The organism is Candidatus Krumholzibacteriia bacterium, assembly GCA_029865265.1.
Classification (GTDB): Bacteria; Krumholzibacteriota; Krumholzibacteriia; order WVZY01; family JAKEHA01; genus JAKEHA01.
The window spans coordinates 115,344-171,463 of record JAOUHG010000003.1 but is presented as its reverse complement, the minus strand read 5'-3'; the positions used below and the strand labels follow the sequence as shown (position 1 = coordinate 171,463).

Here is a 56,120-nt window from a genome sequence, read left to right as displayed (position 1 = left end):
ACTGCCCACCGTTCGCTTTGCCGCCGGCGCCATGCGCATCATCGACCAGACCCTGCTGCCGGGCCGGCACCAGGTGATCGCGCTCTCCCGGCTGGCTCCGGTGTGCGAGGCCATCCGCGCGCTGCGCGTGCGCGGTGCGCCCGCCATCGGCGTTGCGGCCGCGTACGGGTTGCTGGTCGCGGTGGAGGAGGCGTTCGCCGGCGGGGGACCCGTGTTCGAATCCGGTGTCGACGACGCCGGCAACGTCGCTCCCTCGCGGGTGGCGCGCACGCCCTCGGCGTCGCTGCCGGATCTGCACGCCGTGCTGGCGCGCGCCAGCGACGAGATCGGCAGCACGCGACCCACCGCCGTCAATCTGGCGTGGGCGCTCGAACGCATGCGCGGGCGCTGGGAGTCGGACGCGGACACGCCCACGGCACTCCTCGCCGCACTGGTGGCGGAGGCGGATGCGATCCTGGCCGAAGACCTCGCCATGGGGCGCGCCATGACCGCCCACGGCGAGGCATTGCTGGACGACGGCGACGCCGTGCTGACCCACTGCAACACCGGGGGGCTCGCCACCGGCGGCGTGGGCACCGCGCTGGGCGTGGTGTTCGCCGCACACGCGGGTGGCAAGCGCGTGCACGTGTTCGCCGACGAGACACGGCCGCTGTTGCAGGGAGGGCGGCTCACCGCGTGGGAGTGCGCCAGGCGCGGTGTCCCGGTAACCGTGCTGGTGGATGGTGCGGCGGCGTCGCTGCTGGCGTCGAAACGGGTGCGCGCGGTGCTGGTGGGCGCGGACCGCATCGCCGCCAACGGGGATACCGCCAACAAGATCGGCACGCTGGGGGTGGCCATTCACGCCGCGCGCTTCGGGGTTCCATTCTATGTGGTGGCGCCCTCGAGCACCATCGACTCGTCGCTCCCCACCGGCGCTTCCATTCCCATCGAACAGCGCGCGGCGCACGAGGTGCTGGGGGTGGGTGGTGTCGAAATCTCCGCCGCCGGTTCCGTGTACAACCCCGCGTTCGACGTTACCCCGGCGGAACTCGTCACCGCCATCATCACCGAGCAGGGAATCCACCGCGCGCCATACCGCTTCGCGGCACACCCATGAGCCGCAAGGCCTTCACCGTTGACGAAGCCGACGCGATGATCCCGTCGCTCATCGAAGTGTTCCGGGAGATCGACGCTCACCGCCGCGCCATTCGTGAGTTCGCCGGCAAGATCGAGGTGCTGGAACTCATCTGGGGCAGCGCACTGCGCGACCCCGGCCATCCCGACCACGCCGAGTTCGCGACCCACCGCGAAGACATCGACCGCTGCACGCGCGGCATCGAGACCGCGGTGGCGCGCGGCATCTGGGACCGCGGGATATGGCTGCCGCAGGGCGGCCTGGAGGAGGGGCTGGTCGACTTTCCCTCCACCTACCAGGGGCGCTGGGTATGCCTGTGCTGGAAGCTGGGCGAACGCCATCTCGCCTACTGGCACGAACAGGACGCGGGGTTCCGGGGGAGACAGAAGATCACCGACGTGCAGCGGCGGGTGATGGGGACCGACGACCCCGACACCATCGAGGACCCCGGCCCGGATCCCGACCCCGACGGCGACGCGTGAAAGCGCCGTCGCTATCCGCGCGGCCATCGGTTACCATTGCGCCATGAACATCGACCTCACCGGACAGCGCGCGCTCGTCACCGGCGCCAGCCGTGGAATCGGCGCCGCCATCGCCGCCGCCCTGGCGGCATCGGGGGCGCGTGTGGTGGCGCACTATGGTTCGCGTCGTGCGGGTGCGGAAGCGGCCATCCAGGGGGCGGCCGGCTGCAGCGCCATGGCGGCGGATCTCGCCGACGCGCGCGCGTGCGCGCAACTGGTGACCGACGCGGCCGCGGCCATGGGCGGCATCGATCTGCTGGTCAACAACGCCGGCGTGGCGATGGATTCTTCGCTGGAGGCACCCCTGGACGCGTGGGTGAAGGACTGGAGCACCACCCTGTCGGTGAATCTCACCGCGCCCGCCATTCTCACCCGCCAGGCGATGCCGCACTTTCGCAAGGCCGGCGGCGGACGCGTCGTGTTCATCGCCTCGCGCGCGGCGTTTCGCGGCGACACGCCCGAGTACCTGGCCTATGCCGCCTCCAAGGGCGGCATGGTGGCGCTGGCGCGCTCCATCGCGCGCGGCATGGGGAAGGACAACGTGAAGTCGTTCGTGGTATCGCCCGGCTTCACACGCACGGAAATGGCGGAGGCGTTCATCACCGAATACGGTGAGGACTTCGCCATGAAGGACATGGTTCTCGACCGCATGACGGAACCGCGCGACATCGCGCCGCTGGTGGTTTTCCTGGCCAGCGGGATGGCCGATCACTGCACCGGCACCGCCATCGACGTCAACGCGGCCAGCTACGTGAGGTGATGGGATGACCGTCGACACGCGCGCAGCGGACCTCTTCGTTCGCACGCCGATCAATTCCTTTCTCAATTCGCGACTGGTGCACCGCTGCGCGGAGCGCGTGGAGGTGCGCGCCGCGGTTTCCGCCGCCCAGGCGCAGGAGTACGGCATCGTGCAGGGGGGTATCGTGAGCGCAATCGCGGATACCGCCGCGGTGTACCTGCTCATTCCCGAGGCGATGGATCGCGGAACCGTGTCCGGCGTGGAGTTCAAGATGAACTTCCTGCGCCCGGTTCGTGCCGACGGCGGCGAACTGGCGGCGGTGGCGAAACCGCTCAAGATCGGCCGGCGCCTCGCGGTGTGCGCGGTGGACGTCACGCAGGACGAGCGCCACGTGGCGAGCGGTGTTTTTACCTACCTGGTGGGGGCGTGATGAAACCGCGCAAGTTGACGATCGAGGTTGCAGGACGAGGTGTGGTGGACGCCATCCTGGACGCACCGAAGGATCCGAGTGCGGCATACGTGATGGCGCACGGCGCCGGCGCCGGCATGCGCCACCCGTTTCTGGCGGAGGTCGCCGCACTTCTCAGCGGCGCGGGAATCGCCACGGTTCGTTACCAGTTTCCCTACGCGCAGTCCGGCGGGCGCCGGCCGGATCCCCCCGCGGTGCTGGAGGAAACCGTGCGCAGCGCGGTGGCCGCGGCCGCCACACTACTGCCGGGTGTTCCGCTGTTTGCGGGGGGAAAGTCGATGGGTGGACGCATGACCTCCCAGGCCGCCGCGTCGGATTCGCTGGAAGGGCTGCAGGGACTGGTCTTCCTGGGGTTTCCCCTCCACGCACCGGGCAGCACCGGGGTGGCGCGCGCCGCCCACCTGGATCGCGTTTCGGTTCCCATGCTGTTCATCCAGGGGACGCGCGACTCACTCGCCGATCTCGAACTGATGCGCACCGTGTGCTCCGCCCTCGGTTCGCGGGCCACCCTGCACGTGGTCGAGGGGGGCGACCACTCGTTCAGTGTGCTCAAGCGGTCCGGCCGGCAACGGGCCGAGGTGATGAACGAGATTCGCGATACCGCGAGCACCTGGATGGCCCGCATCGCCGCTCCGGTCGAGGAGGGAAGAAGTTTCTGATGGATCACTCCCCGCGCTTTCTCGACATCGTCGAACAGACGCGGCCGCGCGTAAAGGAAACCAGTGTGGACGAGGTGCACCGGCGCCTGGAGCGCGGCGAGGCCTTCTACCTGGTGGATGTGCGCGAGGACCGCGAGTGGGACGTGGGGCACCTGCCGGGCGCGATCCACCTGGGCAAGGGAATCATCGAGCGCGACATCGAACTCGAGATTCCGGACGTGAACGCGGAGATCGTTCTCTACTGCGGCGGCGGATTCCGCTCCGTGCTCACCGCGGAGAATCTCCAGCGCATGGGCTACAGCAACGTGATCTCCATGGACGGCGGCTACCGCGGGTGGACGGAGGCCGGGCACGGCGTGGAGATCGACGACTGAGCCCCATGCCCCGCGCGACCCGCTATCCCGTCCCCGCCACGCAGAACCGCGTCGAAGACCGCATCCACAACAGCCGCTTCATCGCCACCCTCGCCCCCGCCGCCAGTGCGGACGCGGCCCGCGCCCTGGTGGACGCGGTTCGCGCCGAGTTTCCGGACGCGACCCACCACTGCTTTGCGTTCGTCGCCGGCCCGCCCGGCAGCAGTTCCGACATCGGATCCGGCGACGACGGCGAACCCGGCGGCACCGCGGGGCGCCCCATGCTGAATGTGCTGCTCAATTCTGGCGTGGGTGACGTGGCGGTGGTGGTGACGCGCTACTTCGGCGGCGTCAAGCTCGGCAAGGGAGGGCTGGTGCGCGCCTACAGCGGTGCGGTGCAGCACGCGCTGCGCGAGGCGGCCACCGTGATGCGCGTGGAACGCATCGCGGTGCGGGTGCGATTTGCATATCCTCACACCGACTCCGTGCGGCGCGCTCTGGCGCGCGAGGACGCCGCCATCACCGGCGAGCGCTTCGGCGACGAGGTGGAACTGGACGTCCAGTTGCCGGAAGACCGCCTGGACGCCATCCGGCAGCTCCTGCTGGATCTGACCGCGGGCGGCGCGCGCCTGGAGCGCGCGCAATAGCGGCTGGAGGCCGGCGGCCGCGCCTGCTAGAATGCCTCCCATGAACAGCATCAACCGGCTCGAAGGGAAGAACGTCGTCATCACCGGCGCCAGCGCCGGGTTTGGCGAGGCGTGCGCGCGCCACTTCGCCGCGCATGGTTCTCACCTGGAACTGTGGGCACGCCGGCTCGACCGCCTCGAGCGCGTGCGCGCGGAACTGGAAGACCGTCACGGGAAACCGGTGTCGATCCGCGTCGTCGATGTGCGCGCTCGCGATGTGGTGTCCGCCGCCGCCGCGGAACTGCGCGAGCGCGGATGGATTCCCGACGTGCTGGTGAACAACGCGGGTCTCGCGTCCGGCTTCGATCCCATCCAGGAGGGAGACTACGAAGACTGGGACGCGATGATCGACACCAACCTCAAGGGACTGCTCAACGTCACCCGCGAGATCCTGCCCATGATGGTGGAGAGAGACGCGGGACACGTGATCAACATCGGAAGTGTGGCGGGTTATATGGCCTATCCAAAAGGCAACGTCTATAACGCAACCAAGTTCGCGGTGCGCGGTCTCACCGAGGCCATGGCCGTGGACCTGTTCGGGACCAACGTGCGTGTTTCCAGTGTTGACCCCGGCGCGGCGGAGACCGAGTTTTCGCTGGTTCGCTTCCACGGTGATGACGGGCGCGCCAGCAAGGTGTACGACGGTTTTCAGCCGCTCAGCGCGGAAGATATCGCCGACGCGGTGGTCTACGTGGCCAACGCGCCGGCGCACGTGAACATTGCCAAGCTGGTGATGCTCCCGACCGCGCAGCGCAACCCGTACCTGATCCATCGCAAGGGCTGAGCGCGCAATCATGGCCGGCGAATCCCGCATCGATGCCGACGACCTGCGCGCGTGCGCGCAAGCGGTGGGTATTCCCGTTGCGCGACGGCACATCTTCCTGTGCGCGGACCAGACCAGGCCCAAGTGCAGCGTGAAGGCAGATTCGCTCGCCTCGTGGGACTACCTCAAGCGCCGTCTCAAGGAACTCGGGCTGTCGGAGGCGGGAGTCGCCCGCACCAAGGCCAACTGCCTGCGGGTGTGCAAGGGTGGACCCATCGCGGTGGTCTATCCGGAGGGAACCTGGTACGGCGGGTGCACACCCGAAGTGCTCGAGCGCATCATCCAGGAACATCTCATCGGCGGGAAGCCGGTGGCCGAATACGTGATTCTCACCCGGCCGCTGTCCGGCGGCGAGCTGCCGCGCTAACCGGCGGGCGGCAGAAACCGCGCCGCGGTTGCCTCGAAATCCTTCGTCTGCGTTTCGGCCCACGCCTCGTCGCGGCGCAGTTCGCGCGCGAGTGTCGCGGCCACCCGGGAGCAGAGCGCGTTCGCACCGCGCGCGTCCAGGAACAGTGCGCGCGAACGTCGCGCCAGCACATCCTCCACGGTGCGTGCCATGTCCGCCCACGCCGCGTCGCGTGTGAATGCGTCGATGGCTTCCAGACTCACATCCTCTCCCATCGCGCGCCGTTCCAGCGGATCGTTGGCGATTCCCCAGGCAGAGCCATCCAGGGCGAGCCGTGCGGTGCGGCAGCGCGGCGCCGTCAGACCTGCTGACGCGCAGGCGCGGTCCACGGCGTGTTCCGCCATCAGCCGGAATGTGGTCCACTTGCCACCGGCAATCGTCACCATACCACCCGGCGACACCGTCACGCGGTGATCGCGTCTCAGCGACGCGGTGCTGCCGGCTCCGGAGAGCAGCGGGCGCAACCCCGCGAAGGTGCTGCGCACGTCACCCACCGCCGGTGCCGTTTCCAGGTAGCGCGCTGCGTGCTCCAGCAGGAAGTCGACGTCGTCGCGTGTGGGGAGGGGCGTGTCGCCGATGTCGGTTGCGGCGGTGTCGGTGGTGCCCACGAGCAATCGCCCCCGCCATGGAATGGCGAACAGCACGCGACCGTCGTCGGTGCGCGGAATCATGACCGCCTCGTTGCCCGGGCAGAAGCTTCGTTCCAGCACGATGTGTGCGCCGCGACTGGCGCGCATCATCTCACCCGCGCCCTGGTCTTCCATGCGCCGCACCACATCCACACCGGTGCCGGTGGCGTTGATGACCACACGCGCGGGGATGTCCATCATCGCCCCGGTTTCGACGTCGACGGCGGCTGCACCGCTCACGCGTCCGCCGCTTCTCGTCAGTTCCACCACGCGCACGTAGTTGGCCGCGGTGGCGCCCAGCCGTACCGCGGTGTGCGCCAGGCTGAGAGCGAGGCGGGCGTCATCGAACTGTCCGTCGTGGTAGAGAACACCGCCGCGCAGACCCGCGCGGCGCAGTGCGGGCAACCGCGTGGAGACGTCGTTGCGCGACAGAAGCCGCGTGGCGCCGCCGGCGGGGGCGAGGACGCCGTACATCACCAGGCCGGCGCCGTACCACGCGCGCTCCCAGTCCCGGTAGGCGGGCACGATGAACGGGGTGTCGTGAACCAGTGCGGGCGCGTTGCTGGTGAGACGTTCGCGCTCGCGCAACGATTGCGCGACGAGGGCGAACTGACCCGCGCGCAGGTAGCGGACGCCGCCGTGCGCCAGCTTGGTGCTCCGGCTGGAGGTGCCGTGCGCAAAGTCGCCGCGCTCCACCAGGGCCGTGCGCAGGCCGCGCGCCGCGGCATCCACCGCGCAGCCCAGGCCGGTGGCGCCGCCGCCGATCACCAGCACGTCCCATGGATGGTGCGGGCTGCGCAGGCGGTCGATCATCTGATCGCGGTTCATGGCGGGGACGTTACCCGAGGGTGTGCCCGGACTTCCACCTTGTTTTACCGCGCCGGTTACGCTTTAATCCTTCGACAGGAGCAAAGGAAGATACCCGCCATGGAATCCACTGGAATGAGCCACGAAACCGAATCCCGCCAACCGGAGAAGCTCGAACGCCCACGTGTCGCTGCGCTGGATGACGTGCTGGGCCGGCCGTTCAAGGTGCTCGACGACGGCTTTGTCCGCGTTGTCGACTACATGGGTTCGGACGAGTCCATCGTGCAGAGCGCGCGCGTCTCCTACGGCAAGGGAACCAAGCTGGTCCACGAGGATCGCGGCTTGATCCGCTATCTGATGCGGCACCGCCACACCACGCCGTTCGAGATGTGTGAGATCAAGTTTCACGTGCGTGTGCCCATGGACTGCTGGCGCCAGTGGATCCGGCATCGCACCGCCAACGTCAACGAGTATTCCACGCGCTACTCGCTCGCCATCGACGCCGCCCAGGCCACCGCGCCCGATGAATGGCGGCTGCAGTCCAAGGGCAACCGGCAGGGGAGCGCGGGGTTCGTGGAGGCCAGGGCGGGCGAGGCGCTGACCCACCAGGAGGCGGAGTTGCACCGTTCGGCGCGGCGCATCTACGAAGAACGCATCGCCATGGGGGTGGCACGCGAACAGGCGCGCAAGGATCTGCCCCTGTCCACCTACACCGAGGCCTACTGGAAGATCGACCTCCACAACCTGCTGCACTTCCTCTCACTGCGCATGGAGGATCACTCCCAGGAGGAGATTCGCATGTACGCGCATACCATGGGCGAGAAGATCGTGGCCCACTGGGTACCACTGGTGTGGGAGGCGTTCCTCGACTATCGCATGAACTCGCTCTTCCTCTCGTCCATCGAACTGGAAATGGTGCGCGCCATCGCGTCGGGAGAAGCCGATCACGCGGTTGCCGTCGCGCGCAGGCTCAACTGGCTGGAGACCGGCAAGACGGGTGCGCTCAAGCGCAACCGGGAGCGCGACGAACTGGAGTCGAAACTCCAGCAACTCAACCTCTCCGTACCCTGGCGCTGATCGGCCCGGTTCCGCTCGTCCGCACCGCCGGTGTCCGAAAGGCGCATACCGGCGCGGCCAATCCACCACGCTTTGAATGATTGACAAGTCCGGGCCCGGTGCGGGACGCTAGCGGCGGGCTCGCGTCACGCCGGGTGAGCGTGGGCCGATCGTTCCCGTGCCGGCGCTCGCGCATGCCGGTCTTCAAGGAGGAGCAACGGATCATGGTCAAAGGAACTCTTGCAGTGACGATTCTTCTGACGGCGGTAATGATGGGGTGTTCGGGTGGCAAGCAGGTTACGCGCATCGATCCCGGTGAGCAGGTCGACCTGTCGGGCCGCTGGAACGACACGGATTCGCGCCTGGTCTCCGAGGAGATGATCGCAGACTGCATGTCACGCCCCTGGAAGTCGCAGCACATGATGAAGGAGGGCAAGCGCCCCATCATCATCGTCGGCACCATTCGCAACAAGTCCACCGAGCACATCGCCGTGGGCACCTTCATCGGCGACATCGAGCGCGCCTTCATCAACTCCGGCGAGGCGGAGATGGTGGCGAGTGCCGAGGAGCGCGAACAGATCCGCGACGAACGCGCCGACCAGCAGCAGTACTCCAGCGAGGAGACCATGGCCAAGTGGGGCCGGGAACACGGCGCGGATTACATGCTCGGGGGCGTGATCAACAGCATCGAAGACCAGGAAGGCGGCGACATGGTCGTGTTCTACCAGGTGGATCTCAACCTGATCGACCTGGAATCGAACTCGAAGGTGTGGCAGGGCCAGAAGAAGATAAAGAAGTATATCTCCAACTCGGGTCACAAGCTCTAGCCGGCCATGTATCGAGAGGCCCCGACCCGCCGGCCCGCGTTGCGCGCAGCGGGCGCGTGTGCAGCCGTACTGGCGGTGCTGGCCTGTGCCGCGCTGGCGTGTTCCAACTACGTGCGGCGCTCGACCGCCATCCGCGGGGCAGTGGCCACCGGTCAGTACGAGGCGGCGCTGGATCAGATATCGGAGATCGACCCGTCCAACTCGCTGCTGCTGCTGCTCTATGAGCAGGGCATGGTGCAGCACTGCCAGGGTGACTACGCGGCCAGCAACCTGTCCTTCGAGCGCTCGGAGGCGGTGCTGGACGCGCTCTATACGCGCAGCATCACCCGGGGTCTCGCCTCCATGGCCATTTCGGAGACCGTCGAGCAGTACCGCGGCGATCCCTTCGAGGCACTCTTCGTCAACTACTACAAGATCCTCAACTACCTGGCGCTGGGCGATGTCGAAGACGCGATGGTGGAGTGCCGGCGCATCAACCGCCGCCTGCAGATGTTCCAGGACGGCGGGGAGACCTACTTCGTCAACGAACCCTTCCTGCAGTACCTGACCGGCTTGGTCTACACGCGCGGCGGCGAACGCACTGACGCCGAGGTGTCGTACCGTCTCGCCACCCGCCTGTACGACGATCCGCAGTTCGCGGCCATGACGCCGACTCCGCCCACGGTCTTCTGCGACGCTGCCGCCCTGGCGCGCGCCGTCGGCGACCGCGAGGCGGTCGCGGAATACGCGCAACGGGCGGAGTGTCCCGACGACGGGCTGGCGCGTGTCAACGTGCTGCTGGATTGCGGAGAGATCGTGGCAAAGGGCGAAGAGAGCATCGTGCTGCCCATCCTCGAGAACGACACGTGGAACGACGACGATGAATTCGCGTGGGAGTTGCGGAACCGGTACGGACAGCCCTACGACCGCCGCAGGGTCAAGTACTGGCTGAAAGTCGCGCTGCCCACGCTGCTGCCGGTGCCGCCCCGGTACACGCGGGTGGTGGTGCGCGCCCGCAGCGCCGACGGCCGTACCGGAGAGAGTGCGGAGACGGTGGCCATGATGGTGGAGAATCTCGACGAACACGCGCGGCGCGCGTACGAGGAAAAGCAGGGGACGCTCTTCGTTCGTGCCATCGTGCGCGCGCTCATCAAGTACGCGGCGTTCAACGCCGCCGACAAGAAGGACGACGGACTGGGCGCGGTGGTCAACCTGTTCAACGTCGTCACCGAGACCGCCGACACCCGCAGCTGGTCGACCCTGCCCCAGGCCATCTGGATGGCGCGGCTCGATCTGCCGCCGGGCGAGTACCGGATCGAAGCGGACCTCTACTCCGCTGACGGTGTCAAGGGCGCCAGCGCGACGTTCTCCGGCGTGCAGGTGCGACACGGCGCCATGGTGTTTCGCAGCGCGCGCATCTTCTAAACTGGATTCTTTCCCCGGCGACACCTATAGTGAGACGTGAGCGCGGGTCGCCAGACCCCGTTGTGTCCATGTCCAGCCGCCTGTCTCTCATCTGCCTTGTGTTCGGGGCCGCAACCCTCGCGGCCTGCGGCAATGGTGGCGGCGAGAGGGCCCCGGAGGTTCCCATGCACAGCCCGTCCGACTCGACCCGCAACCGCCTGGCGTTGGAGAAGAGCCCCTACCTCCTGCAACACGCCAGCAATCCGGTGGACTGGTATCCATGGGGTGACGAGGCGTTCGAGGTGGCGAAGCGTGAGAACAAGCCTGTGTTTCTCTCCATCGGCTATTCCACCTGTCACTGGTGCCACGTGATGGAACACGAGTCGTTCGAGGACCCGGAAGTGGCGGCGTTGCTCAACCGTGCCTTCGTGTGCATCAAGGTGGACCGCGAGGAGCGGCCCGACATCGATCACGTGTACATGACCGTGTGTCAGATGATGACGGGCAGCGGTGGTTGGCCACTCACGCTGCTGCTCACGCCGCAGCGCGAACCCTTCTTTGCGGCAACGTACATTCCGCGCGAGGCGCTGATGACCTTCGTGCCGCGGGTGGAGGCGGCCTGGCGGGACCAGAACGACGCGGTGCGCAGCGATGCCGGCCGCGTGTCCGGGCTGTTGCGCCAGTCGATGACCGCCGCCGCGGGGGAGGAAATCGGCGCCGAGGTGCTGCAGCGCGCCTACCAGGAATTGGGCGCGCGCTTCGACTCCACCCACGCCGGTTTTGGCACGCGTCCCAAGTTTCCCACACCGCACAACCTGCTGTTCCTGCTGCGCTACTGGAAGCGTTCCGGCGAGGCGTGGCCGCTGGAGATGGTGACACGAACGCTGGACGCGATGCGCAACGGCGGCATCTACGACCAGGTGGGATTTGGATTCCACCGCTACTCGACGGACGCCGCGTGGCTCGTGCCACACTTCGAAAAAATGCTCTACGACCAGGCACTGCTCATGATGGCGTACACGCAGGCCTGGCAGGCGACGGGGAACCCGCACTACCGCGCGGTTGCGGAGGAAATCGCCACCTACGTGATGCGCGACCTGTCGTCGCCCGGCGGCGGGTTCTGTTCGGCGGAGGATGCGGACAGCGAGGGCGAGGAGGGGAAGTTCTACGTGTGGACGCTGGAGGAATTACGCGACGTGCTGGGCGGGGACGCCGCGCGCATCGCGGCGGTATACGGTGCGAGCCAGGAAGGGAACTTCGCCGAAGAGGCCAGCGGACGGCACACGGGAGCCAACATCCTGCACCTGCCGCGCGCCATCGACGAGACCGCGGCCGAACTCGGCGTGCCGGCGGAGGAATTGCGCGCCGCGACGGAGTCGGCCCGCCGCAAGCTGCTCGAGGCGCGTTCCTCGCGCGTGCGCCCGCACCTCGACGACAAGGTGCTCACGGACTGGAACGGCCTGATGATTGCCGCGCTGGCCGGCTGCGGCCGCGCACTGGATCGCCCGGATCTGGTGGCGCGCGCCGCGTCGTCGGCCAACTTCGTGCGCCGCTCGGGACTCCTCGACGGCGATCGTCTGCTGCACCGCTGGCGCGACGGTGAAGCCGCCATCCCGGGGATGCTGGATGACTACGCCTTTTTCACGTGGGGACTCCTCGAGCTCTACGAGGCCACCTACGAAGTGCACTATCTCGAACTGGCCAATCTCCTCGCGGCGCGCATGCACGGATCGTTCGCCGACGGGGCGGGCGGCTACTTCATGACCGCGGGTAGCGCGGAGGCCCTGCTGGTTCGGCCCCGCGAGGCATACGATGGCGCGATGCCGTCCGGCAATTCGGTGGCAATGGCGGTCATGGCGCGTCTGGCGCGGCTCACCGGCGACATGACCTGGGACGCGCACGCCCGCGACGTGGGGCGGGCGTTTCATGCGCAGATCTCGGCGGCCCCGATGGCGCACACCTACGCGTTGGTCGCCGCCGACTTCCTGGTGGGACCGACCATGGAACTGGTGATCGCCGGGGAGGTGGGCGCCCCCGGGACCGAGGCCATGCGGCGCGAGGCCGACCGGCGGTTTCTTCCCCACCTGGTCACGGTGTTCCGGCCCGCCACCGGCGCGGATCGCGTGATCGCGCTGGCACCCTACGTGCGCGAGCAGGTCGCGCAGGGCGGGGCGGCGACTGCCTACCTGTGCCGTAATTTTGCCTGCGAGCTGCCGATAACCGACCCCGCCGAGCTCGGCCGGCGCCTGGACGCGCCGCTCAGGTGATGATGGGGAATCCGCCATTCTCATGTGATTTGGAAGGTTGGTCTTGACACCCCTCTGCTGAGGCGCTAGTCTCCATCGGTGCTTTGTGAATTCTCGCACAAAGCCTGCCCATTTTCTTTTAATTTAATATAAATCAATGTGTTACGGGTGGCTGCCTCGTGAGGGTGGCATTGGAACAGTCCCCGATACGTCTCCTTATATCGCTCCTGATCGCCGTCGTGCCGTTTGCGGACGCCGCCGTGGCGTCGCGCGAGCCCATTCCCGCGGCGGAAGTGGGCCTGAACGAGCACCTGGGTGAGCGGGTTCCGCTCGATCTGCGTTTCGTCTCCGAGACCGGCGACACGGTTGTGCTGGGCGATCTCATCGACCGGCCCACCATTGTGTCGCTCGTCTACTACACCTGCCCCTCGATCTGCCGGCCGCTGCTCAACGAAGTCGCGGGAACGCTGGGCAAGCTCGGATCGGTGGACATGGTGCCCAATCGCGACTACCGCGTGGTGACCATCAGCTTCGACCAGTTCGACAGTCCGGCCGGATCATCGCGCCTCAAGGACGAGTACTACCGCCAGTTGCCGGGGGCGTTTCCGCGCGATGCATGGACGTTTCTCACCGCCGACTCCGCCACGATTGCGCGTTTCACCAATGCGGTTGGCTTCGGGTTTCGGCGCAACGCGGACGATCCCAACTTTGCGCACCCCACGTCGCTCATCGTGCTGGCCCCGGACGGGAAGATCACCCGCTACCTGGTGGGCGCCGAGTATCTGCCCCTCGACATCAAACTCGCGCTCATCGAGGCCCGTGAAGGCCGCGTGGGCGCCACCATCGTGAAGTTCTACAAGTTCTGCTTCAGCTACGACCCGAGCGGGCAGAAGTTCGTGCTCAACGCAACCCGCGTGGTGGGGCTGAGCACACTGGTGGGTGTTGCCGCGATCGTTGTGTTCGTCACGGCGTCGGGTCGGCGCCGCAAGGAGAAGGTGCATTAGATGGCAAATCACGCGCGGGTTGCCGACGCCACGACCGTGGACTTCTACAAGTTCCAGGGCCGCTTCTCGGGACTCGCTTCCTGGATATTCTCCACCGATCACAAGCGGATCGGCCTGATGTATCTGATCCTGATGACGGCGTTCTTCGGCATCGGGATGACGCTGGGCTTTCTGATGCGCCTGGAATTGATGGCCCCGGGCCGCACCATCGTCGACGCGCAGACCTACAACTCCATCTTCACCCTGCACGGGGTGATCATGGTGTTTCTGTTCGTGATCCCCGGACTGTCCGCCTCGCTCGGCAACTTCATGCTCCCCATCATGATCGGGGCCAAGGATGTGCAGTTCCCGCGCCTCAATCTGCTGTCCTGGTGGCTCTTTGTGGGCGGCGCCCTGCTGGCGGTGACCGCGCTCTTCACCGGTGGCGGGCCACCGGACACCGGCTGGACCTTCTACGCGCCGTACAGCATTCGCACCGGGACCAACGTGACGCTGGCCGCGTTCGCCGTTTTCGTGCTCGGCTTCTCGTCCATTCTCACCGGGCTCAACTTCGTCACCACCATCCACCGCATGCGCGCGCCGGGGATGACCTTCTTCCGCATGCCGTTGTTCGTGTGGGCGGTGTACTCCACGGGCTGGTTGCAGGTGATCGCGACGCCCATCATTGGCATAACGCTGGTGCTGATCATGGTGGAGCGGTCGTTCGGGATCGGCGTGTTCGATCCGATCAAGGGCGGAGATCCGATTCTCTACCAGCACCTGTTCTGGATCTACTCGCACCCCGCGGTCTACATCATGATTCTGCCAGCGCTGGGCGCGATTTCAGAGATGATCTCGGTTCATGCGCGGCGCACGATCTTTGGTTACTCGTTCATCGCGCTGTCCAGTGTCGCCATTGCGTTGTTCGGATCGATCGTCTGGGCCCACCACATGTTCGTGAGCGGCAACAGCATGGTGGCGAACTTCGTCTTCTCGCTGCTGACGATGATCGTCGCCATACCCAGCGCGGTAAAGGTCTTCAACTGGGTGGCCACGCTCTACCGGGGCTCGATTCAGCTGGAGACGCCCATGCTGTACTCGCTGTCCTTCATCTTCCTGTTCATGATCGGCGGGTTCACGGGAATGATGCTGGGCGTGCTTTCCATCGACGTCCACGTGCACGACACCTACTTCGTGGTGGGGCACTTCCACTACGTGATCTTCGGCGGCCTCGGCTTCTCGCTGTTTGGCGCGCTGCACCACTGGTACCCCAAGATGTTCGGCCGCATGTACCAACAGTTGCCGTCGAAGATCTCCTGGGTGCTGGTCTTCGTGGGTTTCAACGTTCTCTATCTGCCCATGTTCATGCTGGGCTGGGAGGGAATGCCGCGCCGCTACTACGACTACCTGCCCGAGTTCCACAAGTGGCACCTCGTGTCCACCATCGGCTCGTGGATCATGATCGCGGGCATCCTGATCATGTTCACCAACCTGATCCGCTCGCTCCGGAACGGGCCGGTGTGCACGGAGCCGAACCCGTGGGGCGGCGGGCGCACGCTGGAGTGGACGATTCCGTCGCCGCCGCCGCTGGAGAACTTCAACGAGATTCCGACCATCACCCGCGGTCCCTATGATCCCGCGCCTGTGGAGGCCAAATGAGCTCCCACCCGCACTCGATTGCGCTTCCGACCCACAAGGATTACACGGGTTCGAAGTTCGCCATCTGGCTCTTCCTGATTACGGAAGTGATCCTTTTTGGCGGGATGTTCATTCTGTATTCGGTCTACCGGTCCGAGTACGCGACGGACTTCCACCTGGCGGCGGAAGAGTTGAATACGCTGCTCGGCACCATCAACACGCTGATCCTGCTGACCAGCAGTCTCACCATGGCCCTGTCGATCGCGGCCACCCACCATGGCAATCGCAAGCTGGCCCTGAGCATGCTTGCGGTCACGGTGTTGTGCGGTATCGCGTTCCTCGTCATCAAGTATTTCGAGTGGGGGGCGAAGTTCCACCACGGCATCTATCCGGGCTCCGAATACCTGCTCGCGCACTCCAAGGGCGAGATTCTCTTCTTCGGCCTCTATTTCACGATGGCGGGTGTGCACGGGATTCACGTTCTGGTGGGTGTAGTTCTGCTCACGGTCATGTTCTTCCGTGTGTCGAAGCAGCCCAACGCGAAGGTTTCGTTCGTGGCCGGTCACGGGTTGGGCCAGGCGGAGGGTGGCCGCATCGCCATCGTGGACAAGGAGGGCCGGACGTTGTGGACCGGCGAGGAGATCGACACCTCCATTCGTCGCATCGACATCGGCACCAGTTACTGGCCGGTCAAGAATCGCTTCAAGGTGGCCGATTTCAACCTGCTGGAGAATTCGGGTCTCTACTGGCATATCGTCGACATCGTGTGGATTTTCCTGTTCCCGCTCTTCTATCTGATCACCTAGCGGTGACGTTTTCGGAGGACGCATGAGCCAAGACGCACATCATGGGCACGATGAGGAAGCGCACGAGCCGGTCGGGTACGGCACGTACTTCCTGACCTGGTTCTCCTTGCTGGTTCTGACCGCCATCACGGTCACGGCGGCGGGGATGCACTTTGGCAGCGCGAGCGTGCTGGTGGCACTGGTCATTGCCATGATCAAGGCCGCCATCGTTCTGTACGTGTTCATGCATCTGAAATACGAGAGCAAGACGTTCCAACGCCTGCTGCTGATCGTGATCATCATCATGACCATCAATATCGGCCTGACCTTTACCGACACGCTTTTCAGGTAGCCAAATGCTCAGTCGTCTATCGACCACATCCGACGCAGTAAACGGCCCGATCCTGTTCATTTCGGCCGTTTCGCTGGCCATGCTCATCGGCATAACGCTGGTGATGATCTATTTTGCGTTGCGCTACAACCGCCGCAGCCGGCCGGTGGGCGAAGACGTGCACGGGCATACCACCCTCGAGATCATATGGACGGTCATTCCCACCATTCTTGCCTTCGGCTTCTTCTGGTACGGGTGGGAGGGCTACAAGGTGCTCAAGACGCCGCCCGCGGACGCCATCCAGGTGAACGTGACCGGGCGCATGTGGTCGTGGAACCACGAGTACTCGAACGGCGTGCAGAGTCCGGCGCTCTACGTGCCGGTGAACCGGCCGGTGAAGCTCAATCTCACCTCCACCGACGTGCTGCACAGCTACTTCATTCCCGCGTTCAAGGTGAAGCAGGACGCGGTGCCGGGAATTCCCGACCTGTTCCTGTGGTTCGAGGCCACGGAACTGGGCGATTACGACGTGTTCTGTGCCGAATACTGCGGCAACCAGCACTCGGCCATGCTCACCAAGGTACACGTGATGACCCAGGAGGACTACGACGCCTGGCTCGCCGCGGAGGGCGAGAAGGTGGTCGCGATCCAGGCCGCGGCGGAGGCCGACGCCTCGGATCCCGCGGTCATCGCGCTGGGCAAGTCGCTCTCGCAATCCCGGGGGTGCACCGCATGCCACAGCGCCGACGGCAGCCGCCTCATCGGTCCCTCCTTCAAGGGGATCTACGGCCACAGCGCCACCGTGGTGACCGCCGGCGAGACGCGCCAGATAGAGGTGGACGACGAGTACATCAAGAACTCCATTCTGGAGCCGGCCGCCGATATCGTGCAGGGGTTCCAGCCCCTGATGCCCTCGCAGAAGGGCATCGTCAACGACGCCGAGATCAAGGCGCTCACCGCTTACATCAAGAGTCTCAAATAGCATGACGCGAATGGCCGGCATGGTGCTCGAACTCATGAAGGTTCGCATTGCGGTGCTCGCGACGGCGTCCGCGCTGACGGGCTATTTCCTGGCCGCGCGCGCCGTGACCGCCGAACTGGCGCCGCTCATCGCCGGGGTGTTCTTTCTGGCCGGGGGAGCGGGCGCGTTGAATCAGGTGCAGGAGGTCGCGATAGACGCGCGCATGCGGCGCACCGAGAAGCGCCCCATCCCGTCGGGGCGCATGTCGCGCACCGCGGGCCTGCTGTGGGCGCTGGCGTTGCTCGCCGCCGGATTCGCGTTTCTTTCCGGAAACCTGGCTGCAGTTGCAATCGGCGCCTGCACCGTGATCTGGTACAACGGCATCTACACGCCCTTGAAGCGGGTCTCCGCGTTCGCCGCCATTCCGGGCGGCGTGGTGGGCGCGCTGCCTCCGGTCATCGGCTGGGTGATGGGCGGGGGACTGCTGACCGACCCGCGTATCGCGGCGGTCGCGTTCTTCTTCTTCGTGTGGCAGGTGCCGCACTTCTGGTTGCTGCTGCTGCGCATCGGTGACGACTACGCGCGTGCCGGACTGCCGACGCTGACCGCGTTGTTCTCGCGCCGGCAGTTGTCGCGGATCATCTTTGTGTGGATGCTCGCAACCGCCGTGGCCTGCGTTTCCATGCCGATGTTTGGCGTATCTTCGGCGTTGTGGGCGCAGGTGGGGCTCGCGGTGGCCTCGCTGTGGCTCGGTTGGCACGCGATGACAATGGTGCGTTCGGACGGCGAAGTCCTCGCGTTCCATCACATCAACCTGTATGCGCTGGTCGTGATTTCAGTGCTGTCGCTCAGCGGACTCGTCGGATAGAGGAGCGGGAAGGCGATTCATGGACTTTTTCAGTCAGCACGTCATCGAGCCAACGGCCGTTCACCTGAGACTCCTGGAGTTTCTGGCGGTGGTCACGTACACCATCCACCTGCCGTACATCGCGCTCGTGATCGGCTCCACCGCGGTGGCCATGTGGCTCACCTTCTCCGACAGCGAAATGCCCAACCCGCGTTTCGCGCGGCTGGCCGGCGACCTGATCGGGATGTCGCTCGGCAATCGGGTGCCCATGCTGGTGCTCGGTGTGATGCCGCTGCTGGTTCTGCCGTTCCTGTACGGGCAGTGGTTCGTGGGGGCGGTCAATTTCCCGCTGCTCTACATCGTGCTGCCCATTCCGGGGGTGATCCTGGGGTTGTCGCTGCTGGGCCTGTACCGCGGTTCGTTTCGTGAGCGCGCGGCCAATTTTCGTCTGCACATGGGGCTGGGCACCGCGGGGCTTGCGCTGCTGAGTGGTTCCTACTTCGTGCTCCTGAGCGCGATTGTCCGCCTGCAGGATCCCGAGAAGTGGTTCCGGCTCAAGAACGCCGCCATCCTGGTCCTCAACTGGAACGTGATCTGGAAATTCCTCCTGTTTGTGCACCTGGGGCTGGGCCTGACCGGGGCCGCCATCCTGTTCTTCGTGCTGCGCTGGCGCGGCCGCGAGGGTGTCACCGACGCCGACTACGCCCAGTTCGCGCGGCGCTTCGGCGCGGGGCTGGGTCTCGCCTTCTGTTTTGCGGTGCCGGTATTCAACCTGCTCTACGTCTTCACCTCTGCCGACGTGGTGTTCGATCGCGTCGTCTACGCGCTGGGCATTTCGGTGACGCTGGTGACCATGCTCATCGCGTACGCCTTCGTGGGCGCGCTGCGCTCCAGCCGTGCGCGGTTCGGGGCCACGACCTTCAGCCTGTTCATCCTCGTCTTCGTTCTCAGCAGCACGTTCGACGTGCGATCCATGGCCAACGCCAATCGTGAGCACGCGCGCCTGATCGCGATCAAGACCGACCGGGAACGCGCGGAACAGGAGGCGCTCATCGAGGCTGCCATGGCGGCCAGGGCCGGCCGCAACCTGGGTGAGGAGACCTTCAACTCGGTGTGCATGCAATGCCATCGCATGAACGAGAAACTCGTGGGACCGCCGCTGAACGCGGTGCTTCCAAAATACGCGGGGAACCCGGACAACCTGCAGAACTTCATGCTCAACCCGGTGAAGATGGATCCCGCGTATCCGCCCATGCCGAACCCGGGGCTCAGCTCGGCCGCCGCGAGGGCCGTGGCCGAGTACCTGCTCGGACAGATGGCGCCGGCCGGCGGCGCACAGCCGGATGCCGAAACGCCGACCCAGACAGAGGTGCAAAGTGGCCAGACGAGTCATTAGCGCGGCGATCCTTGGATACTTCGCGCTGTTCGCCGTCCTGATCCTCCTGCTCGGCTTCCGGTGGGCGATGCACCGGCAGCCGCCGGAGCAGCCCATCGCGTTCAGCCATGAGGTTCACGTCGGCAAGCTGAATCTCCAGTGCCTGTTCTGCCATGAGACGGCGGACAAGTCGGCCTTTGCGGGCGTGCCGCCCATGAAGAAGTGCATGGACTGCCACGTGGCGGTCAAGACCGAAACCGCGGGCGTACAGAAGCTCACCGAGTACTGGAACAACCAGGAGCCGATACCCTGGAACCGGGTGCACAGTATTCGCATCAGAAAGCACGTGTATTTCTCCCACAAGCGTCATGTGGCCAAGGGCGTGGCGTGCGAACAGTGTCACGGGGAGCTGGCCGCGATGGCCCAGGTACGCCAGGTGAGTTCGCTCAAGATGGGCTGGTGTGTGTCGTGTCACACCGAGAACGACGCGCCCACCGATTGCTTGATCTGCCACATGTAGAGGAAGGAACGGAGGCCCGCACGGTATGGACAGGCGAGAGTTCTTGAGATGGGTGGGAGTCGCGTCGGGCGCCTCCGTGCTCGCCGGCTGCGATGTCAGCCGCAAGTCGGAGAAAATCATCCCGTACCTGGTTCCGCCCGAGGATGGGCTCGTTCCGGGTGAGGCGACCTACCTGGCGACGTCGTGCACCGAGTGTCCGGCCAACTGCGGCATCAGCGCGCGCGTGCGCGACGCCCGCCCGGTGAAGGTCGAGGGCCTCGCCGCGCATCCGGTCAGCGACGGGGCGCTGTGCATCCGCGGGCAGGCCTCGCTCAACCGTCTCTATTCCGTGAACCGCATCCGCCAGCCGCTCATGAAGGATGCGTCGGGTGCGCTCGCGCCCGCCACCTGGGAACAGGCGTTGCCGAGGATTGCGGGCGCGATCAAGGGCAATGGAGAGCACGCGTTTCTGTCCGGGCGCACGTCGGGCTCGTTCTCTGCGCTGGTGGGAGAGTTCAGCACCCGCAGCGGCGTGCGCCGCCTGCCCGAGTTCGAGTTGTTTTCCTACGCCGCCGTCCGCGAGGCCAATCGCGCGCTGTTCGATCAACCGGTGGTCCCGGCATTGCGGCCCGACGAGGCGGATATCATCGTCACGGTGGGCGCGGACGTGCTGGAGACCTACGGCAATCCGGTTGCGTTCTCGCGGGCGCTGGCCCGGCGCCGCGACCGGGGCGGTGCCTTCGCCTGGTACCACGTGGAACCACACGCCTCGATGACCGGTTTCAAGGCATCGCATCGCATGGTGGCGCGTCCCGGTACCGAGGCGCACGTGCTGGCGTTCCTGCTGCACTACCTGGCGGGTCACCGTTCGCTCGATTCGCGCACCATGGCCCACGTGAATCGCGTGCCGGCGATGAGCGCGGAACGCGCCAGCGAACTCTCCGGGATTTCGCGCGAATCGCTCGACCACATGGCGGAGGCGCTTGCACGTGCGTCCAATCCGCTGCTGGTGGCGGGCGGCGTATCGGTGGCGGGCGACAGTGGACTCGATACCGCGCACCTGGCCGCGCTCATCCAGTCCGCCTGCGGCATGCACGGGCGCACGGTCGATTTCGCCCGCGTCACGGACTACTCCAGGGTTGGCAGCATGGCTGACATCGACCGCCTGTCCCAGCGTCTGGAGGCGGGGCGGGTGGGCACGCTCATCCTGTTCCAGGTCGACCCGGTGGGGCGTCTGTCCGACGAGCGCTTCGAAAAGGCGCTGGGGCGCGCGGCACTGCTGGTCGGCGTGGGTGACGCCATGAACCCCACGCTGGAGCGTTGCGACGTGGTACTGCCGCTCTCGCACGCGCTGGAGTCGTGGGGCGACGCGGAGCCCGCCGCCGGGGTACTCAATGCGGTGCAGCCGGCCATGCAGCCGCTCTTCGACACGTTGTCGGAGGGTGACGTCCTGCTGCGCATCATGATCGAAGCCGGGCTGGTACCCGCGACCACCTATCAACAGTACGTGACCGATCGCTGGACGCGCGAGTACGGCGTGGCCGTCGACGAGATGCTCAACAAGGGCTACGTCGATCGTGGGGCGCGCGACGGAACGCGTCCCGCACTGCGCGACGCCGACCACCGTTTTACCTTCGACGCCGCGCCCGCGACGGGCACCGTGCTGGTGGTGGCGCCTTCGCTTCGCTGGTACGACGGCCGCGGCGAGTCTCTGGAGTTGCTGCGCGAGATTCCCGACCCGCTATCCGCGGTGACCTGGGACGCGTGGGTGTCGGTGGGTCCGGCAACCGCGGGTGCGCTGGGTGTGCGCGACGAGGACGAAGTGGAACTGCGCGCCGGCGGTTGGTCCGCGCGTCTGCCGGTACGCACGCAGCCGGGGCTGGCGCAGGACGTGTATATGGTGCAGCGGGGGGTGGTGGCCGTTCCGGCCGGCTGGTCGCGCGCAAGTGGAGAGGCCGGGGTGCTGGTGGGCGAACTGAGCGTGCGACCCACGGGGCGGCGTGTGCGCACCACCATCGTGTCGGGATCGACCGCGGCGGAGGGGCGCGCCCCCGTGCCGGGTGAGCATCCCGCGCACTTCGGGGCGCTGGGCCGCATCGAAAAGGAGCACGCGGAGGGGCACGGGCACGAGCCCGCGCGCGAGGACGTCTCCTTCTACCCGGAGCCCAGCTACCCGAAATACCGCTGGGCCATGGCCATCGACATGGACAAGTGCACGGGGTGTTCGGCCTGCATCGCGGCCTGCACCATCGAGAACAACGTGGCTCTGACGGGACGCGACGAGCACCTCAAGGGCCGGGAGATGCAGTGGATTCGCATCGAGCCCTACTACGCGGCGGATGGATCGCAGGCAGATTTCGTTCCGACCATGTGTCAGCACTGTGATTATGCGCCGTGCGAGCCGGTTTGCCCGGTGTACGCCACCTACCACAACGACGAAGGACTCAACGCACAGGTGTACAACCGCTGCGTGGGTACGCGTTACTGCGCCAACAACTGTTCGTACAAGCAGCGCCGCTTCAACTGGTTCGACTTCAGCAAGCGCCCGCACCCGATGGACCTCATGGTCAACCCCGATGTGTCGGTTCGCGGCAAGGGCGTCATGGAGAAGTGCACGTTCTGCGTGCAGCGAATCCGCAAGGCCCGCGACGTGGCCAAGGACGAAAAGCGCGACATCCGCGAGGGCGACCTGACCACCGCGTGCGCGCAGTCGTGCCCGGGCAATGCCATCGTGTTCGGCAACCTGCTGGACGAGAATTCGGAGGTCTACAAGTGGGCGCACGATTCGCGCTCGACGCGTCTGTTGGAGGAACTGGGCACGAGCCCCGGTGTGTTCTACCTCAAGAAGGGAAACGGTCATGACGCATAAGACCGCGGCCGGGTCCGGCGCGACGCACCCCGCCTCCGAGGCGCGGCTTCAGATAGAGCGCGACGTCATTTCCGCCATGCAGAAGCCGGGCCTGGGGTACTGGGCGCTGGTCGGGTTCTTCGCCGTTGTTTTCGGGGTTTGCCTGCTGGGGGCGTGGGCCTGGCAGATCTACAAGGGCATCGGTGTGGGCGGCCAGCAGAACCCGGTGGGCTGGGGTGTGTACATCGTCAACTTCGTGTTCTGGGTGGGTATCGCGCACTCGGGAACGCTCATTTCCGCGGTGCTGTTCCTGTTCCGCTCCAAGTTCCGCGCCAGCTTCAACCGTGCCGCGGAGGCCATGACCGTGATCGCGGTCATGTGCGCCGGCATGTACCCGCTGATCCACCTGGGCCGCGCCTGGTATTTCTTCTGGCTGCTTCCGTATCCCAACCAGCGCCTGCTGTGGACCAACTTCAAGTCGCCGCTGGAGTGGGACGTATTCGCGGTTTCGACCTACCTCACCATCAGTGTGGTGTTCTTCTATGTCGGGCTGATTCCTGACTTCGCCATCGTCAAGCGCTACACCAAGGGCTTCAGCCGCCACGTCTACAGCGCGCTGTCGCTGGGCTGGCTGGGCACCAAGACGCAGTGGCGCAACTACAACATGCTCTACGCGCTGCTGGCCGGGTTTGCCGCGCCGCTGGTGCTGTCGGTGCACTCGGTGGTTTCGTGGGACTTCGCCATGGGCCTGGTGCCGGGCTGGCATACCACCATCTTTGCGCCCTATTTCGTGGCCGGTGCCATTTTCTCCGGCTGCGCCATGGTGATGACCCTGTGCATCCCCATGCGCAAGATCCAGAAGCTGGACCGGGTGATGCCCATCGACCACTTCGAAAAGCTGGCCAAGACCATGCTCTTCACCTCGATGATCGTGGGTTACGCCTACATCATCGAGTTCATCCTGTCTTACTACAGCGGTAACGTATACGAGTTCGGCATCTTCGCCGACCGCGCCACCGGGCACTACAAATATCAGTACTGGGGCATGGTGTTCTGCAACATGATCGTGCCCTTGCCGCTGTTCATCAAGAAGCTGCGACGCAGCCTGCCATACCTTTTTGTCACGTCGATCTTCGTCAACATCGGCATGTGGCTCGAGCGCTTTGTAATCATCATTACGTCGCTCTCGAAGGAGTTCGTCCCCTACGCGTGGGGCGCCTACAAGCCGTCGATGATCGAGATCAGCATCACCATCGGCACGTTCGGGTTCTTCTTCATGATGTTCCTCCTGTTTGCCAAGTTCCTGCCCGTGGTGGCGATTACCGAGAAGAAGGAGGAAGTACATTGACGGAGAAATTCGTCTTTGAGAGCGAACACGAGTTCCTTCACAAGCTGGAGGAACTGGTGAAGAGTGGGGTCAAGCCGAAGAACATCGAGATACGTGCGCCGCACCCCGTGCATCACGCGGAGGACATTCTCGACATGAAGCCGAGCATCGTCCGTACCTACGCGCTGATCGGCGGTCTGGCCGGGGCGGCCACCGGCTACCTGTTTACGTCGCTCACGGCTCTCGACTGGGTTCTCCCGGTGGGGAACAAGCCCATCGTGGGCATTCCCGCCTACACCGTCATCGCGTTCGAGTTGATGGTGCTGTTTGGAGGGCTCTCGTCGTTCCTGGGCTTCCTGGTGGGCTCGCGGATGCCGGGGGTACGGACCATCATTTCCAGCGACGAGTTCGTGGACAGTTTTGAGATCTACGTGAGGAAGGACTGACCATGGGGATCCAGCTCAACGGAATCCGCTGGTTGATCGCGTCCGTGGTGGTTGCCGGCATCGTCTTCCTCGCCGAGACACTGCTCGAGCCGGGCGCCGGGGGGACGCTGACCATCGTCATGGCGCTGTTCCTCGGTATCGCCGAGGGGGCCATCGTGTTGATGGCGGGCGCGGAACTCTCGGACGGTCACTGGCACCGCCCCCTGCTCTCGCGGGCGGCGTCGCTGCAGTTCGTGATCCCCGCGGCGGGGTTGTTGTTCCTGGTGAACATCCCCCAGCTGGGTATCTACCCGTGGACCCATGTTCCGGGGACGTGGCTGACCACCAAGCTGTTCATCGTGCGCCACCTGATCATGATCGCGCTGGTGTTCCTGGTGGCGCGCACGTTCCTGGCCGGAGCGATGCGGGGCGACAGGCGGGCGCGGGTGTGGGCCGTGATCTACGTCATTCTGTTCATGGCTCATCTCAGCATGATCGGCATCGAGTGGTTCATGTCCATCGAGCAGCCGTGGTTCTCGACCCTGTTCGGTGCGTTCGTGGCGGTGAGTGCGTTTCTCACCGGCATCTGCACGCTCGCGCTGGTGATCTTCCCGTGGCGTTCGCGGGCCGACGCCCCGTCGAAGCTGGTGCAGAAATCGATCGGCGGCCTGATCTTCGGGTTCGCCACCTTCTGGGCCTACTTCTACTTCTCCCAGCTCATCGTGATCTGGTACGGCAACATCCCCGAGGAGGCGTCGTACCTGGCCCGGCGTATCGGCTACCACACCCCGTACTGGCTGGTGGCCCGGCTCGTCTTCGCCATGGTCTGGATGGTGCCGTTCGCCGTGCTCCTGCGGCGCAAGAACAAGACGATCCCCGCCGTGACTTCCGCGCTCGCCCTGGTGGTCATCTCGGGGGTCGTGCTCCAGTACTGGCTCATGCTGGCCCCGGTGACCGTGGTCAGCATTCCGCTGCTGCTGATCGAACTGGGCCTGATGGCCCTGCTCACCGCCAGCATCGTGCGGTCCCACGAGAGCCTGCTCCACGTCGCGGACCCGGTGCCCGGCGAGGGGGCGGTGGCTGCTACGGGCCACTAGGCGCGGCCGGGGGCCCGGCACCGCCGGAAAGGGGCTTGACGGGGGCCCCGCAGGCTGGTATATCTTGCAGACTTTCCCCCGGAGAGACGGGGAGGGGTGTGCGCTCTAAGCGCGGGTGAATCAAGCATGTTCATGAAGACACATACAGTCAAGGGTGCCGATATCAAGGAGACGTGGTACGTGGTGGATGCCACCAACCGTCCCCTGGGCCGGCTCGCCTGTGAGATTGCCAATGTACTGCGCGGCAAACACCGCCCGGAGTTCTCGCCGCATCTCTCGCTGGGCGATCACGTCGTGGTCATAAACGCCGACAAGATCTACATCAGCGGGGCCAAGCGCGAGAAGAAACTCTACTACCGCTTCTCCGGATATCCCGGGGGGCTCAAGGTTCGCACGATGCGCGAGGTGATCGACAAGGATCCGACCGCCGTCGTTCGTACCGCGGTGCGCAAGATGCTTCCCAGCACCCGGCTGGGTCGCCGCATGCTCAAGAAGCTGCGGGTCTACTCGGGCCCCGAGCATCCGCACGCGGCGCAGCGGCCCGGCACGATGCCGCCGACGGGTTACTAGGCACCGGATACGGTGACACGGAAAGACGGATTATCGACATGGTGACAAAGAAGCAGGAAGCGGCCAAGGCCGCGTTGATTGGGGCGGTCGGACGCCGCAAAGAGGCGGTTGCGCGTGTGTTTGTCCGGCCCGGAGAAGGCAAGATCACCGTCAACGGACGCGGACTCACCGAATACTTCGGCCGCGAGACGTTGGTGCTTTCGGTTCGGGAGCCGCTGGAAGCGACCGAGTCGACGGACCGGTACGACATCGAGGCCACGGCCGACGGTGGCGGGATAACCGGCCAGGCGGGCGCCGTCCGGCTGGGGATTGCGCGTGCCCTGATCAAGCTCGACGAACGGTTTCATCCGATGCTCAAGGCCCGCGGCCTTCTCACCCGCGATCCGCGGATGAAGGAGCGCAAGAAGTACGGCCTCGCGGGTCGTCGCAAGCGGTTCCAGTTCTCGAAGCGTTAGTCGCCCGGGAACGGCCCGCGCCGCTCGTTTCTCAACCATCGAATCCAGGTCGTCAGTAAGGATGCGCCGCGAGCGGCGCGTTCGTTATCACACACACCGCGCCCCGAGCGGGTTGCCCCGGTGCTCCATCCAGGATGGGGTCGGCGATCCAGCGCGGTGGAGGCTCAACCGAGATCCAAGGGGGTCCTACTATGGGTGATGTCACCCTGCAAGAACTGCTCGAAGCGGGCGTTCATTTTGGCCACCAGACCAAGCGCTGGAATCCCAAGATGAAGCCTTTCCTGTTCACCGAGAAGAACGGCATCCACATCATCGACCTCGAGAAGTCTCTCGAGTGCATCGTTCGCGCGCGCGACGCCATCCGCGAGGTGTCGTTGCAGGGGCGCATGGTACTGTTCGTCGGCACCAAGCCGCAGGCCAAGTTTGCAATCTGCGAAGAGGCAATGCGCTGTGGGATGCCGTATGTGACCGAGCGCTGGCTGGGCGGGACGCTCACCAATTTCAATACCGTCCGCAAGAGCCTCGGCCGTCTCGAGTATCTCGAGAAGATTGAACTCGACGGTACCATCTCCCAGTTCTCCAAGAAGGAAGCTTCGGGGCTGGCCAAGGAGAAGGAGCGCATTCTCAAAACGCTGGGTGGCGTGCGCAAACTCACCGACCTGCCCGGCATGGTGTTCATCGTGGACACCAAGAAGGAACAGAACGCCGTCAACGAAGCCCGGCGCCTGTCCATTCCCATCGTGGGCGTGGTGGACAGCAACGCGGACCCGGACGAAGTCGATTATCCGATTCCGGGAAACGACGACGCCATGCGCGCCGTCGGACTGTTCGCGAAGATCGTGGCGGATGCATGCATCGAAGGCCGCGCGCGTTACAGCGAGGGCCGGGACATTTCGACGGGTGACGAGCCGGCAACCGACGAGGCGGGCTCAAAGTCCGTTGCATAGCAACAAGGTCAGTGCGGAGGAAATGATGGAAATCAGTGCGGGAATGGTCAAGGAGCTGCGCGAGCGCACCGGGGCCGGCATGATGGATTGCAAGAAGGCGCTCTCGGAGAGCGCGGGCGACGTCGAGAAGGCGATCGAGTTCCTGCGCGTTCACGGGCTGTCCAAGGCGGCCAAGGCCGCGGGTCGCGAGGCCAGCGAGGGGCTGGTGCTGTCCTACATTCACCCCGGCAACCGCATCGGCGTGCTGGTCGAGGTCAACTGCGAAACCGACTTCGTGGCCCGCACCGACGAGTTCCAGGACCTGGTGCGCAACATCGCCATGCATATCGCCGCCGCGGCACCCCTGGGCGTGGGGCGCGAGGACATCCCCGCCGCCATCGTCGAGAAGGAGCGCCAGGTATTCCACGCGCAGGCCATCGAGGAGGGCAAGCCCGCCGCCGTGGCGGAGAAGATCGTCCATGGACGCATCGAGAAGTTCTTTGCCGAGGCGGCGCTGTTGGATCAGGTGTACGTGCGCGACAACGACAAGAGGGTCAGCGACCTGGTCAACGAGGCCATCGCAAAACTGGGCGAGAACATCAGGGTTGCTCGCTTCGCTCGCTTCCAACTCGGCCAGTAGCGCCGGAGGTACCGTCCTGAACGAGACAAGGTTCCAGAGGATCCTGCTCAAGTTCAGCGGTGAGATTCTCGCCCGCGACGACGGGGGCGGCATCGATTTCGACAAGCTCGCCTCGTACTCGAAGCAGATTGCCGAGGTCAAGGCGGCCGGCATCGAGGTCGGACTCGTCATCGGCGGCGGCAATATCCTGCGCGGCAGCACGGGCAGCGAGAACGGCATCGACCGCGTCACCGCGGACTACATGGGCATGCTGGCCACGGTGATCAACGCGCTCGCGTTTCAGAGCGCGCTCGAGCACGCCGGCGTGGACACCCGGGTGCTGACCGCCATCAAGATGGAGCAGCTCGCGGAGCCCTACATCAAGCGGCGCGCCATCCGGCACCTGGAGAAGGGCCGCATCGTCATCTTCGCCGGCGGGACCGGCAACCCCTACTTCACCACCGACACCGCCGCCGCGTTGCGCGCCATCGAGATCGAGGCGGACGTGGTCATGAAGGGCACCAAGGTCGACGGCGTCTACGACGGCGATCCGCTCAAGGACCCCGGCGCCAAGCGTTTCGATACGCTCTCCTACATCGACGTGTTGAATCGCCGGCTGCGGGTGATGGACGCGACCGCGATTTCACTTTGCATGGAGAACAAGCTGCCAATCATCGTATTCAAGCTGACGGGTGACAACAACCTGATGCGCGCCGTACGTGGCGAACCGGTTGGAACGACTGTTTCCTGAGTTTGGAGGCGAGTTATGCTGGACGAGCACTACAAGAAGACCGAAGAGCACATGGGCAAGACGCTGGAGAACCTCATCCACGAGCTCTCCGGCATCCGCACCGGCAAGGCCAGCCCGGCCATCCTGGACGTGATTCGCGTGCAGTACTACGGCCAGAGCGTTCCCCTCAAGCAGGTTGCCAACATTTCCGTGCCGGACCCGCGCACGCTGGCCATCCAGCCGTGGGACCGCTCCACGATGGGGGAGATCGAGAAGGCCATCCAGGCGTCCGACCTGGGGTTGAACCCGCAGAACGACGGGTCGCTGATCCGCCTGCCCATTCCCGCGCTCACCGAGGAACGTCGCCGTGATCTGGTCAAGGTGGTAAAGAGAATCGGCGAGGACGCCAAAGTGGCGGTGCGCAACGTGCGCCGTGACGCCAACGAGAAGCTCAAGAAGCTCGAGAAGGAGCATGAACTGTCGCAGGACGAGATGCACACGCGGCAGGACGCCATCCAGAAGCTCACCGATCAGTTCGTGAAGCGGGTGGACGACGCGGTCGCGGCCAAGGAGAAGGAAGTCCTCGAGTTGTGACGAACGCGGCTCCGGCACAACAGAACCGTTGAGCCCGCCGCGGCGTGGAATGCATGGCTAACGACATCGACGTCCAGATCGAGGCGCTCAAGGGCGCGGAGAACCTGCCCCGACACATCGCCGTCATCATGGACGGCAACGGCCGCTGGGCAAAGAAGCGGCGCCTGCCCCGGCTGGCGGGTCACAAGGCGGGAACGGAGCCGGTGCGCAAGTGCGTGCGCGCCTGCGCCCGCATCGGGATCGAACACCTCACCCTCTACACATTCTCGCTGGAGAACTGGAACCGCCCACGCGCCGAGGTAAACGGCCTCATGCTGGTTCTGGAAGAGGTGTTGCGGCGTGAAGAGCTCGAACTCAACCAGAACAACGTGCGGCTGAACGCCATCGGCCGTCTCGACATGTTGCCGCAGTCGACCCGCCGCACCCTTGCCGAAACCATCGAACGCCTTTCCAGCAACACCGGGCTGCGGCTCACCCTCGCACTGAGCTACGGTGGCCGCGCGGAGATCGTGGATGCGGCCGCCAGGCTGGCCGGGCGCATCGCGTCCGGCGAGGTCACCGCCGGACAGGTCGACGAGGCGGCGTTTCACGACTGCCTCTACGACCCTGCCCTCCCCGACCCGGACCTGCTCATCCGCACCAGCGGGGAACTGCGCGTCTCCAATTTCCTCCTGTGGCAGATCGCCTACGCGGAGATATGGGTGACCGACGTGCTGTGGCCGGACTTCACCGAAGCGGACCTCATGGAGGGCATCCGCGCCTACCAGTCACGCGATCGCCGCTATGGACTCCACGCCTGACCCGAACACGGCCGCCCCGACGCCGCCGGCAGCCTGGTACCGGCGCACCACCGCGCGGCGCATCGCCACCGGCGCGTGGTTCATTCCCGCCTTCATCGTGGTCACGCGCATGGGCGGCTACGCGTTCCTGGCCTTCGTCGACCTGGTGATCGTGCTGGGCATGCTCGAGTTCTACGGGATGATGCGCAAGAAGGGCATTCAGCCCTACCGTGGCATCGGCGTGTTGTGCGGCGTCACGCTCTCGACGTACTACTACTTCCGCAGCGGTCTCTACGCGAATTTCTTCCTGACCTTCGTGGTGATCGCCCTGATGGGGCTGGAGCTGACCCGGCGCGACGGGCGCCTGGCCGTCTATCACGTTTCCACCACCGTGTTCGGCGTGATCTACGTGGCGTTTCTGGCCTCCCACATGATCCTGCTGCGCGAACTGCCGCGGCTGGTGGGGTTGCCGTACAGCGAGGGCGCGTCGTTCGTATTCCTCGCGTTCATGGTGACATGGGCGTCGGATACCGGCGCCTTCGCGGTGGGGAGCCTGCTGGGGAGGACGCCGTTGCTCACGCGGGTATCGCGCAACAAGACGTGGGAAGGAGCCCTGGGCGGGATGGCGTTCGGTGCGCTGGCGGGCTGGATTGCGTCGGTGACCTTCGCGCCGTACCTCGACGCCGCGCGGGCCATTGCCGTCGGTGCGCTCGCCTCCCTGGTGGGGCTGCTCGGGGACCTGTTTGAGTCGATGCTCAAGCGGGACGCGGAAGTGAAGGACTCGGGCCGGATTATCTCGGGCCATGGCGGGGTCCTGGACCGATTTGATAGTTTACTCTTCACGGTGCCTCTCATATACTACTTCCTCAAGTTCGTGATTTTTCAATAGGTTACGTTGCAGGGAGCGGCTTTGTCTCGCAAGAAGGTGGTTGTCCTCGGTTCGACCGGCTCCATCGGCCGGAACGTGCTCGACGTGGTGCGCAGGCATCCCGATGCGTTCGAGGTGGTGGGCCTTGCCGCCCACCGCAACGTCGCGCTCCTGAGGGCGCAGGCGGGCGATCACCCCGCCGCGCGGGTGGTCGTCACCGACCCCGGGGCGCGCGCCGAAATCGAGGCGGATGCGGCGGTTCGCGGCCGCTGCGTGGGCTATACCGAAGGCGCCCTGCTGGAGCTCGCGGGTGCCGGTGGCACGGACCTGGTGGTCAACGCGCTCGTGGGATTCGTGGGGCTGGCCCCCACCCTGGCCGCGCTGGACGCGGGCATCCCTGTGGCGATCGCCAACAAGGAATCCATCGTGGCGGGTGGCGAGTTGCTGGTGCGCGCCGCGGAGCGGGCGGGGGTGGGACTGATCCCCATCGACAGCGAGCACGTGGCCATCGCCCAGTGCCTCGCGGGGACGGTGAAAGGCGACGTCGCCCGTGTGATCCTCACCGCGTCGGGCGGGTCGTTGCGGGACCGGAACCCGGAAACCCTGGCCGACGTATCGGTGGAGGACGTCCTGGCGCATCCCACGTGGCGCATGGGGGCCAAGATCACGGTGGACAGCGCCACCTTGATGAACAAGGGACTCGAGGTGATCGAAGCGCACTGGCTCTTCGGTTTTCCGCTGTCGCAGATCGACGTGGTCATTCACCCGCAGTCCATCGTGCATTCGATCGTTCAGTTTGTCGACGGATCCATGCTGGCGCAGATGTCCAAGCCTGACATGCGGCTGCCGATCCTGTACGCGCTGTCCTATCCGAAACGGCTGCGCTCGGATCTGGGGGCGAGTGTTCTCGAGTTTCCCGAACTCACGTTCGCGCCCGTCGACGAGGCCCGCTACCCGTGCTTTCAGCTGGCGCGCCGCGCGGCGCTGGCGGGGGGGACCGCCCCGGCGGTGCTGAGCGCCGCCAACGAGGTGGCGGTGTCGTCCTTTCTGGAGGGAAGTCTGCCCTACGGCGGCATCGCAGACGTGATCGCATCCGCGCTGGACGCCATGGGGGTGCGGCCGGTCGAAACACTACAGGATGTTCTGGAAGCCGACGCGCAGACGCGCAGCTGGATTCAGGAACGCAAAAACGCACGCGCGGCCGGCAACGACCGCTAGAACAGGAATACATGCTGACAACCATCATCGCGGGCGCCTTCGTTCTGGGAGTCGTCGTCATCGTGCACGAGTTTGGACATTTCATCGTTGCCAAGCTGGGCGGGGTGTACGTGAAGACGTTCTCCATCGGCTTCGGCAAGAAACTGATCCGCCACCGTGCGGGCGAAACCGTCTACACGCTCTCGGTGCTGCCCTTTGGCGGCTACGTGAAGTTTGCGGGCGAGTCCGAGTTGTCCGACGAGCCGGAGCCGGATCCCGGCGTGTCCCGGGGTCCGCTGGACGAGGTGCCCGACAGCGAGATCCCGCGCGCGCGCTATTTCACCACGCAGAGCCGCTGGCTGCGCGCCGCCGTGCTGGTGGCGGGCCCGTTCATGAACTACGCCACGGCGGTTCTTCTCTACGCGGGCGTCTTCCTGTTCCAGGGCGTGAGTGTCATCCCCACCACCACGGTGGGTGAGGTGGTGGCCGAGGGACCTGCGGCGCAGGCGGGAATCGCCCCCGGCGACACCATCCTGTCCGTGGCGGGAAAACCGGTGGGGGACTGGTACGACGTGGAGAGCTTCCTCATCGAGGACGCCGATGTCCCCAAGAACGTCGAACTGCGGCGCGACGGCGAGACCATGCTGGTCTCCCTCGCCCCCGGGCACGAGGGGGGACGACTCACGCTGGGTCTGTATCCGCACGTGTCCTCGCGCATCGGGCGTGTGCAGAAGGGAAAACCGGCGGCGCAAGCCGGTATCGGGCCGGGCGCGGTGGTGGAGGCCATCAACGATACCGTCGTCACCACCTTCGAGGACGTGCGGCGCATGGTCAACGACAGCCCGGGGCGCCCGCTCTACATACGCTGGACGCAGGACGGCCTGGCGCACGCGGATTCGGTGGTTCCCGATTCCAAGGACGTGCTCAAACCCGGATCCTCGTCGGAGTTCATGACGGTCGGCGTACTCGGCATCGGTCCGTATTCCGAGCGCCGCCGCGAGGGATTCGCGGCGTCGGCGGCGAGCGGGTTCAACGCGGCCAACGGCATGATCGTGCAAATCGTCGGCTACGTGCGGCAGCTGTTCGTGGGGCAGATGGATATCAAGACGCTGGGCGGGCCGATTCTCATCTATCAGATGGCGGGGGACGTTGCCAACTGGGGCTTCGACTACCTGCTGCTGTTCCTGGCCTTTTTCAATATCAACCTGTGCATCTTCAACCTGCTTCCGATACTGCCCTTCGACGGTGGCCACCTGGCGCTGCTGGGATGGGAGGGGATCACGCGGCGGCCGATCAACCGGCGCGTGCGCGAGTGGATGATGCAGGGCGGATTCGTCCTCATCATCCTCTTGATGGGGTTCGTGGTGGTGATGGACCTGGCGCGGTGCTCGGGGTCAGTCCCCGGCGGGTTCTGAGGTGCCGGTTGAGTCGCGTCCCGACAGCCGGTCCTCGATGGTCTGGAACACCATCGACCAGCGCTCCGGCGTGGCGTTGAGGGCGGAAATCGTGCGGGCCACGCGCAGTGTGTCCACCTCGGTGGCCAGTGAGTCGAGCAGGCGCTCGGCGATGTCGCGCTGGAAGGTATGAAGAGATCCTGCGCGCCGCACGCTGATGTAGGCTTCGACAAGATAGAGTTCGTCGCTGGAGAGGGGTGACGGCTGACGGCTTTCCTTCTGGCCGCACGAAAGCAAAGCCGCAACAAGTACGGCGGTGACTGACAGGCGCCGCAATGGCGGCCGGAGGAAGATGGGTCGCACGTCACTCCCAGCAATGGACTCGGGGTCGCCCGTTAATTACACCCCGCGGGGACGCCGTGTCAAGGATGCGTACCGGACTGCGACGCTGCTGGCGGCCCTGCTTTGCTGCCTGATCGGCTCCCCGCCCGCCCGCGGCGCCGATGCCCCGCCCGACGACAAGGTCTTTCTCGGACGCATCGTCATCACCGGAAACGACCAGGTTCCGGAAAGCGACCTGCGCTCGCGTATGCGGACGCAGGAGCCCTCCATGTTCTCCATCTTCCGCCGCCCCCGCCTGGACCGCCCCCAGATCGAGCGGGACGTTGCCCAGCTCGAGGCGTACTACCATTCGATAGGCTTTCCGCGCGCCCGGGTACGGCTGGAACGGGTGGAGTACGTGGAAAACGACCGCTTCGCCAACGTGTACATCGTCGTGGAAGAGGGCGAGGCGACGCGGGTCGTGAGTGTGAGCTTCGAGGGGGACCTGCTCATGCCGGAGGCGAGTCTGCGCAAGGACCTCCTGCTCGAGCGCGGGGCCCCGTATAACCCGTCGCTGCTCGCGACCGACGTCTACCGGATCAAGGGGAAGTACTTTGACCGGGGCTACCTGGGCGTGTCGGTGGCGGATTCCGCCCGTATCGACAGCAACCGGGTATGGATTCGCTTCGTCATCCAGCCCGGGACCCAGCTCAGCGTGGGCGAGATTCTCATCGAGGGAAACCGGGAGGTGCGCCGCGGCGTCATCGAGAAGGAGATCGAACTGAAGCCGGGTGAGGTGTGCCGTTTCAACCGCGTTCTCAAGACGCAGCGCAACCTGTTCGAAACCGGGCTGTTCACGGTGGTCGACGTGGTGCCCGAGAACATCGACCCCATCGATCGCACCGTGGATATCCGCATCCGGGTGCGCGAACGCAAGAGCTCCTGGATCGAGGCGGGCTTCGGCGTGGGCAATCTGCTGGGCAGCCGCGTCTTCGCGGAATGGGGCACCCGCAACCTGGGCGGCACCGGGCGCACGCTCCGCCTCAAGGCCCAGTATGCGTTCGACTTGTTCGAGGGTGACGAATTCGACGTGAACAAGCTCCAGCTCACGAACACCTTCTACCGCTACGACGTCGTGTTCCAGCAGCGCCGTTTTCTCGGCATCAAACTCGGTATCGGACTCAACGGCTTCATCGAGCACGATGCCACGGTGCCCGACCTCGAGATCAACACCATCGGTTACGCGTTTGGTACCGCGCGCGACTTCGGCCGCCACAGCGAGGTGCTGACCGGGCTTTCGTTCGAGGAGATCACGCGCCTTCCGGCCGGGCTGCCGGAGGAGAAATCGCGCTCGCATTCCTTCGGCCTCACCGCGAGCCGGGACGCGCGCGACTTTCTGCTGGATCCGCACCGTGGCGAGTACCGGGTTCTCTCCAGCGAGATCGCCGGCGGGATTCTGGGCGGAGACAACGACTACTACAAGTTCACCGGCAACTATCAGCGCTACCGTGGTGTCGCCGGCTTGTCCGTGTTCGCGTGGCGGGTGCGGGTCGGCTACGGCAATGCCTACGGCCGGTCCGACCTGGTGCCGGTGGAGAGCCGTTACTTCCTGGGCGGCGCGAATTCCGTGCGCGGTTACAGCGAGGCCAGCCTGGGCCCACGCACCACCGACGCCAACGGGAGGCCCCGTTACCTGGGCGGGCAGGTCCTGCTGCTGGCCAACGTGGAGACGCGCTTTCCGCTGCCGCTGCTGGCGCGGTGGAATTTCTCCGGGGCGATCTTCCTCGACGGGGGCAATGTGTATGCCGACGTGTCCGACGTGTCCGGATCCGGATTCCGCCTGACCTCGGATTCGGACGAGACGCGGGTTACGGACTTCCGCTACGGCCTGGGCGCGGGCATTCGTTACAATACCCCGGTGGGACCCATTCGTCTCGATTACGGCTATCCGCTCAAGCCCGATGCGACCACGGATGGCAACGGCAGCTGGTATTTCAGCCTGGGACAGATATTTTAGAGACATGAGCGAAGACGTCGGCACGCAGAAGAACAGTTCCACCCTGCGCCGCCGCATCTCTTTTGGGATTGCGGTGGTGTTGACGCTGGCCATCGTGGTGGTCGTCCATCGCCAGAGCCGCCTGCTGCCCGACCGCATCGCACGCTACGTCAACACACACTATCTGGCGGGATCCCCGTTCGAGTTCTCCCTCGACGGCATCTCGGGCACGCTGGTGCACAGGATCGAACTCAAGAACCCGGTGCTGCGCTACAACTCGCCAACCGCCACCTACAATGTGTTCCGCGCGGACCGGGTTTCGGTGAGGTATGAACTCATGCCGGTATTCGCGTTCCGGCTCGTCGTGCACGAGCTCGAGCTGGAGGGGGTGGCGCTGCACCTGCGCCAGGATGCGGAGGGGCGCCTGGTGCTCCCGGTCCCCCAGAACGAGAGCCCGTCGCAGCCGGGCCGCGGCATCGTCAATCCGGTGGTGGACGTGCGCAGCTTCCGCATCAACGGGCTGGAGATGACCTTCGGCGGCAATCGCACCGAGCTGGCCGTGCGGGACGTGCACCTGGCCGGGTCGTGTGGCTACGCGGGGGGGATGGGGCAGTTGCGCATCGACGAGGGCGGCGCATTCCTCATCGACTCGGGCAAGACGGTCTCCTCGGTGAGCCTCGGTGCGCGCACGGACGGCTCGAGCCTCTTTCTGGACGACTTCGCCGTGCGCCTGGACGAATCATTTGTCATGGCGGACGGCGAATTCCGCCACGGCCGTTTCCAGGGCGTCGACCTGGTCCTGAACCCGATATCGCTCGGCGAACTGCACCAGCTGGGAATCGCCCCCGACCTGGAGGGGGCGTTCTCCGGCCGGCTGTCGCTGGCCGGCACGGTGGACAATCTGGATGTTTCCGGAACCGCCTCCGGTGCCGGGCTGGGGGTTGAGCTCTCCGGGGTGACGTTCGCGGGAAAGGTGACCCCGTCCGGCGTCGACTTCAGTCGCTTCGCCGGCCGGGTGTTTGGATCGCAACTCGACGGCGCATTCAGCATTTCGCTGCCCGAGGAGGACTTCGTGTTCGACGGGACGTGCGAGGACCTGGATCTCTCGCGCGGCTTCATCGAGGATTCCGGGCTGCCGCCCATGTCCATGACCGGACGCATCCGCGTGGAACACGACAAGAGCGAGGGCACCTACGCGTGGCGCGGCGACCTCGACCGCGGCGTCGTGGACGGGTTCGAGAACTTCGGCGTGGCGGGCAGCGGCATCTGGCGCGATGGTGTGGGCCTCACCATCGATAATGTCGCCTTCGAGCGCCCCGGCTACCGCGTGGAGGGCTCGGGCAGCGTGACCGATGCCGGGAGCATCGCCGACATCGTGTTCCGGGTGGAGGCCACCGACCTGGGCTACTTCTGGAACCACTTCGAGCTCCCGCCGGTGGAGGGGGCGATCAACGCCACCGGGCGCATCCAGGGGCCCATCGAGGACTTCCAGCTGAACATCAACGGCAGCGCGCACGGTCTGCACTTCGAGTTTCTGGACGTGGACACCGCGCTGGTGCAGGCCGAGGCGCGCAACGTCGGTTCGCCGGCGCCCACGGTACAGGTATCCATCGCGGGCCGGCACGGCGCCGCGTGGGGACGGCCGTTCGATGCGCCCACCTTCCTGGTGGACATCGACACCACGGTGGTGCGCGTGCCCAACGCGCGCGTGACCCGCGGCGACACCACCATCGTGGTGGATCTGGATATCAAGGAGAAGGACGGGCGCTCGCGCATCGACATCCGCCACGCAGAAATTCTCACCCCGGCGGACAACTGGCGCACGGTGGCGCCGTCGGTGATTTTCGCCGACGAGAACAGTGTCGTGGCCGACACGGTGGTCTTCGAGTCGGGCCGGGGCCGTTTCGGTGGCGCCGGGTCGTACAGCGAGGCGACGCGGACCATGGACCTGTCCTTCTGGGGCCGCGGCGTGGACCTGTCCGTGCTGCGCGACGGGCTGCGCGCACCCATCGTGCTGCGCGGCCGCGGCGACTTCGCGCTGGAACTGGACGGCCCCGAGGAGAATCCGCGCGTGCGCCTGGACGTGGACGTCGTGCGCGGAGTGGTGGACAGCGTGGCCTTCGACGAACTCCGCGGGCGCATCGTGTTCGACGGCCAGACCTACCGCCTGGGCGGGATGCAGATGGTGGCCGGGCGCGACACCATCGAAGCGTCCGGCACGTGGGCGAGTGACGTCTCGCCGGTGCGGCTGGTACGCGGCGAGCGCCCCGAGGAGATCTGGGATTCCGCGCTCGCGTTGCGGGCACGGCTGGCCCACTTTCCGGTGGCCACCTTCTTTGCCGCCGTGCACCGCGCGCCCCCGGTCGCGGCCGAACTGGACGGCCGCGTTGCGCTGTCCGGCACGCTGGTGGCACCGCGCATCACCCTGAAGGGACGCGTTGCGCCCGCCGCCGGGCCGGGCCGGCCCATCCCGCTCGCCACGATCGATGCCGAGTACGTCGCCGGCGCGCTGCACGTTCGCAACGTGCACCTGCTGGAGGGCGTGGATGCGAGGGTCACCGGGGAGTTCCCGCTCACCGTTTCGCTGCGGGACGGCGTCAGCCTGGACCCGGAAGGCGCGCTGACGTTCCGCCTGGAAATTCCACGTGGCAGTGAGTTGAACAACGTCTCGCGCTACGTCCCGGAGATGGCGTGGCTGCGCGGCGTCCTGTACGGCACGGTCACCGGGCGGGGCACCCCGTCGGTGCCCGCGGTGACCGGAGAGCTGTCGCTCTCGCGCGGCGAGCTGCGGGTCGCCGGCATGCAGGAGTCGTTCTCCAACGTGGCGGCTCGCATCGATTTCGTGGATGACGTGGTGCGCCTCACCACGCTCACCGCCCGGTCGGGAGAGAAGGGTGCCGTGGTGGGCAGCGGGTGGGCGCGCATCTCCAACTACACGCCCGTCGACTACCGCGCCGACCTGTCGCTGCGTGACTTCCGGCTCACGTCGATTCCCAATGTCGACGTGCAGGCGGAAGGGAGCCTGGTGGCGCGCTACCACGAGTGGCGTGAAGGACGCAAGATCCCGCTCATCACCGGGTCCCTGGACGTGCGCGAGGCCAGCATCTACATGGAGCTCACCGCGGGAACCGAGGCCACCGGGGCGCTCACGCTGCCCACCGACGAGCCGGGCTGGATCTGCAGCGTCGATCTGCACGGCCCCAAGAACGTGTGGGTGCGCAACCCGGACCTGAACGTGGAGATGGCCGGCGATGTGATCCTCAAGAAGGACGAGCGGGGCATGTACTTCCGCGGCGACATGGCGGTGCTGCGGGGCTCCTACCGCGTGTACGGCTACAAGTTCACCATCACCAGCGGCACCATGGACTTCTCGGCGGCGGAGACGTTGCGCCCGGCGATGTTCATCGAGGCATACACGCCCCACCACACCGGCGATGGCCCCGACCGCAACATCTACCTCACCCTGTCCTGGCCGTACGACAGGAAGGAGCCCGAGATCTCGCTCGCATACGACGAGCCCGGCTACTCCGAGGCTGATATCTGGAACATGCTGGGCGGCCCCACCATGTTTGCCAGCGGCATGGCCACCAACACGCTGGAGCGCCTGATCAACGCGCAGATGACCGGGTTCAACGTCGACGTGGAACAGCGCAGCATCGAAGACACCGCCCAGCCGGGCGCCAGCACGCTGGAGCAGGAGACCCTGATCGGGGTGGGGCGGTACCTGTGGGAGGACATCTACTTCCAGTACAAGCGGGGGTTGTCGGTGGGTTCCGAGCAGGAGGTGAACGTGGAATACCGCCTGAGTAACAAGTTCCTGATCCGGTCCCAGTACATTTATAACTCCCGCAGGAACCGGGCGGGAATCGCAGGGCAGAATACGGACGAATTCAACCTCGACCTCAAGTACCGCTTCGAATACTAGGGCGGCATCAGGACTTGTCGCTGCCCGCCCGGCCACCGTATACTTATACGAGGAATCGCCCCCGCCGAGCCCCCACCGGTCGAGTGGAAGCAGTATTATGAAGCTTTACAAGGCCTTGGCTACAATCGCCACCCTCGCAATCCTCGCAGGTCTCCTGCCGGGATCGGCGCACGCCCAGCGCTTCGGGCGCAACAAGATCCAGTACTCCGACTACAAGTGGCACGTGCTCGCCACGCCCCACTTCGATATCCACTACTACGAGGGGGCCGAGGCATTCGCGGTGCGCGCGGGCCTGGTGCTGGAGGACGGCTACGAGGAGTACGCGTACACGCTCAAGGAGGTGCTGCCGTGGCGGGTGCCGGTGATCCTGTACTCGAACCACGCCGACTTCCTGGAGACCAACGTCACCGACGGCACTCTGCCCGAGGGCGTGCAGGCCTTCGCCGAACCCTCGCGGCGCCGCATCGTGCTGCCGTTCACCAGCTCGTTCAAGGAGTTCCACCACACCGCCATCCACGAACTCGCGCACGTGTTCACGTTCAACATCGTTTACAACCGGATGCTGGACAACGTGTTCACGCGCAACTACCTCTTCCCGATGCCGCTGTGGGTGGCGGAGGGACTCGCGGAGTATCTGGCGGAGGGCTGGGACGCGGACGCGGACATGTTCATCCGCGACGCGGTGCTCAACGACTACCTGTACCCGTTCTACGCAATCAGCGGCTTCTACGTGTATAAGGAGGGGCAGTCGGTCTTCAACTACATCGCGGAGACCTACGGCCACGAGAAGGTCCTGGAGATGCTGGATGTGCTGGCGGGGACGCGCAGTGCGGAGGCGGCGGTGCAGCGCACCATCGGGCTGTCGTCGGATCAGCTCTACGAGCACTGGTCCAAGGCGCTGCGCAAGCACTACTGGCCGTTGTACCCCGGCAAGCAGGAAGTATCCGACTTTGCCCGCAAGCTCACCGACCACGAGAAGAACCACGGCTACTACAACACCAAGCCGGTGCTGTCGCCCGACGGCGAATACATCGTGTTCTTCAGCGACCGCCAGGGGATGATCGAGATCCACGTGATCTCCGCCCTGGACGGCAAGGAGATCGCCAAGGTCGTCACCGGTGCGCGCTCCAACCGCTACGAGTCGCTGCACCTGCTCACCAGCTCCATCTGCTTCGATCCGGAGGGCAAGCAGGTGGCGTTCGTGGCCCGCTCCGGGGGGCACGACGCGCTGTTCGTGCGCGATATCAAGACCGGCGACGAACGCCGCTACGAGGTGGCGTCGCAGGGACTCACCGCGCCCGCCTGGAACCCGGTGCGCAACGAGATCGTGCTTTCGGCCACCTTCCACGGGCAGACGGACCTGGTGTCGGTGGACCTTGCCACCGGCCTGATGAAGCGGCTCACCAACGACGGGGCGGACCAGCTCACGCCGCGCTTCTATCCTGACGGCAACCGGGTGATCTTTGTCTATTACCCGGAAACGACCATTCCGGTGCCTTCCGACTTCTCGGGGGAAAATCGCAAGCGCCTGAGCGAAATCAATTTTGCCAGCTCGAAGAACGTGCGCCGCGACGCGAGCTACGACGTCTGGGAGTACGACTTCGCCACCGGCCGCCAGCGCCCGCTGGTCGAGTCCGACGGCGACGACACCGACCCGCTGGTGCTGGCCGACGGCAAGACCATCATCTACGCGTCGGATGAGTCGGGTGTGAACAACCTTCACGCCGGCGACATCGAGACCGGCGACACCTACCGCTTCACCGACGTGCTGGGCGGTCTCTTCACCCCGAGCGTGCACGAGGAGAAGGGCCGCATCGCCTTCTCCGCGTTCGTCAACGGCGGCTGGGACGTCTTTGTCTCCGATGACCTGCGCACGCTGCTCGGGCGCCGCTATCTGCAGCCCGCGCAGTCGATCCTGGCCCACCAGCCCAACATCGCGCGCATGGACCTGGCGGCCACGGAAAAGGCCAAGGCGGAGGCCGCGGCGGCCGAGGAGGCCGCGAAGGCGGCGAAGGGCGCGTCTCCGGCGACCGGTGCCGGTGCCGCCGACGCACCGGCCCCGGGGGCGGAATCGACCCCCGTCACGACCGTTGCGCTCGCACCGGACAGCGCGCTCGCCGCGTCCGGCGGCGGGGCGAGCGGCGCGGATTCGGGCTTCGTGGACGTCGACAGCTACACGCCCGCGGTGCGCCCCATACAGCCGGCGGGCCCGCTGGAGGCGGGCGCCGCGCCGCCGTCGAAGCCGCGGCCGGCCACCCTGTCCGAGGCGCTGGGCAACGAAGACGTGTATCGCGGCGCGAGCGTGCGCCCGTACAAGACCAAGCTCGCGCCCGACTTCATCGGCAGCGGTGGCGGGCTGTACTTCTCGTCGAGCTACGGTTTCGGAATCGCCAACGCCATCGCCATGTCCGATATCCTCGGCGACCACCGTGCGACGTTCGCGTTCAACCTCTACCAGGACATCGCCCAGTCCGACTTCCTGCTCGCCTATTCGTACCTCAAGCGCCGGGCGGACTTCACCTTCGGCGCATACCAGCTGAGCAGCTTCTACGATTCGCGCATCACCAGTGCGGGAGAGTTCTCGGCCTACCGCCTTTTCAGCGAGCGCAACCTGGGCCTGTTTGGGTCCATGAGCCTCCCGTTCAACAAGTTCTACCGCATGGAAGTCGATCTGCAGGCGTACATGTCGGAGCGCGAGTTCTACACGCAGGCCAATCCGTACACCGGAATCTACTCGTCGGCGGGCGTCTCACAGGTGCGGCTGCTGGAGCCCACGCTGGCGTTCGTGCACGATTCGGCCTTCTTCGGCCCCTTCGGACCGGTGGAGGGGTCGCGCTGGCGGGCGTCGGTGTCGCGCGGCGTGGCGTTCAGCAATAACGATATTTCGCGCACCACCGGGTTCGCCGACTGGCGGCGCTACAACACCATCTTTTGGCGCAACTCCATCGCACTGCGTCTCACCGCCGCCGGCAGCGAGGGCGAGGACCCGCGCGTGTTCTCGCTGGGCGGTCCCACGACGCTGCGCGGTTACGACTACCAGCAGTTCTGGGGAACGCGCATGTGGCTGGCGAGCTTCGAGTATCGCTTTCCACTCTTCGATGCCATCATCTTCGGATGGCCGGGGCGCTGGGGATTCACCAACATCGGCGGCACCGCCTTCTTCGATGTCGGTGCGGCGTTCGATGGCAGCCCGCGCAATCCCATCAATCTCGACGGCAGCCGGCTGCGCCTGGACGACTCCCACGCGGACGTGGGTTTCGGGGTGTACATGTACGTCGGCTACTTCCTGATGAGCTTCCAGTTCGCGTGGCCCACGGATTTCTACGAGTTCGCCGACGACATGCAGTTCCACTGGTACATGGGCCCCACGTTCTAGCCCACGCCCCCGCCGGGACCAGGATCCGCTCCCGCACGCCCAGATTTCGCTCCCGAAAGGGCGCGCGCCTGTGCTAACGTTCCCGGGTTGCGCCCGCAAACCATCATGTCTTCCTTGACCCATCTCAACGACCGCCAGCGCGAGGCCGTCCTGGCCACCGAAGGCCCCATTCTGGTCATCGCCGGAGCGGGCAGCGGCAAGACGCGCGTGCTCACCGAGCGCATTCGTCACCTGGTGGCGGGGTTGCGCGTGGCGCCCTACGAGATCCTCGCCTTCACCTTCACCAACAAGGCGGCGCGTGAGATGAAGGACCGCCTGGAACGCATGTCGCCGGGCGCCACCGAGATGATGTGGGTGGGGACGTTTCACGCCACCGGCGTGCGCATCCTGCGCCGCCACGGCGACGCGGGGGGAATCCGGCGCGACTTCTCCATCTACGACACCGACGACAGCATGCGTCTCCTGAAGGGCATCCTGTCGCGCTACCCGAACGATGCGCGTTTCATCAAGTCGCCGCGCACGCTGCGGGATCGCATCAGCCGCATGAAGAACGACCTCATCACCCCGGCGTTCTGCGCCGAGCGCGCGGTGGGCATCGGTGAACAGCGTGTGGCGGCTCTGTATGCCGAGTACGAAAAGGAGCTGCGCCGCGCCAACGCGCTGGATTTCGACGACCTGATCATGAAGGTGGTGGAGCTGTTCGCGTCCAACGACGCCGTGCGCGAGCTGTACGCGCGCCGCTTTCGCTACATCCTGGTGGACGAGTTCCAGGATACCAACGCCATCCAGATGGCGATGATCGACGCGCTCGCCTCCCGCCACCACAACCTGTTCGTGGTCGGTGACGACGACCAGTCCATCTACAGCTGGCGCGGGGCGCGCGTGGAACACATCCTCGAGTTCGAGGGGCTGTACGACGGCACCCAGGTGATCCGGCTGGAGCAGAACTACCGCTCCACCCAGACCATCCTCGATGCGGCCAACGGGGTCATCGCGCACAACGCCGGGCGCAAGGGCAAGAACCTGTGGACCGACGGCGCAGTGGGCGAGAAGCTGCGGGTCACCGCGTGCAGCGACGAGGAAACGGAGGCGCTGGCCGTGCTGGACATGGTCAAGCGCGAGGTGGGGGCGGGGGCAAGCCCGCGCGACATCGCCATTCTGTACCGGACCAACGCCCAGTCGCGCGCGCTGGAAGACGTCTTCAAGATGGGCTCGATGCCGTATCAAATTATCGGCGGCGTGCGCTTCTACGAACGCGCCGAGGTGCGCGACGTGCTCGCGTACTGCAAGGCGGTGGTGAACCCGGCCGACACCGTGAACGTGAAGCGTATCATCAACGTGCCCCGGCGCGGCATCGGCAAGACGACCATCGATCATCTGGAAGCGTACGCCGTGGAGCACGGCGTGTCCATGATCGACGCCATGCGCGCGGCGGACGTCGGGCTGGGCAGCGCGCCGGCCGCCCGTTGCCGCGCGTTCCTGGAGGTGTTCGACCGCCTGCGCGCGACGGCCGAGGCGGAGGTGGCGCCGCACGTGGTTGCCGAGATCTACCAGGCCACCAACTACATGAAGTACCTGGAGGAGGCGTATCCCGACGCCGATGTGCGCACGGAGAACGTCGAGGAGTTCCTGTCGGCGGCGCACGCCTACGCGGAGGGCGCGGAGGACAAGTCGCTGCGCGCCTTCCTGGAAGAGGTGGCGCTGGTGGCCGACGTGGACGCCATCGACCTGGAAAGCGGCCAGCTCACCCTCATGACGCTGCACAACGCCAAGGGCCTCGAGTTCGACGTCGTCTTCGTGACCGGCCTGGAAGAGGGGCTGTTTCCGCACTACAACTCCATCGACGACGCCGACGCAATCGAGGAGGAGCGACGGCTGTTCTATGTGGGAATGACGCGGGCGCGGCGCCGGTTGTGTCTGACGTTTGCGGGTATGCGCCGGCGCATGGGGCTCATGGAGGGCGGGTTGCCGTCGCGCTTCCTGTCCGAGATTCCCGAGCGTTGCCTGGAGACCCCGGTGGAGCCGGTGGTCTCGCGCGGCGTGTCGCTGTTCAACGGCGGGTCGGTGTGGTCGCGCGCCCGTTCCGTGATCGACGAGTACGCCCAGCCGGAGGCGCCCGACGAGGCCGCGTTCTCCCAGGAGCCGGCGCCGCGCGGTGCGACCGTGCCTGGCTACCAGGTGGGAACGCGTATCGTGCACGAGCGATTCGGCAAGGGTATCGTGCGCCGCGTGGAAGGGCAGGGCGAACAGATGCGGGTGACGGTAATTTTCGACGCCGGCGGCGAGCGCAAGTTCATCGCCCAGTACGCGCCCATGCGGCCGCTTTAGGCAGCGAGGACACCATGAGCAAGATCGATCGCGACGTCATCCGCCACCTCGAGCGCCTCGCGCGCATCGACCTCGCGCCCGGTGAGGTGGGGCCCATCACCGAGCAGCTCAACCGCATCGTGGCGCTTGTGGAGCGGCTGCAGGCGGTGGACGTGGCCGGGGTGGAGCCCACGCGGGCCATGTCGCTCGAAGACGCCGGCAGCGACCTGCGCGAGGACGTTGTCACCCCCGGGCTGGAACGCAGCGAGGTGCTTTCGCAGGCGCCGGACGCGACCGGAGAATTCTTCCGCGTGCCCCGCGTCATTTCCCGCGGCGAGGAATCGTGAAACTGAACGAACTGTCCATCGGCGATCTGCGCAAGCGCATGACCGCGGGCGAGGTTGACCCCGTGCAGGCGTGCGAAGCAGCACTGGTGGCCATCGGCGCGCGCGAGGGCGAGGTGGTGGCCTTTCTCGACGTGCACCGCGAGGCAGCGCTGGCGCGCGCGCGCGCGCTGTCCGAATCCGGCGACTACCGTTCGCTCCCGCTGGGCGGTGTCCCCGTCGCCATCAAGGACAACATCTGCATCCGGGGCAGCAGCACCACCTGCGGTTCGCGCATCCTCGGCGCCTACCGTCCGCCGTATACGGCGACGGTGGTGGAGAAGCTCCACGCGGCGGGTGCGGTGGTGATCGGCAAGACCAACCTGGATGAGTTCGCCATGGGTTCGTCCACCGAGAACTCCGGCTTCGGCCCCACCCACAACCCCTGGGACACGACGCGCGCACCGGGCGGGTCCAGCGGCGGCTCCGCGGCGGCGGTGGCGGCGGGGATGGCGGCGGCGTCGTTGGGCAGCGACACGGGCGGTTCCATCCGCCAGCCGGCGAGCTTCTGCGGCGTGGTGGGGATGAAGCCCACCTACGGGCGCGTATCGCGTTACGGACTGGTGGCGTTCGCCAGTTCGCTGGATCAGATCGGCCCCTTCACGCGCACGGTGGGCGACTGTGCCACCATGCTCAACGTCATGTGCGGTCGCGATCCGCGCGATGCGACCAGCGCGTCGGCACCCGTGCCCGATTTTTCAAGCGATCTGGACCGCGGGCTCAAGGGTGTCAAGATCGGCGTGCCGTGGAGCTTCCTCGGCGAATCGCTCGACCCCGGCGTGCTCGCCTCCTTCAAGGCGGCGGTGGAGGGTGCGCGGCGCGAGGGCGCCGTCATCGAGGACGTCGAGCTTCCGCACGCGGACCACGGTCTGGCCGCGTACTACATCATCGCCAACGCCGAGGCGAGCGCCAACCTGGCCCGCTTCGACGGTGTGCGCTACGGGCATCGTTCGCCCCACGCCGAAACGCTGGTCGAGATGTACACCCGGACGCGCGAGGAGGGCTTCGGCGCCGAGGTGAAACGGCGCGTGCTGCTTGGCACCTACGTGCTGAGCGCCGGCTACTACGACGCATACTACAAGCGCGCCCAGCAGGTGCGCTCGCTCATCATCGCGGACTTCGTAAGGGCGTTTTCACGCTGCGACACCGTGATGCTGCCGACCGCGCCGACCACGGCGTTCAAGCTGGGTGAGAAGACCGACGACCCGATTCTCATGTACATGAACGACGTGTTCACCATTCCGGTGAACCTGGCCGGGCTGCCCGGGATCTCCATTCCGTGTGGCCTGTCGGACGAGAGACTCCCCATCGGCGTGCAGCTCGTCGGGCGTGCCTTCCAGGAGGCGCCCCTGCTGCGTGTCGCGGCGGGCCTCGAACGGCTGGTGGACTTCCCGGCGGGTGCGGTCGCCCCCGCTCTGCGAGGATAATATGCCACGCTACGAAGCCGTCATCGGACTCGAGGTCCACGCGCAGCTGCGCACGCAGAGCAAGATGTTCTGCGGGTGTTCGGCGGCCTACGGCGGCAAGCCCAACACGCAGGTGTGTCCGGTGTGCCTGGGGCTGCCGGGTGCGCTGCCGGTGGCCAACGCCAGTGCGGTGGAGTACGCGGTGCGGCTCGGCCTGGCCACGGGCTGCACGATCGCGCGTGAGAGCATCTTTGCGCGCAAGAACTACTTCTATCCCGACTGTCCCAAGGACTACCAGATCTCGCAGTTCGACACGCCGCTGTGCCGCGACGGGGAGCTGGCGCTGGAGAGCGGCAAGCGCATCCGCATCCACCGCATCCACCTGGAGGAGGACGCCGGCAAGCTGGTCCACGTGGACGGCGCCGACCACAGCCTGGTGGACATGAACCGCAGCGGCGTGCCGCTGGTGGAGATCGTGAGCGAGCCGGACCTGCGTACCGCCGCCGCCGCGTCGGAGTACCTGCAGAAGCTGCGCTCGCTGGTGCGCTACCTGGAGATCTGCGACGGCAACATGGAGGAGGGGAGCCTGCGCTGCGACGTGAACGTCTCGGTGCGCGAGACGGGAACCGAGGCCTTCGGGGTGAAGACCGAGGTGAAGAACCTCAACTCGTTCAAGCAGGTCGAGCAGGCCATCGAATATGAACTCGAGCGCCAGGAGAAGGTCCTGTCCTCGGGCGGACGGGTGACGCAGGATACGCTGTTGTGGGACCCCGCGGCGGGGCGCGCCACGGTGATGCGCAGCAAGGAGGAGGCGCACGACTACCGCTACTTCCCGGAGCCGGACCTGCGCGTGCTGCGCGTGGCCGAGGCATTCCTGGAGACGGTGCGCGCCGCGCTGCCCGAACTGCCGGATGCAAAGCGGGAGCGTTTCGTGGCGCAGTACAAATTGCCCGTGTACGACGCCGGCGTACTTACGGCGTCGCGCGCCATGGCGGACTACTACGAGGACGTCGTAAGGGCGGGCGCGGACGCCAAGGCGGCGAGCAACTGGATGATGGGCGAGGTGTCGCGCGAGTTGAATGATGCCGGTATCGAGATCGATGCCTTCGCATTGGAGCCGGCGGCGCTGGCCGGCCTGGTGGTACTGCAGGGCAGCGGCAAGGTGAACTCCAGTGCCGCCAAGACGATCTTTGCCGAGATGCTGCAAAAGCCGGGGGAATCCGCCGAAGCCGTCATGAAGCGCCTCGGACTCGAACAGGTCAGCGACAATGCCGCCATCGAGACGGAAGCCGCCGCGGTGATCGACGCGCACCCCGACGAGGTGGCGCGCTATCTCGCCGGCAAGGAACAGCTGCTGCAGTTCTTCGTGGGGCAGCTCATGAAGCGCACCCGCGGCAAGGCCAACCCCAAGCTGGCCACCGACCTCATCAAGTCCCTGCTCGAGAAGCGGCGCTAGGAACCCCCGCGACGCGCTTGCGCTCCCCGCCAGCCCGTGCTATAGTCTGCCCCGTTGATCCCGCCAATTCCACCGGCAACGGAAGGGGCATGGGAGGAGGATGTGAGGATGAAGTACGTTGCCTTTTTCATTTCATGTTTGACCGTGATGGCTGCGCTTGCGCCGCAGGGCGTGGCGGATGTGCGCCTCAACGAGCTGCTGGCGGATCCCGCCAGCGACTGGGACGGCGACGGCGCGGTGGACTCGAAACTCGACGAGTGGGTCGAGATCGTGAACACGGGCACCGCGGCGGTGGACCTCTCCAACTACCGCATCTCCGACGCGTCCGCGGGTGAGTCGTTCCGCTTCGCGCTCTCCGGGAGTCTCGCGCCCGGCGAGGTGAAGGTGTACTACGGCTCGGACGTGGTTACGTGGCAGGCGGCCAACGGTGTGGGCCAGTTCGGCTTCAGTCTGAACAACGGCGGCGACACCGTTACGCTGTACGAAATCAACGGCGCGGATATCTCGGTGACGGACGCGCAGGCGTACGTGACCGTCGAGGTCGCCGACGACCGTTCGTTCGGGCGCATGCCCAGTGGCAGCGGTGGCTGGGTGGTGTTCGACGGGCTCAACCCGTACACCGGTTCGCAGCCGCCCACGGCCACGGGGTGCAACCCGTCGCCCGGGGAGACCGTTGCGTGCCCGACCCCGACCCAGGCGTCCACCTGGGGACGGATCAAGGCGCTCTACCGCGGCTGATGCAGGGGCTGCGTCCCCGCAGGGCCGTGACTTGAAACCGTAAACCGACAGACAATCCGCCCCGAGCGTTGCCGGTGGGGGGCGGGATCAGCAGTTGACAGGCCCGCGCCCGGTTTAGTAACTTACTTGGAAACAATGAGTTTGGCGTTTGCCTGGGGCTACCGGGCGGACGCCCGACCCGCCATTGCTGCGCTCTCACCGGCACGCGCCCCCCGGGGTGCAGCGCCGGTTACGCTGACCATGAAGACCCAGGATCTGCTCGCGCGTTTTGCGTCCGGCGACGTTCTCGCCGCGTCGCGCCTGATGTCCGTCGTCGAGCGCGGCGGGGGTGACGCAGAGACCGTTCTGGATGCACTTTTCGCCCGCACGGGCCGCGCGCGCCGCATCGCGCTCACCGGCCCCGGCGGCGCCGGCAAGAGCACCCTGGCGGACGGCCTCACCCGGCGCCTCCGCCATGCCGGCCGCAGCGTCGGCGTGGTTGCGGAGGATCCCTCGAGTCCGTTCTCCGGGGGTGCCGTGCTCGGCGACCGCGTGCGCATGTCCAGCGCGGCGGGGGACGCGGGCGTGTTCGTGCGTTCCGTCGCCAGCCGGGGCAGCGAAACCGGAATGAGCCCGCTGGCCTGCGAGCTGGCCGATGTTCTGGACGCGTTCGGGCGCGACGTCGTCCTGCTGGAGACAATGGGGGTGGGGCAGGTGGAGACGCGCATTCGTTTTGCCGCCGACACCATTGCGGTGGTCATGACACCGGAGTCGGGCGACGAGGTCCAGAGCCTCAAGGCGGGCCTGCTGGAAGTGGCCGACGTGTTCGTTGTGAACAAGTCCGACCGCCCGGGCGCGGACGGATTCGCGGCGGACCTCACCGCTATTGCCGGGCTGCGCCGGCCGGGAGAATGGGTGCCGCCGGTCATACAGACCGTGGGCAGCGACGGCTCCGGACTGGACGCGCTCGAAGCGGCGCTGGAAGCGCACCGGGCGCACCTTGCCCGGGATGGGCGTGGCGAGCAGCGCCGGCGCGAGGCGCTGGCCGAGCGGGTGCGCGCCCTGGTGGAAGACGCGTGGCGGGACGCCTGGCGGCGTGACCCTACCGCCCGCGCCGAGTTTGATGGTATGGTTGCACGCGTGGCGGGCGGCGAACTCTCGCCCTACCGGGCCGCGCGGGAGATATCCCGGGGCCTCGGCCCGAAGGCATCCTGATGAAACGTCCCCTCAAAGTTCTCATCGGCAAGCCCGGCCTGGACGGTCACGACCGCGGGGCCAAGGTGATCGCCAACGCGCTGCGTGACGCCGGCATGGAGGTCGTCTACACCGGGCTGCACCAGACACCGGAGATGATCGTGGAGGCCGCCGTGCAGGAGGACGCCGACCTGGTGTCGGTGAGCATCCTCTCGGGGGCGCACATGACGCTGATCCCGCGCGTGCGCGAACTCATGAACGGTGCCGGCCTCGCCGACGTACCGCTGGTCGCGGGCGGCATCATCCCCGACGCGGACGCAAAGTCACTGCTGGCAATTCCCGGGGTGGCGGGCGTGTTCGGCCCCGGAACCAGCACGCGCGATGTCGTCAGCTTCATCGGGAACCTGTTCCCGGGACGAAGCGCCGGCGCATAGCCCGGCGTGAAACTACATAGAAAAGAGAATACATGAACCCGATGCCCACACTGACCGAAGAACAGCAGATGATCCAGGAGACCGCGCGGCGCTACGCCGACTCGGAGCTGGCTCCCACCGCCGCGCATCTCGACGAGACCGGCGAGTTTCCGGTGGAGCGTTTCGCAAAGATGGGCGAGCTGGGGTTTCTGGGCCTGGTGGTTCCCGCCGAGTACGGTGGCATGGGCAACGACACCGTGTCGTACGCCATCGTCATCGAGGAACTCGCGCGCGGCTGCGGCTCCACCGCGCTGGGTGTCGCCGCGCACAACTCGCTGGCGTGCGGCCCCATCGTGCTCATGGGCAGCGAGGAGCAGAAGCAGCGTTTCCTGCCGGAACTCGCCAGCGGCGAGGCCATCGGCGCCTTCTGCCTCACCGAGCCGCAGGCGGGAAGCGACGCCTCCAACACGAAGACCACCGCGGTGCGCAAAGGCGACAAGTACATCCTCAACGGCACCAAGATCTACGTGACCAACGGGGGCTGGGCCCGCTACCTGGTCGCCACCGCCGTCACCGACCCGTCCGCGGGAGCCAAGGGGATCAGCGCCTTCGTCATCGAGAACGACTTCCCGGGTTTCGTGATCGGAACCAAAGAGAAGAAAATGGGGCTGCGCGCGTCGGGCACCTTCGAAATCGTGTTCGACAACTGCGAAGTCCCGGCCGCCAACCTGCTCGGCAGCGAAGGCGGCGGTTTCCGCACCTTCATGAAGACGCTGGAGGGCGGGCGCATTTCCATCGGCGCTTTCGCGCTGGGTCTGGCGCAGGCGGCCATGGAGGCCGCCATCAAGTTCGGGCGCGAGCGCAAACAGTTCGATACCCCCATTATCGATTTTCAGGCGAACCAGATGAAGGTCGCCGACATGGCCACCGAGATCCACGCGGCGCGGCTGCTCATCCACGACGCCGCCCAGCGCAAGGATCGCGGGGAGGAGTTTGGCCGCTACGCGTCGATGTGCAAGCTGTTCGCCTCGGAGGTGGCCATGCGCGTCACCGACCAGGCGATTCAGATGCATGGCGGATACGGGTACTGCCGCGAGTACAACGTGGAACGGTACTACCGTGACGCCAAGCTTGCCGAGATCGGCGAAGGAACCAGTGAGATTCAACGCCTCGTCATCGCACGCAGCGTGCTGGGGCAGTAAGCCAGGAGAGGAGTCATAATCATGGAACGCGCTGTCATCGTTTCGGCGTTGCGGACGCCCATCGGGCGGTTCATGGGCGGTCTGTCGACCGTTCCCGCCCCGCGCCTCGCCGCCGGTCTCATCAAGGAAACCATCACCCGCACCAAACTCGACCCGGAGACGCTCGACGAAGTGATCGTCGGCAACGTGCTGCAGGCCGGCGTCGGCCAGGCGCCCGCGCGCCAGGCGGCCATATTCGGCGGCGTCTCACCGGCGGTGGGTGCGTTTACAGTGAACAAGGTGTGTGGCTCCGGCCTGAAGTCGGTGATGCTGGCGGCGCAGGCCATCCGCGCGGGCGACGCGCACGCGATTCTCGCCGGCGGCATGGAGAACATGAGCCTGTCGCCCTACCTGCTCCCGGACGCCCGGGCCGGGCAGCGCCTGGGCAACGGACGCCTGGTCGACGCCATGGTCAACGACGGCCTGTGGGACTGCTACAACGACTTTCACATGGGCAACACCGCGGAACTGGTGGCGAAGAAGTACAAGGTCACCCGCGAGGCGCAGGACGAGTTTGCGGTGGAGAGCCACAAGAAGGCGCTCGCCGCCATGCAGCGCGGTGATTTCAACGACGAGATCGTGCCCGTCACGGTACCGCGCGGAAAGAAAGAGCCGCTGATGGTTTCCGCCGACGAGGGCCCGCGCGCGGACACTTCCGTCGAATCGCTGGCCAGGCTGCGGCCGGTGTTCGACAAGGAGGGGACCGTGACGGCGGGCAACGCGAGCACCATCAACGACGGCGCCGCCATGCTGCTGGTGATGAGCGAGAGCCGCGCGAAGGAGCTGGGCCTGGACGTGCTGGCGTTCGTGGATGCGTACGCCACCGGTGGTATGGAGCCCGAATGGGTGATGATGGCCCCGCTCAAGGCGGTGGGCAAGCTGCTCGAGAAGACCAAAACGCGCATCACCGACTACGACGTGATCGAGCTGAACGAGGCCTTCTCCGCGCAGGGCGTGGCGCTGATCCGCGAACTGAAGATTCCCTCAGAGCGTCTCAACGTCAATGGTGGCGCGGTGGCGCTGGGGCACCCCATCGGCGCGTCGGGAGCGCGTTTGCTGGTAACACTCATCCACGCGCTGCGCAAGCGCGGCGGCGAACGCGGCATGGTGTCGCTGTGCCTGGGCGGCGGAAACGCCGTTGCCATGAGCATCACCCTGTCGTGACGGAGGCAACCATGGTCAAGATTGAGCGCGTCTCCGTCATCGGGGCCGGCACCATGGGCGCGGGTATCGCGCAGGTGTTTGCCCGGGCGGGGCACGCGGTGAAACTGGTCGACGTGAACGAGGCGTTGGTCAAGCGCGGGCTCGGTGTCATCGAGACCAGCCTCGACCGCATGGTGAAGAAGGAACTCATTACCCCCGTGGACAAGAAGGCGGTGCTCGAGCGCATCCGCCCGGACACCGGCCTCTCCGCGGTGGCCGGGAGCCAGGCGGTGGTGGAGGCCATCAACGAGAATCCGGAGCTCAAGAAACACGTCTGGAAGGAGGTATCCTCCCACGTGGACGAGTCCGCGATTCTCGCCAGCAACACCTCGTCGATATCGATCACGGAACTCGCGGCGTCGGTGCCCGCGCCCAGGCGTTTCATCGGTATGCACTTCATGAACCCGGTGCCGGTGATGAAGCTGGTGGAGATCATCCGCGGGCTCGAGACCGACGATGCCACCACCGCCGCCACCATGGACCTGTGCCGCGCGCTGGGGAAGACGCCGGTGGAGGTGAACGACTACCCCGGCTTTGTCGCCAACCGCGTGCTCATGCCCATGATTAACGAGGCGGTGTTCTGCCTGATGGAGGGCGTGGCCACGAAGGAGTCGATCGACGAGGTGATGAAGCTGGGCATGGCGCACCCGATGGGGCCGCTCACGCTGGCGGACCTGATCGGTCTGGACGTGTGCCTCTCCATCATGGAGGTGCTGCACCGCGACCTGGGCGACTCCAAGTACCGTCCGTGCCCGCTCCTGAAGAAGATGGTGGCGGCAGGCCGCCTGGGCCGCAAGACCGGCCGCGGCTTCTACGACTACGCGAGGCCCTGACGCTGCACCGGCGCCGCCTAGCGCTTGACCGCTTCGATAGGTGGCGGGTCGCCGCTGTGGTCACCGTCGCTGCGCACGGCATACCAGATGATCTGGTCAATGGGAATGGCGGCGGCCACCGGGGTTGCGCCGATGTTCAGTTGTGCGGGAATCGTGCAATCGAACACGATGCAGTTGAGCCGCTCGCCCTTGGCCGGGCTCGCCCGCACACTCATGTTGATGGCCGTGAGCACCCAGTCCTGCTCGAGGGCATCGCAGTGCGCGAACGGGCTGGCCAACGGCCAGTCACCCGTGAACAGCGGAGGTTGTATTGTCGCCTCCCCGCGGTATCCCCCCTGGAATCCTCCCTGGACGACGAACGAGACGAGCCACGGATCCTCGCTCACGTACTCGAGCGGATTGGCGAAGCTCACCCGGACGAGGACACGATCCCCGGGTCCCACCACCGGCGTCGACACACCCGTCACCGTGGCCCGGTTCTGGTAAGTCGTCGTCGAGGCCCCGTTGTACTCGACCGTGGCGCCCTCCCACTCGAACCGGCTGATATTGATCTCGATGGGCGTTCCCTGCACCTCGGGACAGGAGACCCCCGACGGGGGTCCCCCTGAGTCGCTGGGCGAATCGGAACCACACGCCCCCAGCGAAATTACGAGTCCCAGCGCGAGTGCCCGCGCGGTGCGGGTGGGAACGTTCTTGATGGCGGCCATGGGTAACCTCCTGCGTTCGCGGGTTCGCCACAAGTGAACGCAGGAAGTCGTGTGGAAAGCGTCAACGGGCAAGCCCGACTACCTGCGATTCTGGACCAGCTCGCACAGCACCCGTCCGGTGGCCTTCGGGTGGATGAAGGCCACCAGCGAGCCCTGTTTACCGGGACGCGGCGTTTGATCGATGAGATCGACGCCGCGTTCTTTCATTTCTGCGAGGGCGGCATGAATATCATCCACCTGGAAGGCGACGTGGTGCATGCCAGGCCCGCGTTGCGCGATGAACTTTGCAATGGGGGAGTCGGGGGTGGTGCCCTGCACAAGTTCCACGTCGGTACCGCCGGTGGCGACGGTGGCCACGCGCACGCCGTAGCCCGCGATCTCCTCGCGGTGGGTGACCTTGAGGCCCAGCACGTTCTCGAAGAGCGCAACGGCCGTGTCGATGTCCTCGACGGCGATGGCGATGTGGTCGATGCCGCCGATCATCGCATGCCTCCGCGGTCGCGGTGCCGTCCGAATGTCTTCGCCAGCGTGTCGCAGATTTCGCCGATGGTGGCCCGCGCCGCCACCGCGTCCATGATGAGTGGCATCAGGTTGTCCTTGCCGCGTGCCGCGGCGTCGAGTGCCGTCAGCGTTTTTGCCACGCGCGCTCCGTCGCGCGCCGCGCGCCGCGCTTCCA

53 protein-coding genes (1 of these 53 only partly in view) are annotated in these 56,120 nt (G+C 66.1%); 48 read left to right on the top strand and 5 right to left on the bottom strand.

Features of this window, described 5'->3' with window-relative positions:
- Window position 1 precedes the first annotated feature (1 nt).
- Genes mtnA through OEX18_03010 form a run of 9 tightly spaced genes read left to right on the top strand, consistent with a single transcriptional unit; the run spans window position 2 to window position 5,731 of the window.
- Window positions 2–1,096: an S-methyl-5-thioribose-1-phosphate isomerase gene (mtnA, locus tag OEX18_03050; protein MDH4336236.1), complete on the top strand. Its 1,095-nt coding sequence runs from the start codon at window positions 2–4 to the stop codon at window positions 1,094–1,096.
- The gene (locus OEX18_03045) at window positions 1,093–1,596 is read left to right on the top strand and encodes a DUF2203 domain-containing protein (GenBank protein MDH4336235.1); all 504 of its coding nucleotides are present in this window, start codon (window positions 1,093–1,095) and stop codon (window positions 1,594–1,596) included. Before mtnA ends, OEX18_03045 begins: the two co-directional genes overlap by 4 nt.
- Before the next feature lie 43 nt (window positions 1,597–1,639).
- A complete protein-coding gene (locus OEX18_03040) occupies window positions 1,640–2,395 on the top strand; it encodes an SDR family oxidoreductase (GenBank protein MDH4336234.1) in 756 nt (251 codons plus the stop codon).
- Between the two features lie 4 nt (window positions 2,396–2,399).
- Entirely contained in the window at window positions 2,400–2,804 is a 405-nt protein-coding gene (locus OEX18_03035; protein ID MDH4336233.1) for a PaaI family thioesterase, read from the top strand.
- On the top strand, window positions 2,804–3,502 hold the full coding sequence (locus OEX18_03030) for an alpha/beta hydrolase (GenBank protein ID MDH4336232.1): 699 nt from the start codon (window positions 2,804–2,806) through the stop codon (window positions 3,500–3,502). The genes OEX18_03035 and OEX18_03030 overlap by 1 nt, the downstream gene beginning before the upstream one ends.
- Window positions 3,502–3,876: a rhodanese-like domain-containing protein gene (locus tag OEX18_03025; protein ID MDH4336231.1), complete on the top strand. Its 375-nt coding sequence runs from the start codon at window positions 3,502–3,504 to the stop codon at window positions 3,874–3,876. Before OEX18_03030 ends, OEX18_03025 begins: the two co-directional genes overlap by 1 nt.
- A gap of 5 nt (window positions 3,877–3,881) precedes the next feature.
- Window positions 3,882–4,502, top strand: a complete 621-nt coding sequence (locus OEX18_03020; protein MDH4336230.1) for a YigZ family protein — start codon at window positions 3,882–3,884, stop codon at window positions 4,500–4,502.
- 49 nt (window positions 4,503–4,551) lie between these two features.
- A complete protein-coding gene (locus OEX18_03015; GenBank protein ID MDH4336229.1) occupies window positions 4,552–5,325 on the top strand; it encodes an SDR family NAD(P)-dependent oxidoreductase in 774 nt (257 codons plus the stop codon).
- A 10-nt stretch (window positions 5,326–5,335) separates the two neighbouring features.
- Entirely contained in the window at window positions 5,336–5,731 is a 396-nt protein-coding gene (locus tag OEX18_03010; protein ID MDH4336228.1) for a ferredoxin, read from the top strand.
- Here the strand turns inward: OEX18_03010 and OEX18_03005 are convergent.
- On the bottom strand, window positions 5,728–7,227 hold the full coding sequence (locus tag OEX18_03005; GenBank protein MDH4336227.1) for a glycerol-3-phosphate dehydrogenase/oxidase: 1,500 nt from the start codon (window positions 7,225–7,227) through the stop codon (window positions 5,728–5,730). The two genes, OEX18_03010 and OEX18_03005, sit on opposite strands and share 4 nt — an antisense overlap.
- A gap of 114 nt (window positions 7,228–7,341) precedes the next feature.
- Between OEX18_03005 and thyX the strand changes: the two genes are divergently transcribed.
- The 26 genes from thyX (at window position 7,342) to rseP (ending at window position 33,987) form a co-directional block, all read left to right on the top strand.
- On the top strand, window positions 7,342–8,283 hold the full coding sequence (thyX, locus tag OEX18_03000) for an FAD-dependent thymidylate synthase (protein MDH4336226.1): 942 nt from the start codon (window positions 7,342–7,344) through the stop codon (window positions 8,281–8,283).
- Between the two features lie 203 nt (window positions 8,284–8,486).
- Window positions 8,487–9,089, top strand: a complete 603-nt coding sequence (locus OEX18_02995; GenBank protein MDH4336225.1) for a penicillin-binding protein activator LpoB — start codon at window positions 8,487–8,489, stop codon at window positions 9,087–9,089.
- A 6-nt stretch (window positions 9,090–9,095) separates the two neighbouring features.
- The gene (locus OEX18_02990; GenBank protein MDH4336224.1) at window positions 9,096–10,493 is read left to right on the top strand and encodes a hypothetical protein; all 1,398 of its coding nucleotides are present in this window, start codon (window positions 9,096–9,098) and stop codon (window positions 10,491–10,493) included.
- Window positions 10,494–10,657: 164 nt separating this feature from the next.
- Window positions 10,658–12,739, top strand: a complete 2,082-nt coding sequence (locus OEX18_02985; protein MDH4336223.1) for a thioredoxin domain-containing protein — start codon at window positions 10,658–10,660, stop codon at window positions 12,737–12,739.
- Window positions 12,740–12,909: 170 nt separating this feature from the next.
- Window positions 12,910–13,722, top strand: a complete 813-nt coding sequence (locus OEX18_02980) for an SCO family protein (protein ID MDH4336222.1) — start codon at window positions 12,910–12,912, stop codon at window positions 13,720–13,722.
- Window positions 13,723–15,360, top strand: coding sequence for a cytochrome c oxidase subunit I (gene ctaD / locus OEX18_02975; GenBank protein MDH4336221.1), 1,638 nt, complete (start codon window positions 13,723–13,725; stop codon window positions 15,358–15,360).
- Window positions 15,357–16,145, top strand: a complete 789-nt coding sequence (locus OEX18_02970) for a cytochrome c oxidase subunit 3 (GenBank protein MDH4336220.1) — start codon at window positions 15,357–15,359, stop codon at window positions 16,143–16,145. Before ctaD ends, OEX18_02970 begins: the two co-directional genes overlap by 4 nt.
- A gap of 22 nt (window positions 16,146–16,167) precedes the next feature.
- The gene (locus OEX18_02965) at window positions 16,168–16,476 is read left to right on the top strand and encodes a cytochrome C oxidase subunit IV family protein (protein MDH4336219.1); all 309 of its coding nucleotides are present in this window, start codon (window positions 16,168–16,170) and stop codon (window positions 16,474–16,476) included.
- 4 nt (window positions 16,477–16,480) lie between these two features.
- Window positions 16,481–17,437, top strand: coding sequence for a cytochrome c oxidase subunit II (coxB, locus tag OEX18_02960; protein MDH4336218.1), 957 nt, complete (start codon window positions 16,481–16,483; stop codon window positions 17,435–17,437).
- A 1-nt stretch (window position 17,438) separates the two neighbouring features.
- A complete protein-coding gene (locus tag OEX18_02955; GenBank protein MDH4336217.1) occupies window positions 17,439–18,284 on the top strand; it encodes a protoheme IX farnesyltransferase in 846 nt (281 codons plus the stop codon).
- A gap of 19 nt (window positions 18,285–18,303) precedes the next feature.
- On the top strand, window positions 18,304–19,659 hold the full coding sequence (locus OEX18_02950; GenBank protein ID MDH4336216.1) for a c-type cytochrome: 1,356 nt from the start codon (window positions 18,304–18,306) through the stop codon (window positions 19,657–19,659).
- Entirely contained in the window at window positions 19,640–20,158 is a 519-nt protein-coding gene (locus OEX18_02945) for a cytochrome c family protein (GenBank protein ID MDH4336215.1), read from the top strand. The genes OEX18_02950 and OEX18_02945 overlap by 20 nt, the downstream gene beginning before the upstream one ends.
- A gap of 52 nt (window positions 20,159–20,210) precedes the next feature.
- Window positions 20,211–23,006 (top strand): 4Fe-4S dicluster domain-containing protein, encoded by a 2,796-nt coding sequence (locus OEX18_02940; protein ID MDH4336214.1) that lies wholly within the window; start codon window positions 20,211–20,213, stop codon window positions 23,004–23,006.
- A complete protein-coding gene (gene nrfD, locus OEX18_02935; GenBank protein ID MDH4336213.1) occupies window positions 22,996–24,333 on the top strand; it encodes a polysulfide reductase NrfD in 1,338 nt (445 codons plus the stop codon). The genes OEX18_02940 and nrfD overlap by 11 nt, the downstream gene beginning before the upstream one ends.
- Window positions 24,330–24,758: a DUF3341 domain-containing protein gene (locus OEX18_02930; protein MDH4336212.1), complete on the top strand. Its 429-nt coding sequence runs from the start codon at window positions 24,330–24,332 to the stop codon at window positions 24,756–24,758. The genes nrfD and OEX18_02930 overlap by 4 nt, the downstream gene beginning before the upstream one ends.
- 2 nt (window positions 24,759–24,760) lie before the next feature.
- Window positions 24,761–25,834: a hypothetical protein gene (locus tag OEX18_02925; protein ID MDH4336211.1), complete on the top strand. Its 1,074-nt coding sequence runs from the start codon at window positions 24,761–24,763 to the stop codon at window positions 25,832–25,834.
- A 132-nt stretch (window positions 25,835–25,966) separates the two neighbouring features.
- Entirely contained in the window at window positions 25,967–26,404 is a 438-nt protein-coding gene (rplM, locus tag OEX18_02920) for a 50S ribosomal protein L13 (GenBank protein ID MDH4336210.1), read from the top strand.
- 38 nt (window positions 26,405–26,442) lie between these two features.
- Complete coding sequence (rpsI, locus tag OEX18_02915; GenBank protein ID MDH4336209.1) at window positions 26,443–26,859, top strand: 30S ribosomal protein S9; 417 nt, start codon at window positions 26,443–26,445, stop codon at window positions 26,857–26,859.
- A gap of 191 nt (window positions 26,860–27,050) precedes the next feature.
- The gene (gene rpsB / locus OEX18_02910; GenBank protein MDH4336208.1) at window positions 27,051–27,806 is read left to right on the top strand and encodes a 30S ribosomal protein S2; all 756 of its coding nucleotides are present in this window, start codon (window positions 27,051–27,053) and stop codon (window positions 27,804–27,806) included.
- A gap of 22 nt (window positions 27,807–27,828) precedes the next feature.
- Window positions 27,829–28,425 (top strand): translation elongation factor Ts, encoded by a 597-nt coding sequence (gene tsf / locus OEX18_02905; GenBank protein ID MDH4336207.1) that lies wholly within the window; start codon window positions 27,829–27,831, stop codon window positions 28,423–28,425.
- 16 nt (window positions 28,426–28,441) lie between these two features.
- The gene (gene pyrH, locus OEX18_02900) at window positions 28,442–29,155 is read left to right on the top strand and encodes a UMP kinase (protein ID MDH4336206.1); all 714 of its coding nucleotides are present in this window, start codon (window positions 28,442–28,444) and stop codon (window positions 29,153–29,155) included.
- Window positions 29,156–29,170: 15 nt separating this feature from the next.
- The gene (gene frr / locus OEX18_02895; protein ID MDH4336205.1) at window positions 29,171–29,728 is read left to right on the top strand and encodes a ribosome recycling factor; all 558 of its coding nucleotides are present in this window, start codon (window positions 29,171–29,173) and stop codon (window positions 29,726–29,728) included.
- 53 nt (window positions 29,729–29,781) lie between these two features.
- Entirely contained in the window at window positions 29,782–30,528 is a 747-nt protein-coding gene (locus OEX18_02890; GenBank protein MDH4336204.1) for an isoprenyl transferase, read from the top strand.
- Entirely contained in the window at window positions 30,512–31,396 is an 885-nt protein-coding gene (locus OEX18_02885; GenBank protein ID MDH4336203.1) for a phosphatidate cytidylyltransferase, read from the top strand. Before OEX18_02890 ends, OEX18_02885 begins: the two co-directional genes overlap by 17 nt.
- Before the next feature lie 21 nt (window positions 31,397–31,417).
- Window positions 31,418–32,593, top strand: coding sequence for a 1-deoxy-D-xylulose-5-phosphate reductoisomerase (gene dxr / locus OEX18_02880; GenBank protein MDH4336202.1), 1,176 nt, complete (start codon window positions 31,418–31,420; stop codon window positions 32,591–32,593).
- Window positions 32,594–32,604: 11 nt separating this feature from the next.
- Window positions 32,605–33,987: an RIP metalloprotease RseP gene (gene rseP / locus OEX18_02875; protein ID MDH4336201.1), complete on the top strand. Its 1,383-nt coding sequence runs from the start codon at window positions 32,605–32,607 to the stop codon at window positions 33,985–33,987.
- Here rseP and OEX18_02870 read toward each other — a convergent pair.
- On the bottom strand, window positions 33,967–34,329 hold the full coding sequence (locus tag OEX18_02870; GenBank protein ID MDH4336200.1) for a hypothetical protein: 363 nt from the start codon (window positions 34,327–34,329) through the stop codon (window positions 33,967–33,969). The genes rseP and OEX18_02870 overlap by 21 nt on opposite strands.
- Here OEX18_02870 and bamA point away from each other — a divergent pair.
- The 13 genes from bamA to OEX18_02805 all read left to right on the top strand — a co-directional run bounded on the left by bamA (window position 34,319) and on the right by OEX18_02805 (window position 54,737).
- Entirely contained in the window at window positions 34,319–36,304 is a 1,986-nt protein-coding gene (gene bamA / locus OEX18_02865) for an outer membrane protein assembly factor BamA (protein ID MDH4336199.1), read from the top strand. The two genes, OEX18_02870 and bamA, sit on opposite strands and share 11 nt — an antisense overlap.
- A gap of 4 nt (window positions 36,305–36,308) precedes the next feature.
- Entirely contained in the window at window positions 36,309–40,208 is a 3,900-nt protein-coding gene (locus OEX18_02860) for a translocation/assembly module TamB domain-containing protein (GenBank protein MDH4336198.1), read from the top strand.
- Window positions 40,209–40,305: 97 nt separating this feature from the next.
- Window positions 40,306–43,584, top strand: coding sequence for a BamA/TamA family outer membrane protein (locus OEX18_02855; protein ID MDH4336197.1), 3,279 nt, complete (start codon window positions 40,306–40,308; stop codon window positions 43,582–43,584).
- 105 nt (window positions 43,585–43,689) lie between these two features.
- Window positions 43,690–45,912 (top strand): UvrD-helicase domain-containing protein, encoded by a 2,223-nt coding sequence (locus tag OEX18_02850; GenBank protein ID MDH4336196.1) that lies wholly within the window; start codon window positions 43,690–43,692, stop codon window positions 45,910–45,912.
- A gap of 14 nt (window positions 45,913–45,926) precedes the next feature.
- Entirely contained in the window at window positions 45,927–46,238 is a 312-nt protein-coding gene (gene gatC / locus OEX18_02845) for an Asp-tRNA(Asn)/Glu-tRNA(Gln) amidotransferase subunit GatC (GenBank protein MDH4336195.1), read from the top strand.
- Window positions 46,235–47,701 carry an Asp-tRNA(Asn)/Glu-tRNA(Gln) amidotransferase subunit GatA gene (gene gatA, locus OEX18_02840; GenBank protein ID MDH4336194.1) on the top strand — a complete coding sequence of 489 codons (1,467 nt, stop codon included), beginning with the start codon at window positions 46,235–46,237 and terminating at the stop codon, window positions 47,699–47,701. Before gatC ends, gatA begins: the two co-directional genes overlap by 4 nt.
- 1 nt (window position 47,702) lies before the next feature.
- Window positions 47,703–49,136 carry an Asp-tRNA(Asn)/Glu-tRNA(Gln) amidotransferase subunit GatB gene (gatB, locus tag OEX18_02835; GenBank protein ID MDH4336193.1) on the top strand — a complete coding sequence of 478 codons (1,434 nt, stop codon included), beginning with the start codon at window positions 47,703–47,705 and terminating at the stop codon, window positions 49,134–49,136.
- A gap of 108 nt (window positions 49,137–49,244) precedes the next feature.
- Complete coding sequence (locus OEX18_02830) at window positions 49,245–49,874, top strand: lamin tail domain-containing protein (protein ID MDH4336192.1); 630 nt, start codon at window positions 49,245–49,247, stop codon at window positions 49,872–49,874.
- Between the two features lie 240 nt (window positions 49,875–50,114).
- Complete coding sequence (gene meaB, locus OEX18_02825) at window positions 50,115–51,068, top strand: methylmalonyl Co-A mutase-associated GTPase MeaB (protein ID MDH4336191.1); 954 nt, start codon at window positions 50,115–50,117, stop codon at window positions 51,066–51,068.
- Window positions 51,068–51,481 carry a cobalamin B12-binding domain-containing protein gene (locus OEX18_02820; protein ID MDH4336190.1) on the top strand — a complete coding sequence of 138 codons (414 nt, stop codon included), beginning with the start codon at window positions 51,068–51,070 and terminating at the stop codon, window positions 51,479–51,481. The genes meaB and OEX18_02820 overlap by 1 nt, the downstream gene beginning before the upstream one ends.
- 32 nt (window positions 51,482–51,513) lie before the next feature.
- Window positions 51,514–52,662, top strand: coding sequence for an acyl-CoA dehydrogenase family protein (locus OEX18_02815; protein MDH4336189.1), 1,149 nt, complete (start codon window positions 51,514–51,516; stop codon window positions 52,660–52,662).
- 21 nt (window positions 52,663–52,683) lie between these two features.
- Window positions 52,684–53,865: an acetyl-CoA C-acetyltransferase gene (locus OEX18_02810; GenBank protein MDH4336188.1), complete on the top strand. Its 1,182-nt coding sequence runs from the start codon at window positions 52,684–52,686 to the stop codon at window positions 53,863–53,865.
- Between the two features lie 11 nt (window positions 53,866–53,876).
- Window positions 53,877–54,737 (top strand): 3-hydroxybutyryl-CoA dehydrogenase, encoded by an 861-nt coding sequence (locus OEX18_02805; GenBank protein MDH4336187.1) that lies wholly within the window; start codon window positions 53,877–53,879, stop codon window positions 54,735–54,737.
- A 17-nt stretch (window positions 54,738–54,754) separates the two neighbouring features.
- Here the strand turns inward: OEX18_02805 and OEX18_02800 are convergent, their stop codons facing one another.
- The 3 genes from OEX18_02800 to OEX18_02790 all read right to left on the bottom strand — a co-directional run.
- Complete coding sequence (locus OEX18_02800; GenBank protein MDH4336186.1) at window positions 54,755–55,444, bottom strand: hypothetical protein; 690 nt, start codon at window positions 55,442–55,444, stop codon at window positions 54,755–54,757.
- Between the two features lie 78 nt (window positions 55,445–55,522).
- Window positions 55,523–55,927 (bottom strand): methylmalonyl-CoA epimerase, encoded by a 405-nt coding sequence (gene mce / locus OEX18_02795; GenBank protein ID MDH4336185.1) that lies wholly within the window; start codon window positions 55,925–55,927, stop codon window positions 55,523–55,525.
- Window positions 55,924–56,120, bottom strand: the 3' end of a protein-coding gene (locus tag OEX18_02790) for a methylmalonyl-CoA mutase family protein (GenBank protein MDH4336184.1). 1,462 nt of this gene lie beyond the right edge of the window; 197 of the gene's 1,659 nt are visible here — the last part of the coding sequence; its start codon lies off the right edge, out of view; its stop codon occupies window positions 55,924–55,926. The genes mce and OEX18_02790 overlap by 4 nt, the downstream gene beginning before the upstream one ends.

What these genes read in the sequence shown, in the direction of transcription:
- OEX18_03045 (MDH4336235.1), top strand. Translation starts at nt 1,093, where the DNA reads ATGAGCCGCAAGGCCTTCACCGTTGACGAAGCCGACGCGATGATCCCG.
- OEX18_03040 (MDH4336234.1), top strand. Translation starts at nt 1,640, where the DNA reads ATGAACATCGACCTCACCGGACAGCGCGCGCTCGTCACCGGCGCCAGC.
- OEX18_03035 (MDH4336233.1), top strand. Translation starts at nt 2,400, where the DNA reads ATGACCGTCGACACGCGCGCAGCGGACCTCTTCGTTCGCACGCCGATC.
- OEX18_03030 (MDH4336232.1), top strand. Translation starts at nt 2,804, where the DNA reads ATGAAACCGCGCAAGTTGACGATCGAGGTTGCAGGACGAGGTGTGGTG.
- OEX18_03025 (MDH4336231.1), top strand. Translation starts at nt 3,502, where the DNA reads ATGGATCACTCCCCGCGCTTTCTCGACATCGTCGAACAGACGCGGCCG.
- OEX18_03020 (MDH4336230.1), top strand. Translation starts at nt 3,882, where the DNA reads ATGCCCCGCGCGACCCGCTATCCCGTCCCCGCCACGCAGAACCGCGTC.
- OEX18_03010 (MDH4336228.1), top strand. Translation starts at nt 5,336, where the DNA reads ATGGCCGGCGAATCCCGCATCGATGCCGACGACCTGCGCGCGTGCGCG.
- OEX18_03005 (MDH4336227.1), bottom strand. Translation starts at nt 7,227, where the DNA reads ATGAACCGCGATCAGATGATCGACCGCCTGCGCAGCCCGCACCATCCA.
- thyX (MDH4336226.1), top strand. Translation starts at nt 7,342, where the DNA reads ATGAGCCACGAAACCGAATCCCGCCAACCGGAGAAGCTCGAACGCCCA.
- OEX18_02995 (MDH4336225.1), top strand. Translation starts at nt 8,487, where the DNA reads ATGGTCAAAGGAACTCTTGCAGTGACGATTCTTCTGACGGCGGTAATG.
- OEX18_02990 (MDH4336224.1), top strand. Translation starts at nt 9,096, where the DNA reads ATGTATCGAGAGGCCCCGACCCGCCGGCCCGCGTTGCGCGCAGCGGGC.
- OEX18_02985 (MDH4336223.1), top strand. Translation starts at nt 10,658, where the DNA reads ATGCACAGCCCGTCCGACTCGACCCGCAACCGCCTGGCGTTGGAGAAG.
- ctaD (MDH4336221.1), top strand. Translation starts at nt 13,723, where the DNA reads ATGGCAAATCACGCGCGGGTTGCCGACGCCACGACCGTGGACTTCTAC.
- OEX18_02970 (MDH4336220.1), top strand. Translation starts at nt 15,357, where the DNA reads ATGAGCTCCCACCCGCACTCGATTGCGCTTCCGACCCACAAGGATTAC.
- OEX18_02965 (MDH4336219.1), top strand. Translation starts at nt 16,168, where the DNA reads ATGAGCCAAGACGCACATCATGGGCACGATGAGGAAGCGCACGAGCCG.
- coxB (MDH4336218.1), top strand. Translation starts at nt 16,481, where the DNA reads ATGCTCAGTCGTCTATCGACCACATCCGACGCAGTAAACGGCCCGATC.
- OEX18_02955 (MDH4336217.1), top strand. Translation starts at nt 17,439, where the DNA reads ATGACGCGAATGGCCGGCATGGTGCTCGAACTCATGAAGGTTCGCATT.
- OEX18_02950 (MDH4336216.1), top strand. Translation starts at nt 18,304, where the DNA reads ATGGACTTTTTCAGTCAGCACGTCATCGAGCCAACGGCCGTTCACCTG.
- nrfD (MDH4336213.1), top strand. Translation starts at nt 22,996, where the DNA reads ATGACGCATAAGACCGCGGCCGGGTCCGGCGCGACGCACCCCGCCTCC.
- OEX18_02925 (MDH4336211.1), top strand. Translation starts at nt 24,761, where the DNA reads ATGGGGATCCAGCTCAACGGAATCCGCTGGTTGATCGCGTCCGTGGTG.
- rplM (MDH4336210.1), top strand. Translation starts at nt 25,967, where the DNA reads ATGAAGACACATACAGTCAAGGGTGCCGATATCAAGGAGACGTGGTAC.
- rpsI (MDH4336209.1), top strand. Translation starts at nt 26,443, where the DNA reads ATGGTGACAAAGAAGCAGGAAGCGGCCAAGGCCGCGTTGATTGGGGCG.
- rpsB (MDH4336208.1), top strand. Translation starts at nt 27,051, where the DNA reads ATGGGTGATGTCACCCTGCAAGAACTGCTCGAAGCGGGCGTTCATTTT.
- tsf (MDH4336207.1), top strand. Translation starts at nt 27,829, where the DNA reads ATGATGGAAATCAGTGCGGGAATGGTCAAGGAGCTGCGCGAGCGCACC.
- frr (MDH4336205.1), top strand. Translation starts at nt 29,171, where the DNA reads ATGCTGGACGAGCACTACAAGAAGACCGAAGAGCACATGGGCAAGACG.
- OEX18_02890 (MDH4336204.1), top strand. Translation starts at nt 29,782, where the DNA reads ATGGCTAACGACATCGACGTCCAGATCGAGGCGCTCAAGGGCGCGGAG.
- OEX18_02885 (MDH4336203.1), top strand. Translation starts at nt 30,512, where the DNA reads ATGGACTCCACGCCTGACCCGAACACGGCCGCCCCGACGCCGCCGGCA.
- rseP (MDH4336201.1), top strand. Translation starts at nt 32,605, where the DNA reads ATGCTGACAACCATCATCGCGGGCGCCTTCGTTCTGGGAGTCGTCGTC.
- bamA (MDH4336199.1), top strand. Translation starts at nt 34,319, where the DNA reads ATGGGTCGCACGTCACTCCCAGCAATGGACTCGGGGTCGCCCGTTAAT.
- OEX18_02860 (MDH4336198.1), top strand. Translation starts at nt 36,309, where the DNA reads ATGAGCGAAGACGTCGGCACGCAGAAGAACAGTTCCACCCTGCGCCGC.
- OEX18_02855 (MDH4336197.1), top strand. Translation starts at nt 40,306, where the DNA reads ATGAAGCTTTACAAGGCCTTGGCTACAATCGCCACCCTCGCAATCCTC.
- OEX18_02850 (MDH4336196.1), top strand. Translation starts at nt 43,690, where the DNA reads ATGTCTTCCTTGACCCATCTCAACGACCGCCAGCGCGAGGCCGTCCTG.
- gatC (MDH4336195.1), top strand. Translation starts at nt 45,927, where the DNA reads ATGAGCAAGATCGATCGCGACGTCATCCGCCACCTCGAGCGCCTCGCG.
- gatB (MDH4336193.1), top strand. Translation starts at nt 47,703, where the DNA reads ATGCCACGCTACGAAGCCGTCATCGGACTCGAGGTCCACGCGCAGCTG.
- OEX18_02830 (MDH4336192.1), top strand. Translation starts at nt 49,245, where the DNA reads ATGAAGTACGTTGCCTTTTTCATTTCATGTTTGACCGTGATGGCTGCG.
- meaB (MDH4336191.1), top strand. Translation starts at nt 50,115, where the DNA reads ATGAAGACCCAGGATCTGCTCGCGCGTTTTGCGTCCGGCGACGTTCTC.
- OEX18_02820 (MDH4336190.1), top strand. Translation starts at nt 51,068, where the DNA reads ATGAAACGTCCCCTCAAAGTTCTCATCGGCAAGCCCGGCCTGGACGGT.
- OEX18_02815 (MDH4336189.1), top strand. Translation starts at nt 51,514, where the DNA reads ATGAACCCGATGCCCACACTGACCGAAGAACAGCAGATGATCCAGGAG.
- OEX18_02810 (MDH4336188.1), top strand. Translation starts at nt 52,684, where the DNA reads ATGGAACGCGCTGTCATCGTTTCGGCGTTGCGGACGCCCATCGGGCGG.
- OEX18_02805 (MDH4336187.1), top strand. Translation starts at nt 53,877, where the DNA reads ATGGTCAAGATTGAGCGCGTCTCCGTCATCGGGGCCGGCACCATGGGC.
- OEX18_02800 (MDH4336186.1), bottom strand. Translation starts at nt 55,444, where the DNA reads ATGGCCGCCATCAAGAACGTTCCCACCCGCACCGCGCGGGCACTCGCG.
- mce (MDH4336185.1), bottom strand. Translation starts at nt 55,927, where the DNA reads ATGATCGGCGGCATCGACCACATCGCCATCGCCGTCGAGGACATCGAC.